The organism is Phaeovulum molybdatiresistens, assembly GCF_023544865.1.
Classification (GTDB): Bacteria; Pseudomonadota; Alphaproteobacteria; order Rhodobacterales; family Rhodobacteraceae; genus Pontitalea.
Window position 1 is genome coordinate 111,893 of sequence record NZ_JAMJFX010000005.1, and the last position, 47,365, is coordinate 159,257.

Below are 47,365 nucleotides of genomic sequence, written 5' to 3' on the forward strand. Positions count from 1 at the left end.
GGCAGGCTGGCTCTGGGCACGTAATCGGGCACGGCGCGGGCCAGTGCGGCCAGAACCGCGCCTTCGTCGCCGGTATCGATCGCCTCGCGCAGATCGCGCAAGGCCGCGGCCATTTCCAGTTCCGACAGGTGATCTTCGCGCACGCGGATGATCTTGGGGTGCGCCGTGGTCTGGGCCCCTTTACGCACCATCAGCTCTTCATGCAGCTTTTCGCCCGGGCGCAGGCCGGTGGTCACAATCTCGATATCACCATCGGGATTGGCCGCATCGCGCACACTGTAACCTGCCGCCTCGATCAATTGGCGCGCCAGATCGCGGATGAAGACCGGCTTGCCCATGTCCAGCACAAAGACCTCGCCGCCTTCGGCGAAGGAACCGGCCAGAAGCACCAGGCGCGCAGCCTCCATGATGGTCATGAAATAGCGCGTCACCCCTTCGTCGGTCAGGGTGACCGGGCCGCCGCGGGCGATCTGTTCCTGAAACAGCGGGATCACCGAACCCGAAGATCCCAGCACATTGCCGAACCGCACGATGGAAAAGATCGTGCCGCGCGACCGCTGCGCCAGATCCTGCACGATCAGTTCAGCCAGCCGTTTCGACGCGCCCATCACGTTGCCCGGTCGCACCGCCTTGTCGGAGGACACCAGAACGAACCGGCGCACCCCGGCATCGCGCGCCTTCTGCGCCAGGACCGCGGTGCCAAGCACGTTGTTGGCCAGCCCCGCCCTGGGGTTCGCCTCGACCAGGGGGACATGTTTGTAGGCGGCGGCATGCAGCACGACCTGCACCTTGTGGGCGCGCAGAACGCCGTCCACCAGCAGCGGATCGGCAATTGAACCCAGCACCGGCACGATCTCGACCCCGGCCTGTTCGGCCAGAACGCGCATCTCGGCCTCAGCATTGTAAAGCGCCAGTTCCGACAGTTCCAGCAGCACCAGACGCACCGGGCGACAGCGGATGATCTGGCGGCACAGCTCCAGCCCGATCGACCCCCCCGCCCCCGAAATCAGCACCGAGGCACCGCGGTATTCGCCACAGCCCATGTCGATCAGATCATGCAGCGGATCGCGCGCCAGCAGCGCCGACGGCCCCGCCGGCAACAGCTTGTCCACCAGCGCCTCACCGCCGACCAGCTGGGCAAAGGCGGGCAGGGTCTGCACCTCAAGGCCCAGGCTTTCCAGCTTTTTCGACAAATAGGTCTGCTTGTGTTTCGACAGCGACGGCATCGCAAGGATCACGCGGTTCAGCTTGTACAGATCCTTCACCCGTTCGGCATGCACCCCGGCGTGAACCGGCAGGCCACAGACGTTCAACCCGCGCAGGGTCGCGTTGTCATCTAGGAAGGCATAGGCAACGATGTCGGGCTTGGACTTCAGCGCCGATGCCAGCGCCATGCCGGTGCGCCCGGCGCCATAAATCGCCACCCGTGTCACCGCGCGCGACCGGCGATAGATCGACAACAGCACCTGCAAAAGCGCCAGGCGCGTGCCCGAGAACAGGGCAAAATAAACCAGCGCAAAGATGACATGAAGCGCCATCGGAAACGGCTTGCCCCCCAGCGCCCCAAGCGCCGCTGAACACAGCCCCAAGGCCGCCGCCAGCAAGCCCGAGCGCAGCACCATTCCGATGTGATAATCCTTCAGCCGCACCTTTCGCAGGCCAAGCACCTGCGTCAGCGCCAGCGCCGCCAGCATCAGCAGCGGCATGAACAGCCAGTTGGCCATCAGCCGCGACACGGGAAAGACCGTCGAATACTGCAGCGCAAGCGCCAGCAGCAGCGCCACAGGCACCAGGCTGAGGTCAAGGACCAACAGGATCGCATTCTTCTGAACGCGATTAAGGGATATCACTGTCTTTATCATGCCCGTCCGGCGCACCGCTGTGACCTGGCTGGAATATGGTCCGTCATTGTTCGCAAAAGGTTTACATAAAAGGTGGCGAGAACAAAAGAATGTTCTCAACCGGGCAGCGAAACTTAGCGCAGCACACGCGCCACGGTGCGGCCGATCAACACAAGGTCGAAGCAGATCGATCGGTGGTTCTGGTAGATCAGGTCCAGCCGTGCCTTCGCCGGAATGCAGCGCCGGCAATAGGCCGCATCGGTTTCCTGCGCGGTGGCGCAGGCCGCCAGGATGCGTTCCTCATGCCGGTGATAGACCAGCGAGGCCAGCCCGGTCACGCCGGGACGGCTTTGCAGCACCTGGGCATAAAGCGCGGGAAACCGCTCGACATATTGGCGCAGGGGCGGGCGCGGGCCAACAAAGCTCATGTCCCCTTTCAGGATGTTCCAGATCTGGGGCAGCTCATCCAGCCGATAGCGGCGCAGAAGCCGGCCCGTCCGCGTGACCCGCGCCGATTTGTCCCCGCCGGACACGCCCGCATCGGCGGCAACCGTGGTCATCGTGCGGAACTTCCACAACAGGAACGGTTCCCCCGGCGCCTTCATGCGTTCGGCCAGGTAAAAGACCGGGCGCCCATCGGCCAGCAGGATCCACAGGCCCACCGCCGCGACAACCGGCGCCAGAACCGGCAGCAGCAGCAGGGCAAACACAAGATCAAAGGCGCGTTTGGCGGGGGTCATCGGGGGGCCTGCATCGGGGGCAGCGTGGCAAGATCGGCCACGATCGCGGCGGCTTGCGCCGGGGTTTCGGGGATCAGGTCAAGCGCCAGGGCGCGCGCCACATCCAGCGTCACCTCGGGGATGGCCCCGGCGGGGGCGGGGCGCCGGGCCCAAGTCGCACCCGCCGCGCGCAGCAGCGCATCCATGCCGACCGCGCCGGGCAGCGCCAGGTTGATCCGCCCCGGCACCGCGATCCCCCCCGCCAGCAGCCGCACCAACCGCGCCAACGCCTCGGCCAGCGCCTGCGGGCCGATATAGCTGCGCCGGGGCGCGCGGCCATCGGGAAAGATGTCCAGAACGCGTCCTTCGGCGGGCGCGGGCCTGCCCAGCAGGGCATCGGCGCCCGCGACATTGCCGATGCGCAGCTGCACGATGGCCGGGCCCCGATCCGCGGGCGCCAGCGCCTCAAGCGCCTCTTCGGCGGCAAGCTTGGCCTGGCCATAGGGGGCAGCGGGCTGGGTGGGGCCATCCTCGGACAAGCGGCCCGCCTGCGCGCCATAGACCGCCGCCGACGACGCCTGCAGCAGGGGCACGCCCGCCACGGCCGCCGCCGCGGCCGCCGCCAGCGCAAGGCGACGGTTGTCGGCAAGCTGATCGGCCGTCCCGCTGACCACCCCGGCAAGGTTGAGCACGACATCCGCCGCCGCCGCCGCACGGGCAAAGGCCGCGGGCGCGGTCAGCGGGTCAAACAGGATATCGCCGCCCTGCCCCTCGGCCCGGGCCTGCCAGACGGGGTGCAGCGCGCGCAAGGCCCCCGCCCCCCCGGGCGCCATCCAGGCCCGGCGCAACAGCCTGCCCAGACGCCCCGTCCCCCCCACGACCAGAAGGCGCGGGACAGTCGGGGCCGGAATGGGCGCGGGGATCGGCATGGATACGGTCGGTTTGTTGCAATAGGCCAGCCTTATCATCGCCCGGCACCGCGCGCCACTGCACAAGGCCCTTTCGCCCGCACGCGCCCCGGCCTAGTCTGTCGCCACATTCGATGGAGGCCCCGATGCGCTGCGTTTTCGTTCAGTTCCGCTGCCAGCCCGGCAAGACCTATCAGGTCGCCAATGATATCTATGACCGCGAAGTGGTCAGCGAACTGTATTCCACCAGCGGGGAGTATGACCTGCTGGCCAAGGTCTATATCCCCGAAGAGGCCGACGTCGGCCATTACCTGACCGAAAAGCTGTTCGACATTCCGGGGATCAACCGAACCCTGACCACGATGACCTTCAAGGCATTCTGAAAGGGCGACACAATGGCGGTGATGGTGATCACGGGCGCAAGCTCGGGTATCGGGCGGGCGGTGGCCGAGGCGGCGCTGGCTGCGGGGTGGCAAGTGGCGCTTCTGGCGCGGCGCCAATCCCTGCTGGAGGAAATCGCGGCAGGCCGGGACGCGCTGGCGCATGGCTGCGACGTGACCGACCCGGCCAGCGTCGAGGCGGCCTTTGCGGCCACGGTCGCGCGCTTTGGCCGGATCGACGTGCTGTTCAACAATGCAGGCGTTTTCCCCAAGGGCGGGCTGATCGATGAAATCCCGCTGGAAGACTGGACCAATTCGGTCGCGGTCAACCTGACCGGCATGTTCCTGTGCGCCCGCGCGGCCTTTGCCCAGATGCGACGACAGGCGCCGCAGGGCGGGCGGATCATCAACAACGGCTCGATCGCGGCCACCGCGCCGCGGCCCGGATCGGTGTGCTACAGCACAACCAAACATGCGATCACCGGGCTGACCCGAACATTGGCGCTGGACGGGCGGCCCTTCAACATCGCCGCGGGCCAGATCGACGTGGGCAATGCGCGCACCGAACTGGCCGCGCGGATGGAAACCGGCGTCCTGCAGGCCGATGGCGCCATTCGCACCGAGCCGATGATGGAAACCGCCGATGTCGCGCGATCGGTGCTGCACATGGCCAGCCTGCCGGTCGGCGCGAATGTGTTGCAGATGACGGTGATGGCGACCAACATGCCCTATGTCGGGCGCGGCTAGTTCCGGATCAGCCGGAACACCGCCGCCGCCGCCCATCCGGCGAACACCGCCAGCACCAGCGCGATCAGCCCGTACAGCGCGGGCTGTTCGCGCGATGTGACATAAAGCCAGCGTTCCACCCCGACCTTGCGCACATAGATCGCGGCGCGGTGCTGATCGACGACACGGCCGCCGCGCAGCAAGAAGATGCGGGTCTTGTAATCACCCTCGATCAGGTTGGCGGGCAGGCGGAAATCGGCCCGGAACAACGTATCCTCGACCAGGGTCACATGGCCTTCGGCCAGGCTGTAAAGCCCCTCGGCCTCACGGATTCGGACCAGCGCCTCGGTGAAAGGGCGCGTATCGTCAACCGCCAGCGGGCCGGCGAAGGCGCGCACCGCCAGCGGCACGGAAATGCGCTGGGTCACATCCTCTTCCGGGGTCAGGATCTGGCCGATCGGGCCCGAGGTCGCCACCGCATAGAAGGTGGGGGCAGCGGCGATGCCCACGGATTCGGTATTGACCCAGATCCCCGCCTCGCGCGATTTGCGCCGGATGGTGACCCCGGCCGAGGGCCCTTCCAGCGTCACGATCACCTCAAGGGGCGGGCCTTCGGGCAGCGCCTCAAAGCGTTTGACGGCGCCATAGATCAGGATTTCGGACCCGTCAAAGCTTGCCGTGATACCGATGTTGTCGCGGCTGAGCCCGGCCACCACCTCTTCGGCGCGGGCGGGAAGCGCCAGGCACAGCAGCAGGGCCAGCGCGCGGATCATGCCCCGGTCCCCGCCGTCAGGGAATACAGTTCCGCCGGGCGCAGCAGCAGATCCAGCGCGATCTTGCCCGCCACCGCCAGCACCAGAAGCGCCAGCAGGATGCGCAGCTGTTCCGCCTTCAGCCGCGCGCCCATGCGCGACCCGATCTGCGCGCCCACCACCCCGCCGATGATCAGCACCAGCGCCAGCATGACATCGACCGACTGGTTGGTGATCGCATGCAACAGCGTGGTGAAGGCCGCGGTAAAGATGATCTGGAACAGCGATGTGCCGATCACCACCTTGGTCGGCATCCCCAGCAGATAGATCATCGCCGGCACCATGATAAAACCGCCGCCCACCCCCATGATCGCGGCCAGAACCCCCACCACCAGCCCGACCAGAATCGGCGGGATAACCGAGATATACAGCCCCGAGGCGCGAAATTTGATTTTGAACGGAAGCCGGTGCACCCAGATGTGCTGATGGCGTTTCACGGGCTTGGTCGCCTTGCGCGCCCGGTTCATCGCGCGCAGCGATTCCTGGAACATCAGCACCCCGATCGACCCCAGCAGCAGCACATAGGCCAGCTGCACCGCCAGGTCGATCTGGCCCAACCGCGCCAGAATGTTGAACACCCAGACCCCCAGCGCCGATCCCAGAAGCCCCCCCACCAGCAGCACAAGGCCCATGGGCACATCCACAGCCTTGCGCTTGAACTGCGCCAGCACCCCCGAAACGGATGAGGCCACCACCTGATTGGCCCCCGTCGCCACCGCCACCATGGGCGGGATCCCGATGAAGAACAGCAAGGGCGTGATCAGGAACCCGCCGCCGACGCCGAACAGGCCGGACAAAAGCCCGACAAGCCCGCCCAGCCCCAGCACAGTGAAGGCATTGACGGCGACCTCGGCGATGGGAAGATAGATCTGCATGGCAGGTCCGGCGCGGGGGGTGTTGGTTCAGTCATGCCCTCCGGGGGGGGCAGAGTCAAACCCCCGGGGCCGCGATGCGGTCACAGATCGCGCAGATAGCGCCGCAGCACGGTTTCCAGTTTCGCCGCGCCCAACGGGGCCACCGCCTTGGTCTGGTCATGGCTGATCTGTTCATCCGCCATGCCCGCGCCCATGTTGGTGATCACCGACACTGCCGCGACCCGCAGGCCCAGGAACCGAGCCAGGATCACCTCGGGCACGGTGGACATGCCGACCGCATCGGCGCCCAGAATGCGCGCGGCGCGGATTTCTGCCGGGGTTTCGAACGAGGGGCCGGAAAACCAGCAATACACCCCCTCGGGCAGGTCCACGCCTTCGGCCTGTGCCGCCGCCGACAGGCCCGCGCGCAGCCCCGCGTCATGCGCCGCCGTCATCGGCACAAAGCGCGCATCGGTCGGCTCGCCGATCAGGGGGTTGGTGCCGGCAAAGGCGATGTGATCGTTCAACATCATCAACCCGCCGGGCCGGATGTCATCGCGCAGCGACCCGGCGGCATTGGTCAGCAACAGGCTGTCGCAGCCCAGATCGCGCAGAATTTCCAGCGGCAGGCGCATCTCGGCGGGGTTGCCGTGTTCATAGTAATGCGCCCGCCCGCCAAAGACAGCCACGCGCACGCCTTCCAGATCACCGATCACCAGCCGCGGATTGTGGCCCGACACGCCCGTCTGCGGAAAACCCGGCAGATCAGAATAGGGGATGGCCACGCCCTGGACCTGATCCGCCAGATGGCCCAGCCCGGACCCAAGGATCAGCCCCAGCCGGGGCGGTTCGTCCCCGGCGCGGGATTGGATCAGACGGGCAAGCTCAGCGCTCTTTGACATAGGGCTCTCCGCCCGCGCGCGGCGGGATGGCCTTGCCGATGAAGCCGGCAAGGATGACGACGGTCAGGATATAGGGCAGCGCCTGCATGAACTGCACCGGCAGGGTGATGATGCCCAGATCAAGGTTCTGGTAACGGTTCGCGATCGCCTCAAGGAAGCCGAACAGCATCGTGGCGCCCAGCGCGGGCAAAGGCTTCCACTTGGCGAAAATCAACGCCGCCAGCGCGATAAAGCCGCGTCCGGCGGTCATTTCCTTCACAAATCCAGCAGAAAGCCCGGTGGCCAGATAGGCACCGGCAAGCCCGGTCAGAAAGCCGGTGATCGCCACGGCCGTATAGCGCAGCCGCACCACCGAAATGCCCGCGGTATCCACGGCGGCCGGGTTTTCCCCCACCGCCCGCAGCCGCAGGCCAAAGCGCGTGCGGTAAAGCGCCCACCAGGTCAGCGGGACCATCGCGAAGGCGACATAGACCAGGATCGTGTGCCCCGAGATCAGTTCATGATAGATCGGGCCCAGGATCGGCACATCACGCAGCGCCTCGGCACCCGGCAGGTGGATCGGTTCGAACCGGCCGCCGCCCATCAGCTGCGGCGTGCGACCACCCTGCTGAAACCAACTTTGCGCGATCAGCACCGTAAACCCCGAGGCGAGGAAATTCACCGCGACCCCGGAAATCAGCTGATTACCGCGGAAAGTGATCGAGGCCAGCCCATGCACCGCGGCCAACGCCATCGCCCCGCCGACACCCGCCATCAGCCCCAGCCAGACCGATCCGGTGACCGCCGCCACCGCCCCGGAAAAGAAAGCCGACATCAGCATCTTGCCTTCCAGCCCGATGTCGAAGATCCCGGCGCGTTCCGAATACAGCCCCGCCAGACAGGCCAGGAGCAGGGGCACCCCAAGGCGCACGGTGGAATCGAGGATCTGGATCAGCGTCGCAAAATCCATCACTTCGCCCCCTGTTTCACGAAAAGCCGCGCAACGGGGCGGCGGACCATGTTGTCCAAAGCCCCGGTGAACAGGATCACCAGCGCCTGGATCACGGTGATCAGCTCACGCGGGATTGAGGTTTCCAGCGCCAGTTCCGCCCCGCCTTGATAGAGGAACCCGAACAGGATCGCGGCAAGCAGCACCCCTACCGGATGGTTGCGCCCCATCAGCGCCACCGCGATGCCGATGAAGCCCGCCCCTTCGACCGCGTTCAGAACCAGTCGCTCGGCCTCGCCCATGACGTTGTTGATCGCCATCATCCCGGCCAGCGCGCCGGAAATCAGCATGGAAACCATGACAATCTTGTAGGGCGAAATGCCCGCGTAGCGCGCCGCCGGTTCCGATTTGCCAAAGGCCCGGATCTCATACCCCAGCCGCGTGCGCCAGATCAGCAGCCAGACAAAGACGCAGGCCGCCAGCGCGATGAAGAAGGTGACATTGGCCGGGGTGGACCGCAGGAACATGCCCCCGATCAGCGGCAGATCGTGGAACGAGGGCAGTTTCGCCCCTTCGGGAAAGCGGGCCGAGGCCGGGTCCATGCTGCCCACGGGGCGCAGCACATTGACCAGGATGTAATTCAGCAATGACGCGCCGATGAAGTTGAACATGATCGTGGTGATCACGATATGGCTGCCGCGCCGGGCCTGAAGCCAGGCCGGTATCGCCGCCCAGGCCGCGCCAAAGACCGCCGCGCCCAGGGATGCCGCCAGAAGCGCCACCGTCCAATGCGGCCAGGGCAGCGCAAGACAGACCAGCGCCACGCCCAGCCCCCCCAGCGTCGCCTGCCCCTCGCCGCCGATGTTGAACTGGCTGGCGTGGAAGGCAACCGCGACGGCCAGTCCGGTAAAGATGAAATTGGTGGCGTAATACAGCGTGTAACCCCAGCCATAGGCCGACCCCAGCGCGCCGGTGACCATCACGTCCAGTGCGCGCAACGGGTCTTCGCCGATCGCCAGGATCACCAGCCCCGAGATCACGAAGGCGATCACCAGATTGATCAGCGGGATCAGAGCCAGATCGGCCCATTTCGGCATCTTGTCCATCAGTTGACCACCCCGGCCATCATCAGGCCCAGTTCGCGTTCATCGGTCTGGTCGGGCAGGCGTTCGCCCATGATGCGGCCGTCGAACATCACCGCGATCCGGTCCGACAGGCCCAGGATCTCATCCAGCTCGACTGACACCAGCAGCACCGCCTTGCCCGCGTCGCGCAACTCGACAATGCGGCGGTGGATGAACTCGATCGCGCCGATGTCCACGCCGCGCGTGGGCTGGCCGACCAACAACAGGTCGGGGTTGCGCTCGATCTCTCGCGCAAGGACGATCTTTTGCTGATTGCCACCGGAAAAGGACTTGGCCGGCAGTGTCGGGATCGGCGGGCGCACGTCGAAGCGTTCCATCTTGCCCTGCGTTTCGGCCAGCAGCGCGGCGTTATCCATCAACAACGCGTTCTTCTGATATTCCGGCGCATTGTGATAACCGAAAGCCACGTTTTCCCAGGCCGTGAAATCCATGATCAGGCCCAGCGACTGGCGATCTTCGGGGACATGGGCGATGCCGCGCGCGCGCCGGGTCTGGCCGTTGGAATGCTTGCCGGTCAGGTCGATCTCTTGCCCGTTGACCCGCACGGTCCCGGTCGCCGTGCCATAGCCGCCCAACACCCGCAGCAGATCCGACTGGCCGTTGCCCGCCACGCCCGCGATGCCCAGCACCTCGCCCGCGCGGATGGTCAGGTTGATGCCGCGCAGCCGTTCGACCCCGTCTTCATCCACGACCCGCAGGTTTTCGACCTCAAGCACGGTCTTGCCGGGGTTGGCGGGGCCCTTGGGCACATGCAGCAGAACCTTGCGGCCCACCATCAGTTCGGCCAGCTGTTCGGGGCTGGACTCGGCGGTCTTGACCGTCGCCGTCATTTCACCCCGGCGCATCACGCTGACGGTATCGGTGATCTCCATGATCTCGCGCAGCTTGTGGGTGATCAGGATGATCGTCTTGCCCTGTTCGCGCAGGTTGGCAAGGATACGGAACAGGTGATCCGCCTCGGCCGGGGTCAGCACGCCGGTCGGTTCGTCCAGGATCAGGATATCCGCCTGCCGATACAGCGCCTTGAGGATTTCCACGCGCTGCTGATGGCCGACCGAAAGGTCCTCGACCACCGCGTCGGGATCGACATCCAGTTCATATTCCTCGGCCAGTTGCGCCAGAACCTTGCGCGCCTTGGCCAGCGAGGGGCGCAGCATCGCGCCCTCTTCCACGCCAAGGATGACGTTTTCCAGAACGGTGAAATTCTGCACCAGCTTGAAATGCTGGAACACCATGCCGATGCCGGCGCGGATCGCGGCCTGGCTGTCGGGGATCGACACGGGACGACCGTGGATCACGATTTCGCCCGCGTCGGCCTTGTAGAAGCCGTACAGGATCGACATCAGCGTGGATTTGCCCGCGCCGTTTTCGCCGATGATGCCGTGGATCGTACCGGGCATCACCCGGATCGAAATGTTCTTGTTGGCCTGAACCGGACCGAAAGACTTGGAAATCCCCCGCAATTCGATTGCGGGGGCACTGGGGGCGGCAGTCTCCTGCCGCCCCGGGGATTGCGTCACGACCATGCCGCGATCACTCGACCGGGCAGGTGTTGTCGGTCATGTAATCATGAACCTTGATCTCGCCGGAAACGATGCGGGCGGTGGCTTCGTCCAGCGCGGCCTTCATGTCATCGGTCACAAGCGCTGCATTGTTGTCATCCAGCGCATAGCCGACGCCTTCCTTGGCAAGGTCCATCACCTCAAGGCCCAGCGTCATCTCGGTGCCGGCCATGAACGCCTCATAGACGGAGTTGTCGACGCGCTTGACCATCGAGGTCAGCACTTTGCCCGGGTGCAGGTGGTTCTGGTTGCTGTCCACGCCGATCGACAGGATGCCCTCATCCGCGGCGGCCTGCAGCACACCGATGCCGGTGCCGCCTGCTGCGGCATAGACCACATCGGCCCCCTGGCTGATCTGCGCCTTGGTCAGTTCGGCGCCCTTCACCGGGTCATTCCAGGCCGCGGGCGTGGTGCCGGTCATGTTCTGGATGACCTTGGCATCGGGATTGGCGGCCTTGACGCCCTGCACATAGCCGCAGGCGAATTTACGGATCAGCGGAATGTCCATCCCGCCGATGAAGCCCACGGTGCCAGATTTCGACGCCATCGCCGCCATCATGCCCACCAGGTAGGATCCCTGTTCCTCGGTGAAGACGACCGATTTCACGTTGGGCTGGTCCACGACCATGTCGATGATCGCGAATTTGGTATCCGGGTAATCCGGCGCGACGGTGTTCAGAACATCGCCAAAGGCAAAGCCGGTCATCACGATCGGATTCGACCCCGATTCCGCCAACCGGCGCAGGGCCTGTTCACGCTGCGCCTCGGATTGCATTTCCAGTTCCTTGTAGGAACCGCCGGTTTCCTGCACCCAGCGCTGCGCGCCGTTATAAGCCGCCTCGTTGAAGGATTTATCAAATTTGCCGCCAAGATCATAGACAAGCGCCGGATCGGCCAAGGCCGCGCCGCTGCAAAGCGCCAGCGTGGCTGCCGCGCCAAGAAACTGTTTCATCAGGGTCATCGCTTACTCCCGGTCGATGTGCGGCACCCCTGCGGGCGCCCGTTGGCGGGCAAAAGACCCGCGGACCATTGGAATTAGGGCCGAGACGGGCGGGGCGGTCAAGCGCGATTTTTGCCGCGCCACCCGCTTGTTAGGCGAAATTTGTCCAGCCGGTCAGGCGCCCGCGCCGTCAAGCGCCAGCGTCAGCACCAGCGCATCTTCGGCCCGGCCGTCGGGATGGCGGTAATAGCCGCGCCGCCGCCCGGCCGCCTGCCAGCCACAGGCGGCGTAAAGCGCACGGGCCGGTTCATTGCCCTCGGCCACCTCCAGGAACGCACTTTGTGCGCCCCTTGCGCGCGCCTCGGCGGCGAATTGCGCCACAAGCGCGCGACCGCTGCCCTGACGACGCGCCAGCGGATCGACGGCGACGGTCAGCAATTCCGCCTCGCCCGCAATCACGCGGCCCAGAAGAACCCCCGACGATTCGGTCAGCAGAAAGGCACCGGGCGCGGCCAGCAGGCCGGCGAATTCCGCCGCCGTCCAGGGCCGCGGCGTGACAAAGCAGCGCGCATGCAGCGCGGCAAGATCGTCGGGGGTCATGCTAGCCAAGAATCACCGGGGGCGGGTCAGACGGCGGCGCCGCATCCGCCCCGCGCAGATAAAGCGGCGCCGGGCGGGCACCGGGCGCGCCGCGCCGCAAAAGGGCCTCGCGGGCGATCGCCTCGGCCAGGGGCATGACCGGGCCCAGAACATGCGCCCCGCGCAGATGCGCCGCCGCGATCGCCGCCGCGGTCCCCGTCACCACCTGCCCCTTCAGGACCGCCGGCAGATCGGCCAGCGCGGCCAGCGCGGGCGGGCTGGTGCCGTCATCGGTGAAATGCTGCCAATAGACCATGTCGCGCCGGGCATCCTCGATCACCGCGATGGGGCGCGGCTGGCCCAGCGCCCGCGCCTCCAGCGTGCTGACGCCCACCGCGGGAATGCCCAGCGCCAGCGCAAGACCCCGCGCCGCGGCCACTGCGATACGCACGCCGGTGAAATTGCCCGGGCCAATCCCCACGCCCAGCACCGCAAGATCGCGCCAGCCGATCCCGGCCTCGGCCAGCATCTCTTCCATCATCGGCATCAGCCGTTCGGCCTGTCCCTTGGACATTTCCTCCAGCTGGGCCGCGATCAGGCGGTCGCCGGCAAGCAAAGCGGCCGCGCAATGCGCGGCCGATGTGTCAAAGCCCAGGATCAGCGGTTCAGCCGGCAACAGGGCGAACCTCGGTCACCTCGGGGATGTAGTGGCGCAGCAGGTTCTCGATCCCCATTTTCAGCGTCAGGGTCGAGGACGGGCAGCCCGCGCAGGCGCCCTGCATGTGCAGATAGACGACACCGCGTTCAAATCCGTGGAAGGTGATATCGCCGCCATCCTGCGCCACAGCAGGGCGGACGCGGGTGTCCAGCAGTTCCTTGATCTGCGCGACAATCGCCGCATCCGGGCCGGAATGTTCGGCATGGCCGCCCGCGGCCTTTCCCTCACCTTCCATCACCGGGGCGCCGGATTGGTAATGTTCCATGATCGCGCCCAGAATGGCGGGCTTGGCATGGTCCCATTCGGTCGCGGCATCCTTGGTCACCGTCACGAAATCGGACCCGAAGAACACAGCCGTGACACCCGGAACCGCAAAGATGCGACGCGCCAAGGGCGATTTCGTCGCCGCCTCGGCCGAAGGGAAATCGGCGGTGCCAGCATCAAGCACGGTCTGGCCGGGCAGGAATTTCAACGTGGCGGGGTTCGGCGTGGACTCGGTCTGGATGAACATGGCGCGCTCCTTGGTCAGGGCACAGATATGCGCCTGCCTCCCCCCATAGTCAAGTTTGGAACCGTTCTAAACCCGTGACGATCAGGTGATCGCCTCCAGCCGCTCTTTCGACATTTCGCCCGGGACGATGGTCACCGGACAGGGCAGATTGCCCGAATTGCGGCTAAGCTGCGTGACCAGCGGCCCGGGCCCGGATTTGTCGGTGCCCGCCCCAAGGACCAGAACGCCGATCTCGGGATCGGCACGAATCACGTCCAGGATTTCGGTGACGGGCTCGCCTTCACGGATGATCAGATCCGGGTCGACGCCCTGCTTGTCGCGCATCCATTTGGCAAAGACCTCAAAATGCGCCTCGATCCGTTCGCGGGCTTCGGCACGCATGATTTCGGCCACGCCGATCCAGTGCTGGAATTCCTCGGGCGGGATCACCGACAGGATCGTGACCCCCCCGCCAGTATGTGCCGCGCGCATCGCCGCAAAGCGCATCGCATTCAGGCATTCGCGGGTGTCATCCAGCACCACCAGGAACTTGCGCATCCTATCCCCCCTTGACCGCGCGATCATGGCCGAAGGGGCCGGGGTTTGGCAACCGTTCCGCGTGGGCAAGCCGGCATGTGCAGGTCACAGCGGCTCGGACGCGGCCCAGTCCCAATAGAGATGCCGCACGCGCGCGGTCATCGGCCCCGGGCCGTAGCGCACATCATCAAAGGCCTGCACCGGCGTAACCTTGGCGAAATTGCCCGACAGGAAGACCTCATCCGCGGTGCGGAAATCCTGCAGCGTCAGGACCGTCTCATGCACCTCGACGCCAGCGGCGCGCAGGTTGGCGATGTGGCGCGCGCGGGTGATGCCGGACAGGAAGGTGCCATTGGCGATCGGGGTAAAGACGACACCGTCCTTGACCATGAAGACATTGGCCGTCGCGCTTTCGGCGACATTGCCCATCGCATCCTGCACCAGGGCATTGCCGAACCCCTTGCGCCGCGCCTCGACCAGCATCCGCGCGTTGTTGGGGTAAAGGCAACCGGCCTTGGCATTGCAGACATTGTCGGCCAGCACGGGACGGCGGAACTGCGTCGTGGTCAGCGTGGTGGCCACATCGGGCGCGGGCATGGCGACCTCTTCCAGGCACAGGGCAAAGCCCGTCACCCCTTCCAGCGGCGCCACGCCCAGATCCGACCCGTGGATCGCCCAATACATCGGGCGCACATAAACCGCCGCGCCGGTGGCATAGCGGCGCAGACCTTCGCGGGCGATCTCGACCATCGTCGCGGGGTCGACCGTCGGCGTGATCATCAACGCCTCGGCCGAGCGGTTCACCCGGGCGCAATGGGCGGCAAGATCGGGCACCAGGCCATCGAACATCCGCGCCCCGTCAAAGACCGAAGAGCCCTGCCAGATGCCGTGATCGGCCGCGCGCATCACGGGGATGTCGCCTTCATGCCAGGTGCCGTCAAACCAGGTGCGGATATTCTTGCCAAATGCCATGATGCCTGCCTTTCAAAGATGCGCCATCCTAAGCGCAGCCCCAAGCGGGGCGCAAGCGGTGGGCGGGTAAGCCTCCGGCGGGGATATTTGGGCAAAGCCGAAGGATCAGTCTTCCTCGGCCTCCAGCCGAAGCGGCGCGGGACCACCGATCAGATCATCCGTCGAAAGCGGCGCCGAGGGCCGGGCCAGCCGCGCGCGGGTGACCCAGAACAAGCGATGTTCGGCCCGCGTGATCGCCACATAGGCCAGGCGCTTCCACAGCGGGATGCCGGCCTCGCTGCGCCCGGCGCGGAAGGCGGCATAGATATCGGGGGCAAAGACCTGCACGTTTTCCCATTGCGAGCCCTGCGCCTTGTGAATGGTCACCGCGGCGCCATGCAAGAAAGCCGCCCCCATGCGCGCGGCATAGGGGATGAAGGGTTCTTCCTCATCAGGCAGTTCGATCTTGATGATCGAGGCCGCCGACAGCCGCGGCTCTTCCCCACCCATCACATGCAGGCGCGAAAAGCCGGGCTTCTTGCCGGGGCCCAGATAGATTACCTGCGCCCCCTTGATCAGGCCGCGGGCCTCAAGGTCGATGCGCTTCTTGCGATGCTTCACCGGCAGCTCGATCCCGTCACAGATCAGGGGCTCGCCGGGCAGCAGCTGATCGGCGGGGGCGTGATGGGCGGCGCGAAAGGCCTGGATCAGGCGGATGCGGGTTGCGTTGCGCCAGACCAGAACGGGGCTGCGCGCCATCAGATCGCTTTCGACCCGTTCGGCCCAGACAACGCGCGGATCGCGGCGCGCGGCCTGTTCTATCATCCGCTCAAAGGCCTCGAAGGTCAGGCTTTCATCGGCCAGGGCATGGGCCAGATCAAGGATCGGGTTGTCCTCGGCCTGGCGGTGGATGCGGTGCAGCACCAGCTTGCTCTTCTCGGGCAGGCGTTCGAACATCATCTGCCCGGACTGGTTCACCGGCGCCAGCTGCGCGGGATCGCCAAACAGGATCAGGGTCGAAAAGATCTCGCGCAGGTCATCGAACTGACGTTCGTCCAGCATCGAGGCTTCGTCGATGAAGCCAATGTCCAGCGGGTCTTCGCGCCGCTTCCAGCCGCGAATGAAATCCGACCCGCGCAACCCCGCCGAGGCCAGCGCAGCCGGGATCGACTTGACCTGTTCATAAAAGGCGCGGGCCCGGTCCAGCGCCTCTTCGGTCAGGCCCTGAATGCCCAGAAGATCGACCTTGGGCCGATCACCCTGCCCCGCCAGCCATTCGGCGATGCGTTCATATTCGGGGTCGTAAAGCGGGGTATAAAGAATGCGGTGGATCGTCGTGGCCGGAACGCCACGCCCACGCAGCACCGAGGCAGCCTTGTTCGTCGGCGCCAGAATCGCAAGCGTGCGGCGGTCCTTGCGCTTGCGGCCTTCGAAATCGCCCGAAACGATGTCCACGCCGGCAGCCTCAAGCGCCTTGAACAGGGCGGCCAGCAGCATGGTCTTGCCCGACCCGGCCTTGCCGATCACCGCCAGCACACGACTGTCGCCGCTATCCGGGCCCAGCGTCCCCTCCAGCAGGTCGACGCCGGCCTGCGAAAGCGCCTCGGCAACACGGTCCCAGGCTTCGGCCTGATCATCGGAGAAGGTTAGGGCGGTGGTCATGGCGCGACCTTACAGGCGGGCCGTGGCAGGCGAAAGGGCCCGCAGGCAGCGCCGCGCCGATGGGTCGTGCGGAAGCCTCCGGCGGGAGTATTTGGGGCCAAGAAGAACAGGGGGCTTCTTCTTGGCCCAAATACTCGGATCCGACGGTTCAGGCTGCAAGCGGCCCGGCGTCGACCAGCGCCACGATATCCATCATGATGCGGTTGAGTTCAAAGTCCTTGGGCGTGTAGACGCGGGCGACGCCAAAGCCCAAAAGCTTCGCAGCATCTTCATCGGGGATGATGCCGCCGACGACGACCGGCACATGACCCAGCCCGGCGCGGCGCATCCGGTCCATCACCTCTTCGATCAGCGGCAGATGGCTGCCCGACAGGATGGACAGGCCGACGACATGGGCCGCATCGTCCAGGGCTTGCGACACGATCTGTTCGGGGGTCAGGCGGATGCCTTCGTAGGTGATGTCCATGCCGCAATCGCGGGCACGGAAGGCGATCTGTTCGGCGCCGTTGGAATGGCCGTCAAGCCCGGGCTTGCCGACCACGAACTTGAGCCGCCGCCCCAGCCGGGCCGAAACCGCATCGACCGCGGCGCGGATGTCGTCCAGCCCTTCGGTCTTGTTCGACGGCGCGCGGCTGACGCCGGTGGGCCCGCGGTATTCACCGTGGACCTGGCGCATCACGCCCGCCCATTCGCCGGTGGTCACCCCAGCCTTGGCCGCCGCAATGGATGGCGGCATGATGTTGGCGCCCGACTGCGCGGCCTCGCGCAGCGCGGCCAGCGCGGCCTCGACGGCCCGTTGGTCGCGGGCGTCGCGCCAGGCGCGCAGGCGCTCGATCTGATCGGCCTCGACGGCGGGGTCCACGACCATGATGCCGCCATCCCCCGCGGTCAGGGGCGAGGCTTCGCCCTCGGTCCAGCGGTTCACGCCGACGACAATGGTTTCGTTCGCCTCGATCCGGTTGATGCGCGCGGCGTTCGATTCCACCAGGCGTGATTTCATGTAATCGATCGCCGCGATCGCACCGCCCATGGAATCGAGCGTTGCCAGTTCCTGGCGCGCGCCTTGCTTCAGATCCTCGACCTTGGCGGTTACGGCGGGGTTGCCGTCGAACAGATCGCCATATTCCAGCAGGTCGGTTTCATAGGCCATGATCTGCTGCATCCGCAGCGACCATTGCTGATCCCAGGGGCGCGGCAGGCCCAGCGCCTCGTTCCAGGCGGGCAGCTGCACGGCGCGGGCGCGGGCGTTCTTGGACAGGGTCACCGCCAGCATCTCGATCAGGATGCGGTAGACGTTGTTTTCCGGCTGCTGTTCCGTCAGGCCCAGCGAGTTCACCTGCACGCCATAGCGGAAGCGACGGAATTTTTCTTCCTCGATGCCGTAGCGGTCGCGGCAGATTTCGTCCCACAGCTCGGTGAAGGCGCGCATCTTGCACATCTCGGTCACGAAACGGATGCCCGCGTTCACGAAAAAGCTGATGCGGCCCACCATCGCCGGGAAATCGGCGGCGGGCACCTTTGTCTTGAGGTCGTCCAGCACCGCGATGCCGGTGGCCAGCGCGAAGGCCAGTTCCTGTTCCGGCGTCGCCCCCGCCTCTTGCAGGTGATAGGAACAGACGTTCATCGGGTTCCATTTGGGCAGGCTTTGCGCGGTATAGGCCGCCACGTCGGTGATCATCCGCAGGCTGGGCTTGGGCGGGCAGATATACGTCCCGCGCGAGAGATATTCCTTGATGATGTCGTTCTGCACGGTGCCTTGCAGTTTCGACACATCGGCGCCCTGTTCCTCGGCCACGGCGATATACAGCGACAAAAGCCAGGGCGCGGTGGCGTTGATCGTCATCGAGGTATTCATCTGTTCCAGCGGAATATCGCGAAACAGGGTGCGCATGTCGCCCAGATGGCAGACCGGCACGCCGACCTTGCCGACCTCGCCCCGGGCCAGGACATGGTCGCTGTCATAGCCGGTCTGGGTCGGCAGGTCGAAGGCCACGGACAGGCCCGTCTGCCCCTTGGACAGGTTGGTCCGATAAAGTTCGTTCGACTTGGCCGCGGTGGAATGGCCGGCATAGGTGCGGAACAGCCAGGGCTTTTCCTTGGCGGGCATGTTGGTGTCGGTCATCGCGGCCTCCGAATCCTGAAATCGCAACAATATTGCGGCTGCCTGGCATTTAGGTGAAAGAATGTGTCGCTGTCAATTCGCTGCGCTGCGGCGCAGGTAACCAGCCATCCGGTCCGCTCTTGCCTTGGCGCGCGACCCAAGGGAAAACAATTTGCCCGGCGCTGTGCCGGGTTTTTGTAGGACCACTGAAGATGCGTTTTGGTATGACAACGGCCCTGACCGCAGCGGTAATGGCTGTTACATTTGCACTGCCGGCTTCGGCCAAGGATCGCCGGGTCGAGGTGATCAACAACACCGGTTACACGATCGTGGAATTTTACGGATCGAACACCGGCACCACGAATTGGGAAGAGGACATTCTGGGCGTTGATGTCCTGCCCCCCGGCGATTCGGTCTTGATCGATTTCAACGACGGGTCGGACTATTGCATGTTCGACATGAAGATCGTGTTCGAGGATGGCGACGTGCTGGTCGAGGAGGGGCTTGATACCTGCACCACCGAGAGCTTCACGCTCGAATAATCGCCACCCGGCGAGGAAAACCGGGGCCCCGCCCCGGTTTTCTGCGGTCGCGAAGTCATAAAATTACAAAAACAACACCTCCTCCATTGCATTATTGCGCGACCGTTAGTATCTCGGTCTCAGGCCGGCGCCGATTCTGCGCTGCGGCGACTGCAAAGGAGACTGGACCATGGCACTGGACCAAAACACCGGTATCGCGCCCTACGATGCGCCGGAAAAAGACCTTTACGAAATCGGCGAGATGCCGCCCCTGGGTCATGTGCCCAAGAAGATGTACGCTTGGGCCATCCGCCGCGAGCGCCACGGCGAGCCGGACACGTCCTTTCAGGTCGAAGTCGTCGACACCTGGGAAATCGACAGCCATGAGGTGCTGGTTCTGGTGATGGCCGCGGGCGTCAACTACAATGGCGTCTGGGCGGGTCTTGGCGTGCCGATCAGCCCGTTCGACGGGCACAAGCAGCCCTATCACATCGCAGGGTCGGATGCCGCGGGCATCGTGTGGAAGGTGGGCGACAAGGTCAAGCGCTGGAAGGTCGGCGATGAGGTCGTGATCCACTGCAACCAGGACGATGGCGACGACGAGGAATGCAACGGCGGCGATCCCATGTTCTCGCCCAGCCAGCGGATCTGGGGCTATGAAACCCCTGACGGGTCATTCGCGCAATTCACCCGCGTGCAGGCCCAGCAGCTGATGCCGCGGCCCAAGCATCTGACCTGGGAGGAAAGCGCCTGCTATACGCTGACGCTGGCCACCGCCTACCGGATGCTGTTCGGCCATGAACCCCACGACCTCAAGCCCGGCCAGAACGTGCTGGTCTGGGGGGCCTCGGGCGGCCTTGGCTCGTTCGCGATTCAGCTGATCAATGCGGCGGGCGCAAATGCGATCGGCGTGATTTCCGATGAAACCAAGCGCGACTTTGTCATGAGCCTGGGCGCCAAGGGCGTCATCAACCGCAACGAATTCAAATGCTGGGGCCAGCTGCCCAAGGTCAACAGCCCCGAATACAACGAATGGCTGAAAGAGGCCCGCAAGTTCGGCAAGGCGATCTGGGACATCACCGGCAAGGGCGTGTCGGTCGACATGGTCTTTGAACACCCGGGCGAGGCGACCTTCCCGGTGTCGGCGCTGGTGTGCAAGAAGGGCGGCATGGTCGTGATCTGCGCCGGGACCAGCGGGTTCAACTGCACCTTTGACGTGCGCTACATGTGGATGCACCAAAAGCGCCTGCAGGGCTCGCATTTCGCGCATCTGAAACAGGCCGCGTCCGCCAACCGCATGATGATCGAGCGCCGCATCGACCCCTGCATGTCCGAGGTCTTCCCCTGGGCGGAAATTCCCCAGGCGCATATGCTGATGCTGCGCAACCAGCACAAGCCGGGCAACATGGCGGTTCTGGTTCAGGCCCCGCGCACCGGCCTGCGGACCTTTGAGGATGCGCTGGAGGCTGGCCCCAAGGCGTAACCCGCCTGGCCTTCAGCGACGGAACCCGCGCCGGAAGGCGCGGGTTTTTCGTTGCCGGGGTTCTTCGTTGCCGGGGATCAGTGCCCCAGGATCTGGCTCAGGAACAGTTTGGTGCGTTCGGATTTCGGGTTGTTGAAGAATTCCCGCGGCTCATTCTGTTCGACGATCTGGCCCTGATCCATGAATATCACCCGGTTCGCCACCGCCTGGGCAAAGCCCATTTCATGGGTGACGCACAGCATGGTCATGCCCTCCTCGGCCAGCTCGATCATGGTGTCGAGCACTTCTTTGATCATTTCCGGGTCAAGCGCGCTGGTCGGTTCGTCAAACAGCATGATCCGCGGCTTCATGCACAGGGATCGCGCAATTGCCACGCGCTGCTGCTGGCCGCCCGACAGCTGGCCGGGGTATTTATGCGCCTGTTCGGGGATCTTCACCTTTTCCAGGAAATGCATCGCCGTTTCCTCGGCCTCGCGCTTGGGCACCTTGCGCACCCAGATCGGCGCCAGCGTGCAGTTTTCCAGGATCGTCAGATGCGGGAACAGGTTGAAGTGCTGGAACACCATCCCCACCTCGGACCGGACCTTGTCGATGTTCTTCAGATCCGAGGTCAGTTCGGTGCCATCCACGATGATCTGACCGGCCTGATGTTCCTCAAGGCGGTTGATGCAACGGATCAGCGTCGATTTGCCCGACCCCGACGGCCCGGCGATGACGATCCGTTCGCCGCGGTTCACCGTCAGGTTGATGTCGCGCAGCACATGGAAGGTGCCATACCATTTGTTCATGTTGGTGATCTGGATCGCCACCTCATCGCTGACCGTCATGTGGCTGCGGTCGATGGCGCGGGCGAATTGCGGTTCCGTCATGGCGGACTCCTTATCGATGATCGCGCTTCAGCCTGTTTTCCAGATACATCGAGTATCGGGACATGCCGAAGTTCAAGAGGAAGAAGATGACGCCGACAAAGATGTAGGGTTCCCAGTAGATCCCCTTCCAGGCGAAATCGGCGCGGACGAAATCGGAAATGCCCTTCAGCGGGTCGAACAGGCCGACGAACACCACCAGTGTCGTATCCTTGAACATACCGATGAAGGTGGACACGATGCCGGGGATCGAGATCTTGAGCGCCTGCGGCAGGATGATCAGCCGCTGCGCCTTCCAGTAATCCAGGCCCAGGCTGTCGGCGGCCTCATACTGGCCGCGGGGCAAGGCGGCCAGACCGCCGCGCACCACCTCGGCGATATAGGCGGCGGCGAACAGCGTCACCAGGATCATCACCCGCAGGATGATGTCGAACTGCGTGCCCGGCGGCAGGAAGTAGTTCAGCAACAAGGAGGCCACGAACAGCAGCGTGATCAGCGGCACACCCCGGATGAACTCGATGAAGCAAACCGAAAGCGCCTTGACCAGGAACATGTCCGATTGCCGGCCCAGCGCCAGCATGATCCCCAGCGGCAGCGACATCACGATGCCCCCCACCCCCAGCGTGATCGCCAGAAGAAACCCGCCAAAGCGGTCCGAGGCCGCCGGCGTCAGCGACACAGGCACCAGCGCGCGCAGCGCATCGGCCAGCGGCCCCGCCCCCCAGGCCCAGAAGGCCAGCGCCACGCCAATGGCACCAAAGATGGCGAAACCCGGCAAGCGCGGTTCCAGCAGGCGCAGGGCCAGATAGCCCAGCACGACCCCCAGCACGATCATCACCTCGGGCCAGAGCGAGCCACCCCACAAAAGCCAGATCGCCAGCACCGGGTAGATTGCGGAAAACAGCAGCATCCTGCGCGGAAAGGCGGAAAACAGGACCGGCGCCAACGCCACGAACAGCAGCACGAAGACCAGCACCGGGCGCCAGTACAGCGCGGGCGGGTAAAAGCCGAACAGATACTGATGCCAGCGGTCACGGATCACCGCCCAGCAGGCGCCCGAAAGCCCCTCGCCCCAAGTGGCGGCGATGATCTGGCGGCATTCGGCCAGCGACCCGGCATTCCAGACGGATCGGGCGAACCAGCCGTAATAATGGCCGACCAGCCAGTAGATGGTCGCGACGCCCGCCAGCGTCAGAACCGTATTCAGCGGGCCTGAAAACAGGTTTTCCCGCAGCCACCGCACCACCCCGGCCTGGGATGCGGGCGGGGGCTGTTCGGGCAGCATCGTGTCGCGGACATAGGCGACGGTCTGGGCGTGGGTCTCGCTCATCTCACCGCTCCTTCAGCTTCACACGGGCGTTGTAGACGTTCATCACCCCCGAAATCGTCAGCGAAATCGCCAGATAGATCAGCATCATCAGCAAGATCGCCTCCAGCTCGCGCCCCGTCTGGTTCAGCGTGATGCCCCCCAGCGTGCCGCGCAGGTCCATGTAGCCCACCGCGATCGCCAGCGAGGAATTCTTGGTCAGGTTCAGGAATTGCGAAATCAGCGGCGGCACGATCACCCGCAGCGCCTGCGGCAGGATTACCAGGCTCATGGTGCGGCGCGGGCGCAGGCCCAGGGCAAAGGCCGCCTCGGTCTGGCCGCGCGAAATTGCCATGATGCCCGCGCGGACGATTTCCGCAATGAAGGCGCCGGTATAAAGCGACAGCGCCAGCCAAAGCACCACGAAAGAATTGGACACATTGGTGCCGCCGGCAAAGTTGAACCCGCGCAGTTCCGGCACGCTGAGATGGAAACCCAGCGCGACCAGCACCGCCGCGGTTGGCACCACCAGCACCAGCAGCGATTGCCACCATGTCACGGGCCGCACGCCGGTGGCTTCCTGAATGCGGCGGGCACGGGCCAGAAGCCTGCGGTTGACCAGCACCGATCCGATCAGAACCGCGACGATCAGCAGGAAGTTCAGTGACAGTGGCGCCAGCGGTGTGGCGATCGCGCCCAGCGAATTGGCAAACTCCACCGCCGGGATCGCGGTGTAGCGATTGGTCGGCGCGATCATGCCAAACAGCATCTCTTGCCCGGCCACGCCGGTATCGGGGGCGACCTTGTAGGCATTGGGTGCCGGCATGGTTTCGGTAAAGATCGCCAGGATCACCAGAATCCACAAAAGCAGCGGCACATTGCGGAAGATTTCCACATAGACCGTCATCAGCCGCGCGATCAGCCAGTTGCGCGACAGCCGCAGCACACCCACGAAAACCCCGATGACCGTGGCCGCCACGCAGCCCAGAAACGAAATCCACAGCGTGTTGGTCAGCCCCACCAACAGCGCGCGCCCGTGCGTGCTGTCATTGGTATACGGGATCAGCATCTGCCCGATGTCATAGCCGGCGCGGTTCGACAGGAAACCGAAGTTGAAATCCTTGCCCAGCACCTGAAGATTGCGCACCGTATTGTCCACCAGCCAGGCCGCGCCTGCCATGAACAACATGAAGACGATGACCTGAATGGTCAGTGATCGGTAGCGTGTGTCATAGATAAGCTGGCTGAGCCGAAAGCCTGCTTTCGGCGGCTCGGAAGCGATGGTCATTCTACATCCCCTGATCCCGGGCGCTTTCGGCTTAGGCCGTATCGTTCGGGCGCTTGCGCCCTGCGCTTGCGGGGGTGCCCCTTCGGAGCTTGGTGGTTTCGGGCGCGCAGGCAATGCCGCGCGCCCGGTTCATGCGCTTAGCGGAACGGCGGCGCGTAAAGCAGCCCGCCCTGGGTCCATTGCGCGTTCAGGCCGCGGGCCAGACCGATCGGGGTGGATTCGCCGATGGTCGCGGCGAAGATCTCGCCATAGTTGCCGCCGGCCAGGATCGCGCGCTTGCCCCAGTCGTTGTCCAGCCCGATCATCTTGCCCAGATCACCTTCCACGCCCAGAAGGCGGTTGATTTCGGGGTTCTGGGTGCCCTTGGACAGTTCCTCGATGTTGGCCGAGGTCACGCCGTATTCTTCCGCCGCGATCAGCGCGTTCAGCGTCCAGCGCACGATGTCGCCCCATTCGCTGTCGCCATGGCGCACCGCCGGCCCCAGCGGCTCTTTTGAGATGATCTCGGGCAGGATGATGTGGTTGTCCGGATCGGCAAAGGCGGCCCGTGTCGCAGCCAGCCCCGAGGCATCGGTGGTGTAGGCGTCACAGGCGCCCGCGATATACTGCTGTTCACCCTCGGCGTTGGAATCGATCGCGATGGGCTGATAGCTCATGTTATTGGCCTTGAAATAGTCGGCCAGGTTCAATTCCGTAGTGGTGCCGGTCTGGATGCAGATCGAGGCGCCGTCCAGTTCCTTGGCCGAGGACACGCCCAGATCCTTGCGGACCATGAAGCCCTGGCCGTCGTAATAATTGACCCCGATGAAATCGAGCTTCAGGTCGGTGTCGCGCGAGAAGGTCCAGGTGGAATTGCGCGCCAGCATGTCAACCTCGCCCGAGGCCAGCGCGGTAAAGCGCGTCTGCCCGGTGGTCGGCACATATTTCACCTTGGACCCATCGCCCAGAACGGCGGCGGCAACCGCCTTGCAGACGGCCACGTCAAAGCCCGACCAGTTGCCGTTCGCATCCGGCGCGGCAAAGCCGACAAGCCCGGTGTTCACGCCACAGTTCAGCTCGCCCCGCGCCTTCACGTCATCAAGCGTGGCCGCGGATGCGATGCCGGCCGCCAGACCGGCTGCGGTCAGCGTGCCGAGGAATACCGATGTTTTCATGTTTACCTCTTCCTGAGTTGCCACCCCTGGCGGGTGGTTCTGTCGGCCGATCCGGCCGACGGTGTTGTGAGGTTGACCCCCAATGGTGAAACTTTGAGGCATTTGGAAAGTCCACGTCAAGTGAACTTTCAGGCGCTAACAGTTTGCGCAACGTCAAGCCCGGGCCGGCGCCCGGGTTTTACGCAAAAGGCAAGTCATGCGAAATTTTATTGCGTCAGGTACGGGCCAGATGCCAGAACCGTTCCGCATCCAGCAGCGCCGCGCGCTTCAACGCGGCTTCTTCGGCGGCTTCCTCATCGGCGCCCCATTGTTCGATCTGCCAGGCTTCGTCGATTCGGGCGATATCCCAGGCCTCTGCCGCCGACATCCGGCCATGCGTCACCGCAAGCCCCAGCACCAGCGAGCCGGTGATCGACACCAGATCATGCAGCGCCGCCAGTTCGAATTCGCTTAGCGCCGTGACATGATCCGTCAACACGCCCAGCGCCGCCGCCGGTTGCGCCACCGGGATCACGCCCTGCGTCACCACCAGCCGCGCGCCCAACGCCTTTGCGGCCCAATCCAGCAGCGGATCCCAAGCCGCGGCCTGACGCGCGATCAGGGCGGGCGGCGCATCGGCGCGGTAGCACAAAAGATCGGTGCCGCCGTAATCCGCGATCAGGGCGGCAACCTCGGCATGTTGCGGTCGGACCTTGTCGATCGCGGCATTCGCGCTGCGGGTGACGGGCATGGTGCGCGGATCGACGTCATCGCCCTGCGCATCCCATTCGGCGGCAATCGCCACGGCCAGGGCGCGCGTCGGCACGACCAGCGCGGCCTTGGCCGGCGTGCGCAGCGGTCGGCCATCCAGTTGCACGGCAAAGCCGCCATCGGCGTCCTCGACCGAAGCCGCCTTCCAGAACCGCTTTGCGCGCCAGCCGCTCATGCCAACACCTCAAGCATCGCATCGAGCGCACCTTCCAGCGCCTCGAAACTGTCCACGATGCGGTCCGCGCCAGCAGCCATCAAGCGATCGACGGGGTGATAGCCCCAGCGCACGCCAATGGTGCCGGTGCCTGCGGCGCGGCCCATTTCGATGTCGAAACTGGTATCGCCGATCATCACCGCATCGCGCGCGCCCACCCCGGTTTCGGCAAGCGCCGCCATCAGCATTTCGGGATGGGGCTTTGACGGATGGTCGTCGGCCACCTGCAGCGTGTCAAAGACACCCTCCAGCGCATGGGCCTTGATCAGCGCGTTCAGCCCGCGGCGGGATTTCCCGGTCGCCACCCCCAGCACTACGCCCTCGCGCCCGGCCAGCCGCATAAGCAGGTCGCGCGCGCCGGGATACAGCGGGGCCGGCTGGGCGGCGCGGCTGGTGAAATAGCTTTGCTTGTAGCCCTCGACGATGCGGTCCTGATCCGCCACCGGCAGGCCCGGGACCAACTCGGCCACAGCCTGGGGCAGCGACAGGCCGACGATGGACAAGACCGCCTCACGGTTCGGGGCGGGCAGGCCAACGGCCTCGAACCCCAGCGTCATCGCATGCAGGATATGCGCTTGGCTGTCCGAAATGGTGCCATCAACGTCAAAAACGAACAGCTTCATCAAAGATCCTCGAAGGGGTCGGCGGGCACGTCGGCCGCGGACCAGCCCAGCGTTTTCCAGGTGCGCGCCATGTGATCGGGCAGCGGCGCGGTCAGGGTGATGCGCTTTTTCGTGATCGGGTGGTCAAAGCTGATCGAGCGGGCGTGCAGGTGCAGCTTGCGGCTGATTTCCCCGCCCAGTTGCGCGCCCCAGCCATCGCCCAGGTTTTCCTGCCCTGATCCGCCGTATTTCCCATCGCCCACGATCGGATGGCCCAGTTCGGCCATATGCGCGCGCAGCTGATGCGTGCGCCCGGTGATCGGCACCAGCGCAACCCAGGACGCCCGCGTGCCCAAGGCATCCAGCACGGCATAATCGGTGGTGGCGCGCTTGGCGCCCTCGGTCTGGTCGATCTTGGAGGGGTGGATGCAGATCATCTTTTCGCCCTCGCCACCGCGTCCATGCCCCGGCGCCTTGACCAGGCCAAAGCGCACGGTGCCCATTTTCGGGTTCGGCACACCGGCCACCGCAGCCCAATAGATCTTGCGCGTGGTTTTCAGCCGGAATGCCTCGGACAGGGCGCGCGCGACCCGGTCGGTCCGCGCCAGCAGCAGCACACCCGAGGTATCCTTGTCCAGCCGATGCACCAGCTTGGGGCGTTCCTTGTAGCCGAACATCAGCGCGGCGGTCAGCCCGTCCACATGCCGATCCCCTTGGCCCGAACCGCCCTGCGACGGAAGGCCCGGCGGCTTGTTCAGCGCGATGATATGTTCATCCTTCCACAGCACGCAGGCCTGGATCATCTTTTCATCCGCGGCGCTGATGCCGGGCGTGCGGGGCGCGGCTAACGCGTTGCCGGCGCCCGGCGCAGGATCGGCCTTGGGCAGCGGCGGCACACGCACCTCTTGCCCCGGCGCGACACGGGTCGAGGCCTTCACCCGCCCGCCATCCACACGCAGCTGGCCGGTGCGGCACATCTTTTCGACCGCCCCTTGGGTCACCTGCGGAAAGCGCCGCTTCAACCAGCGGTCAAGGCGCTGTTCGCCCTCGGCCTCGGTCACTTTCAGGATCTGAACGCCGCTCATGCAAACCACCCCCGCGCCAGCGTCATGCCGGCAAAAAGCGCGATCAGCGACAAGATCACCGACCCCGCGACATAGGCCGCAGCCAGACCGCCCGCGCCCCGTTCCCACAGGCTAACCGCATCCAGCGAAAAGGCCGAAAAGGTCGTAAAGCCCCCCAGAACGCCCGTCAGCAGGAAAGGCGAAAGCCGCGTGCCCGCCTTTTGCGCCAGCACCACCACCAGCACCCCCATCAGCCCCGAGCCCAGCACGTTCACAACCATCGTGGCATAGGGAAACCCCTGCCCCAGCACCCGCGGTGCGGAGATGTTTACAAGATGGCGCGCGCTGGCGCCCAAAGCGCCACCAAGGGCAACGGACAAGAGGGTCTGGATCATCGCGCCTCTCTTGCCCGCCATGCCGGCAAAGTCAACCGCCGCGCTTGTCACGCAAGCGTGCGAACCATTCGACACGCTTTTTCAGCTCTCGTTCAAATCCGCGCTCGACGGGCTGATACAGCACCGGGCGGCGCATCGTTTCGGGAAAATAGTTCTGCCCCGAAAAACCGTCCTCGGCGTCGTGATCATAGGCATAGCCCTCGCCATAGCCCTGTTCGGCCATCAGCTTTGTAGGCGCGTTCAGGATATGTTTGGGGGGCGGTTCCGACCCGGTGCGGCGCGCCTCGGCCCGGGCGGCCTTGTAGGCCATGTAGCCCGCGTTCGATTTGGGCGCGAGCGCAAGGTAGATCACCGCCTGCGCCAGCGCCAGTTCGCCCTCGGGGCTGCCAAGGCGTTCATAGGTTTCCCAGGCGTGCAGGCATTGGGTCTGCGCCTGCGGATCGGCCAGGCCGATATCTTCAACCGCCATCCGTGTCAGGCGGCGGGCCAGGAACCGCGGATCTTCGCCCCCTTCCAGCATCCGGGCGAACCAATACAGCGCGGCATCTGGGTCCGATCCGCGCACCGATTTGTGCAGGGCCGAAATCAGGTTGTAATGCTCATCCCCCGACTTGTCGTATTTTGCGGCGCGCCGCATCAGGCGCTGGCCCAGCGCCTCGGTCGTCAGCGGCGCGGCCAGTTTCCAGGCCATGACCTGTTCGATCAGGTTCAACAGCGCGCGGCCATCGCCATCGGCCATTTCCAGCAACGCCTCGCGCGCGGGGGCTTGCAGCGGCAGCGCCCGGCCAAGCGCCTGTTCGGCCCGCTGCGCCAGCCGTTCCAGATCGGCCAGGCTCAGCCGTTCCAGCACGATTACCTGCGCGCGCGACAAAAGCGCGGCGTTCAGCTCAAAGCTGGGGTTTTCGGTGGTGGCGCCGACCAGAAGGATGGTGCCATCCTCCATATGCGGCAGAAAGCTGTCCTGCTGGGCCTTGTTGAAACGGTGGATCTCATCGACGAACAGCAGCGTGCCGCGGCCTTGCGCGTGGCGCAGGCGGGCGGCGTCGAAGACCTTGCGCAGTTCCGGCACGCCGGTGAAGATCGCACTGATCTGCACGAAGGCACGGTCGCTTTCCTGCGCCAGAAGCCGGGCGATCGTGGTTTTCCCCACGCCCGGCGGCCCCCACAGGATCAGCGACGACAGCGAACCGGCGGCCAGCATCGCGCCCAGCGGGCCTTCCGGGCCAAGGACATGTGCCTGCCCGATCACCTCGGACAGGCGTTGCGGGCGGATGCGATCCGCCAGGGGGCGCGGTGCCTCGGGGTGCGGCGGGGCCGCGGGGGTGTCGAACAGATCCGGCATGCCCCTTCCTACCGCCCCCGCAGCTTTCGGGAAAGCCCCGCCATCGCGGCCTTAGTGCATCTTGGTGGCCATGTTGATGTTCACGCAGATGCTGCGCGATCCGTCGATGTCCAGCACCGGCCCGGCCGCCACGCAATCCAGCCCCACCCGCCGGGCCAGCCGCGGCGAATGTTCCGGTATCAGGCCCAGCACCATGCTGGCGCCAAAGCTGCGCGCCGAGATCACCATTTCATGGATCAGCTGCATCTGCACCCGCAGCCGCATGTTCGCGGGCACATGGTCGGACACAAAAACTCGCGAGCTTTCCCAGATATGGGGCGCAATCGGGGCCTCGTCGAACAACAGGTTCGACGGGATCGACGCCAGAAGGCCGCGTTGCGCATCGCGGATCATGTAGGAATAGATCCCACAGCGGTGGGTGGTGGGCGTCAGGCGCACGCCGGCCAGGACCTCGCCCCGGTCATGCACCGCAACCCAGCGGCTGGCGGGGGTGTCATACTGGTCGAACTCCATCCCGTCGGCTTCGGGCAGATCCCATTTCGCCTGCTGGATGAAGGTGCGGTGACGCGCGCGAAACATGTTCGCGAACAGCTCGCCATGGTTGTGCAGGTTGGTGTAGGAAAGGGTTGTGACTTCCATCGTAGTGCCTCCTTCTGGGGGTTGAAAAACCGTTCAGACGAGGCGCCACACCGCTAAAGCATCCGGTATTCCCGCGCCTTCCGCACCGCTTCGGACGTGGTGCGCGCTTCCAGGCGGATGCGGGCAGACTTCAATCTAGCCTTGAAAGCACTTTCAGAAATCCCAAGCTTGGCGGCGGCAGCGGTGTGACGGTCCCCGTTCGCAATACATTTCAAAGCCTCGATCTGCGCCTCGGTCAGTTCAGACGGCGGCTTGGCCGCGATGTGCAGCCGCGCAGTAATGTCTGAGAGCTTTTCCAGTTCCTCATCCGTGAATTCGCGGTCGGACCGGGCGATGCCGACGATCGAACGCGACGTGATCGGGCCATAGGAACAGGTGGCGCCGTATTTCAAACCGAACCCGGCCGCCTGCTTCATCACACTGAAGGGGTCTGGCATGGGGATCGCGCTCCAGCGTGTGGTGCCGGCGATGCCGATCCCCCAGAACACCACCGGATCGCGCAGATAATAGGCGTTGTCGCTATAGTGCTTCTGCCAAGCCTGTGGATAAGAACTTTGGAACAGAAGCGGTGTGGCAAAACGGATATGCAGCCCAGCGGAATAGCCGCAGGGCGCCATCGCATCCAACTCCTCCAGGAGCGCGCTGATCTCTTTGCTCACCATCATTATACTTTTAGACTGTTTGCTTCGGGACGCGTCAACCTTGAATTGAGCAATCGCCAGCGGCGCCACCGAAAAACCGGTGACGCCAAAGGCACTTGGTCTCAATGCAGGTTCTGCGAAAAGTCCATGGACACGACCTGATTGTCAATGCCGTCGATGTTCATGACCGGCCCCATTGCGGTCATGTGAACCCCCACGCGCCCGGCCCAACGCGGCCAGTTGGCATTCAGCAGCGTCAGGCATGAGGTCGCCCCCAGGCGGCGCGCGGCATTGCCCAGTTCCATCACCAGCTTGGCATGCACCCGGCGGCGCAGCGCGGCGGGCACATCATGGGCCACGAACAGGCGCGAGCTTTCCCAGACATGTTCGGCAACCGGCGCTTCGTCATACAGAAGGTTTGACGGAATTGTCTCCAGCAGGCCGCGTTGCGCATCGCGGATCATGTAGGTGTAGATCCCACATTTCGTGGTGGTGGGCGTCAGCCGGTTTCCGGCCAGAACGCGCCCGAATTCATCGTGCACCACGACCCAACGGCTGGCCGGGGTGTCGTATTGGTCATATTCCATGCCCAGGGCTTCGGGCAGGTTCCATTTGTTATGCACGATGAACAGCTCGCGCCGCGCGCGAAGCATGTTCGCGAAAAGCTCCCCATGGTTGTGGATGTTGTCGAAAGCAAGGGTAGTGGTCTGCATGTCAGCCTCCTGCAGGGTTGGTGGTCAAGTCAATCCTGGCGGAGGGAACCGGGTTTCAGAGCAGCCTGTAATCCTTGGCGCGCTGGATCGCTTCTGCCGTCGTGCGCGCCATCAGCCGTTCGCGGGCCGAAATCAGCCGCGCCTTCAGCGCACTTTCGGAGATGCCCAGCTTCGCCGCCGCCGCCGCGTGGCGGTCGCCCCCCGCGATACATTTCAACGCCTCGACCTGTGCGGGCGTAAGTTCATCCGGCGGTTCGGTCATGGTGTGCAATTCCCACACAATCGCGGACAGGCGTTCGATCTCGGCGTCTGTAAAGTTCCGCTCGCCATGGGCGAAGCTAGCGATCGTGCGCGACCGGATCGGTCCGCAGGAAATCGTGACGCCATAATTCAGACCGTACTTCCGCGCCTCGCGGAACAGGTGGAACGGATCCGGTAGGGCGGAATCATCCCAACGGCAGGCGCCCGTGCTGGAAAAGCCCCAGGCCACCATCGGATCACGCAGAACAAAACCATTCTCAGTGTAATGGTCAAGCCAGGCCCGGTCATAGGTCTGGAACATCATCAAGGGCGCTGTGAAACGGATATGAAGCCCAACGGAATACCCGCGCGGCGCGAGTTGGGCCAGTTCCTTCAGCTTCAAATCGATTCTGCTTTGAATGGACATGTCTTTTTAGACAGGTTCGCATGAAACCCGTCAATGTCAAAGATTTGGCTGACGTAACGGCAATTTCCTGCCGTAGCCACCAAAGAAAAAACCCGCCCAAGGGGCGGGTTTCCAAAGCAACTGTAGAAGCCTGACTTACTCGGCGGCAGCTTCGGCCTCAAGGCGGGCCTTGTCGGCGGCACCCTTGGCATCACGATCACGATCGACGAATTCGATGATCGCCATCGGAGCCATGTCGCCGTAGCGGAAACCGGCCTTCAGAATGCGGACGTAGCCGCCCTGACGTTCCTTGTAGCGCGGGCCGAGAATTTCGAACAGCTTGGCCACATACTGATCCTGCTTCAGCTGTGCCGCTGCCTGACGGCGGGCATGCAGGTCGCCGCGCTTGGCCAGCGTGATCAGCTTTTCGATGATCGGGCGCAGTTCCTTGGCCTTGGGCAGGGTGGTCTTGATCTGCTCATGCTCGATGAGCGAGCCAGACATGTTGGCGAACAGCGCCTTGCGGTGTTCGTGGGTACGGTTCAGGCGGCGATAACCGCGAGCGTGACGCATGGTATTCTCCTAGTCGCGTTTTGCTTTGTGTTGCGGGCCTGCGTTGGGCCTGCGTCGTTGGGGCACCATGCCCAGGGTTCCCCGGCATTCCGGGCATTTTGGGGGGCCGTCTAGCCGACCGCCCCCGCAATTGTCAATCAGAACTGGTCTTCGAAGCGCTTGGCCAGATCTTCGATGTTCTCTGGCGGCCAATCCTCGACTTCCATGCCAAGGTGCAGACCCATGCCCGAGAGCACTTCCTTGATCTCGTTGAGCGACTTGCGGCCGAAGTTCGGCGTGCGCAGCATCTCGGCCTCGGTCTTCTGGATGAGGTCGCCGATGTAGACGATGTTGTCGTTCTTGAGGCAGTTGGCCGAACGGACCGACAGTTCCAGTTCGTCGACCTTCTTGAGCAGCAGCGGATTGAACTCCAGTCCCTCTTCGGCCTCGCCCTTGCCGGCGGCTTCAGGCTCGTCGAAGTTGACGAAGATCGACAGCTGGTCCTGAAGGATACGCGCGGCATAGGCCACGGCGTCTTCCGGGGTCAGCGAACCGTCGGTTTCCACCTTCATCGTCAGCTTGTCATAGTCCAGCACCTGACCTTCGCGGGTGGGCTGCACTTCGTAGCTGACCTTTTTCACCGGCGAATAGATCGCGTCGATCGGGATCAGGCCGATGGGCGCATCTTCGGGGCGGTTCTTGTCGGCAGCGACATAGCCCTTGCCGGTGTTGACCGTCAGTTCGCAGAAGAAATCGGCGCCCTCGTCGAGGTGGCAGATCACGTGGTCCTTGTTCAGAACCTCGATACCGTTCGATTCGGAAATGTCGCCCGCAGTGACGACGCCCGGCCCCTTGGCCGAGATCGACAGGCGCTTGGGCCCTTCGACTTCCATCTTCAGCGCAACGCCCTTCAGGTTCAGGACGATGTCGGTGACATCCTCACGCACGCCGGCGACGCTGGAAAATTCGTGCAGCACGTTGTCGATCTGCACCGAGGTGATGGCCGCGCCCTGCAGCGAGCTCATCAGCACGCGGCGCAGCGCGTTGCCCAGCGTCAAGCCAAAGCCGCGTTCCAGCGGTTCAGCGACGACGGTGGCCTGACGGTGCGGGTCGGAACCCGGCTTCACGTCAAGCTGCGCCGGCTTGATCAGCTCGGACCAATTCTTGTGGATCATGCGTTCGCCTCCATTCTTGTCCCAAGCCCATGTCCGTAAGCTGGGGACTCCCGAGGGAAAAATGCCAATAGACCCCGGGCCGCGCGAAAGGCGCGGCCCGGGGCTGAAACGGTTTGTCAGACGCGGCGGCGCTTGGGCGGCCGGCAGCCGTTGTGCGCGATCGGCGTCACGTCACGGATCGAGGTGATGCTGAGGCCGACAGCCGCCAGCGCGCGCAGGGCGCTTTCACGCCCCGAACCGGGGCCCTGGACCTCGACCTCAACGGTCTTCATGCCGTGTTCCTGCGCCTTGCGGGCAGCGTCTTCGGCGGCCATCTGGGCGGCATAGGGGGTCGACTTGCGCGAACCCTTGAAGCCCATGGTGCCCGAGGACGACCAGGAAATGGCGTTGCCCTGAACGTCAGAGATCAGGATCTTGGTGTTGTTGAAGGAAGAGTTCACATGAACGACGCCGGTGGCGATGTTCTTGCGTTCCTTACGCTTCATGCGGGTCTTGTCACGAGCCATATCTCAACCCTCCCCTTACTTCTTCTTGCCGGCGATCGGCTTCGCCGGGCCCTTGCGGGTGCGGGCGTTGGTGTGGGTCCGCTGACCGCGGACGGGCAGGTTGCGGCGGTGACGCAGGCCACGGTAGCAGCCAAGGTCCATCAGGCGCTTGATGTTCATCTGCGTTTCGCGGCGCAGGTCGCCTTCGACGGTGTAGTTGGCGTCGATATGTTCGCGGATCGCAAGCACTTCGGCATCCGAAAGCTCATTCACGCGACGGGTGCGGTCGATGCCTACGGCTTCACAGATCTGTTCTGCGACGTGGGACCCGATCCCGGTGATGTAGGTCAGGGCGATGGGGACGCGTTTCCCCGTCGGGATGTTGACGCCAGCAATACGTGCCACGCGTATATTCCTTTTCGTTGCGGTTCCGTAACCCCAGAACCTTTTTTCACAACAGAAGGCCCGACAGCATGGCTTCGGGCCGCTCTTCGCGCGGGCGGGCGGGAAAACCCGTAATCCAACGCGATTCTCTTCCGAGACGCCGTGACCTAGAGGGATTTCACCCCAAGGTCAAGACCATCCCGGCTTACGCGTCCCCCTGATCCAGGATTCGCGAAATCTCGGCCGCGACATCGCCGATCTCGGCAAGTCCATCAACCGTGAAAAGGTCGCCGAGGGCATAGTAATAGCCGATCAGCGGCGAGGTCTTCTTGTAATATTCCATCAAGCGCTGCTTCAGACTGTCTTCATTGTCATCGGCCCGCCGCTTCAGTTCGGTGGACCCACAGCAATCACAGACGCCGGGCTTGGCGGTGGGCTTGGTCACATCGTGATACACCTCGCCGCAATTGCCGCAGGTGAAGCGGCCGGTGATCCGCGCGACAAGCGCCGCATCATCCACCCGCATCTCGATCACGGCATCAAGCTTTTGCCCCTTGCGCGCCAGCAATTTCCCAAGCGCATCGGCCTGCGGCAGTGTCCGGGGGAAGCCGTCGAAGATGAAGCCCGCGCCATCAGCACCGGCCATCTTTTCCTCGATCAGGCCGATGACGATTTCATCGGTAACCAACTCGCCCCGGCTCATGACATCGGCGACACGTTTGCCCATCTCGGTGCCCGCGGCCATCGCCTCGCGCAGCATGTCGCCGGTGGACAGCTGGATCATCCCCCGCTCTTCCACCAGTTTGCGCGCCTGCGTGCCCTTGCCGGCGCCGGGCGGCCCCAGAAGAATGATGTTGGTCATCGACGACCCTTTCCTTCGGAATCAGCGACGCGCCGGGGCTTTCTTTGCCCCAGACTTCTTCTTGCCGCGAAGTTGCGATTTCTCGATCAGCCCTTCGTACTGATGCGCCAGCAGGTGCGACTGCACCTGATTGATCGTGTCCATCGTCACCGACACCACGATCAGCACCGACGTGCCGCCGAAATAGAACGGGATCGCCAGTTGCGCGCGCAGGATTTCGGGCAGCAGACAGACGGCCGCAAGATAGGCCGACCCCAGCACCAGAATGCGGGCCACGACATAATCAAGGTAATCCTCGGTTTTTTTGCCGGGACGAATGCCCGGGATGAACCCGCCCTGATTCTTGAGGTTGTCCGCGACCTCATCAGATTTGAAAGACACGTTCGCCGTGTAGAAATAGGCGAAGAACACGATCATCGCCGTGAAGAACAGCAGGTAAAGCGGCTGACCCGGCCCGAAATAGGCCAGGATCGTGGACATCACCGGCCCCGTCTGCGCGCCCGAGAAGGTCGAGATCGTCGTGGGCAGCAGCAGCAGCGACGAAGCAAAGATCGCCGGAATCACGCCTGCGGGGTTCACCTTGATCGGCAGGTGGCTGGACCCGCCGTCATAGATCTTCATCCCGACCTGGCGCCGGGGATATTGAATGTGGATCTTGCGCAGCGCGCGTTCCATGAACACGACAAACCCGATCACGGCGACGACCATGACGATCACGCCCAGGATCACCGGGGTCGAGATCGCACCGGCGCGGCCTTGCGCAAAGAACTGCGCCAGCGCGGCGGGAATTTCGGCGACGATGCCCACAAAGATAATCAGCGAAATCCCGTTACCGATGCCGCGGGCGGTGATCTGTTCGCCCAGCCACATCAGGAACATCGTGCCGCCGACCAGCGTGATCACCACAGACATCTTGAAGAACATGCCAGGATCATGCGCGAGATCGCCCGCCTCAAGGCTGACCGCAAGGCCCCAGGCCTGGAACAGCGCCAGCGCCACGGTGCCATAGCGGGTGATCTGGTTGATCTTCTTGCGACCCTGCTCGCCTTCCTTTTTCAGTTGCTCCAGCGCGGGAACCATGGCCGTCAGCAACTGAACGATGATCGAGGCCGAGATATAGGGCATGATGCCAAGGGCGAAGATGCCCATCCGGCCAAGCGCACCACCGGTGAACATCGACAGGATGCCCCCCAGCCCCGCCGCAGCGCCATCCATGAATTCTCGCAATGCGGCGGCATCGATCCCCGGCACCGGGATATAGGTTCCCAGCCGGTAGATGATCAGCAAGCCGATCGTGAAGAAGATTCGCTGGCGAAGCTCGGTCGCCTTGCCAAGGGCGCCCCAGCTGAGGTTCGCCGCCATTTGCTCTGCAGCAGATGCCATTTGCCCTGTCTCTTTCATGTCAGCGCCGCCGAACCGTTTCCCGGTCGGCGGCGCTTGGAAAACTTCTGCCTATGTAAGCGGCGCGAGAGCCGCCCACAACCGCTTATTCAGCCGCGGCAGCAGCCACCGTCAGTTTGCCACCGGCCTTCTCAACGGCTTCGATCGCCGCCTTCGATGCACCGGTCACATTCAGGGTGACTTTCGAGGTGATTTCGCCCTTCGCCAGGACGCGCACGCCGTCCAGCTTGCGACGCACCAGACCCGAGGCAACCAGCGCGTCCTCATTGATCTCGGCCTTCGCGTCCAGCTTGCCTTCGGCGATGAATTTCTCAATCAGGCCCAGGTTGATCACCGCGAAGGACTTGGCATTCGGCTTGGTGAAGCCACGCTTCGGCAGGCGGCGATACAGCGGCATCTGACCGCCTTCATAGCCGCCAATGGCCACGCCCGAACGGGATTTCTGACCCTTGATACCGCGACCGGCGGTCTTGCCCTTGCCCGAACCCGGGCCGCGCGCAACGCGCTTTTTCTTGCGGGCGGCGCCTTCGTTGTCGCGAAGTTCATGCAGTTTCATGTCGCTTACTCCTTGGCCGGAACTGCCCCACCAGCGACGGAGGGGGCAAACACGGCATTTCTTCTTGGTTACGGAAGCCGCAGGGCATTCCACCCGCGTCTAATAAAAGGAAAGGGCGCGCGGATCAAGCCCGCGCGCCCCTTGATTGTTCAACGCGATCAGCCGCGCTCTTCGACGATGGCAACAAGATGCGGGATCTTGTTAACCATGCCGCGGACCGAGGGGGTATCCTCCAGCTCGCGGGTGCGGTTGATTTTGCCCAGACCCAGACCCTTCAGGGTCGCAGCCTGCACCGCGGGACGGCGCGCGGGCGAAGCGATCTGCTTCACGACGATGGTTTTCTTGGCCATGCCCTCAGCTCCTTACGCTTCTGCCGTTTCGGCGGTCTTGCCCAGGATGTCAGCGACCTTCTTGCCACGACGCTGCGCGACGTTGCGGGGGCTGGCTTCCTTTTTCAAACCGTCGATGGTGGCGCGGATCATGTTGTAGGGGTTCTGCGAGCCGAGCGATTTCGCCACGACGTCCTGAACACCCAGCATCTCGAACACGGCGCGCATCGGACCACCGGCGATGATCCCGGTCCCGGGAACCGCGGTCCGCATCACGACCTTGCCAGCGCCATGACGGCCCTCGATGTCGTGATGCAGGGTGCGGCCATCGCGCAGCGGCACACGGACCAAGCTGCGCTTGGCCTGTTCGGTCGCCTTGCGGATCGCCTCGGGCACTTCCTTCGCCTTGCCCTTGCCGAAGCCCACACGCCCGCGCTGGTCGCCGACAACCACAAGCGCTGCAAAGCCAAAGCGTTTGCCGCCCTTCACGGTTTTCGACACGCGGTTGATCGCCACGAGACGATCGGCGAATTCCGGGGTTTCCTCACGTTCGCGACGGTCCTCGCGACGATCCCGGCGTTGTTCACGTTCTGCCATTTTCGTCTCCTTAGAACTTCAGGCCGCCTTCACGGGCAGCATCGGCCAAAGCCTTGATCTTCCCATGAAAGAGGAAACCGCCACGGTCAAAGTAGCACTCTTCGATACCAGCCTTCTTGGCGCGTTGGGCAATTGCCGCACCCACCTTGGCAGCTGCTTCGACGTTGTTCTTGCCAACGACGCCCAGATCCTTTTCGAGGGTCGAGGCCGCGGCAAGGGTCACGCCCTTGACGTCGTCGATCAGCTGAACGCTGATGTTCTTCGAAGACCGATGGACAGACAGGCGAAGACGGCCATTGGCCATCGCCCGCAACTTGTTCCGTACGCGCAGGCGGCGCTTGAGGAACAGCTCTCGTTTGTTGTTCGCCATTTTTGCGCCCCTTACTTCTTCTTGCCTTCCTTGCGGAAGACGAACTCGCCCTTGTAGCGGATCCCTTTGCCCTTATAGGGCTCGGGGCGCTTCCAATCGCGGATGTTCGCGGCGACCTGACCAACAAGCTGCTGGTCGATCCCTTCCACAACGATTTCGGTCTGCTTCGGTGCCGTAACGGTCACACCAGCCGGAACCTCGAAGTTCACTTCGTGGCTATAGCCCAGCGACAGTTTCAGCACGTTGCCCTGCATCGCGGCACGGTAACCAACGCCCTGGATCTCAAGCTCTTTCTTGAAACCCTGCGAAACGCCGGTTGCCAGGTTCTCCACCATCGAGCGGGCCATGCCCCACTGCTGGCGGGCCCGCTTCGAAGTGCCACGCGGCGTGACGGTGACCACATTGCCATCCAGCGCGATGGTCACGTCGTCGGTCGCGGTGAACGAACGGGTCCCTTTCGGGCCCTTCACTTCAACCGTCTGACCGGACACCGTGGCGGTCACGCCGTTCGGCAGTTCAACGGGCTTCTTCCCAATCCGAGACATCCTGCCCTCCTTAGAACACGGTGCAGAGCACTTCACCGCCGACATTGGCAGTGCGTGCAGCCGCGTCCGACATGACGCCTTTCGGCGTGGAGACGATGGAAACGCCAAGGCCGTTGCGGACCGAGGGAATTTCCTTGACCGAAGCATAAACGCGGCGGCCGGGGGTCGACACGCGCTTGAGTTCGCGGATCACCGGGGTGCCCTCGAAATACTTCAGGCTGATTTCCAGCGCCGGATGGCCGTCAGCCCCGGTCACCTTTTCATACCCGCGAATATAGCCTTCCGAAGCCAGCACATCCAGGACCCAGGCGCGCAGCTTGGACGCCGGCGTACGGACAGTGGACTTGCCGCGCATCTGCGCGTTGCGGATGCGGGTCAGCATATCGCCGAGAGGATCGTTCATCGACATATCCCGATCTCCTTACCAGCTCGACTTCACCATGCCGGGGATCTGGCCGAACGAGGCCAGTTCGCGCAGCATGATCCGCGAGAGTTTGAGCTTACGGTAGTAAGCGTGGGGACGGCCGGTCAGCTGGCAACGGTTGTGCAGCCGGGTCGCCGACGAGTTACGGGGAAGTTCCGCGAGCTTCAGAGACGCCTTGAAACGCTCTTCCATCGGGCGGGACTGGTCGGCAACCACTTCCTTCAGCGCGGCGCGCTTGGCAGCGTATTGCTTGACCAGTTTGGCGCGCTTCTTCTCGCGCTCGACCATAGAGACTTTTGCCATATCTTCTCTCCCGCGATCAGCTGTTGAACGGCATGTTGAAATGCTTCAACAGCGCCTTCGCTTCCGCGTCTTTCGAAGCGGTGGTGCAGATGATGATGTCCATGCCCAGAACCTCATCGACCTTGTCGAAGTCGATTTCCGGGAACACGATTTGCTCTTTCAGGCCCATCGCGTAGTTGCCACGACCATCGAACGAGGTGCCCTTGACGCCGCGGAAGTCGCGGACGCGCGGCAGCGCGATGTTGATCAGGCGATCGAGGAATTCATACATCCGGTCACCGCGCAGCGTGACCTTGCAGCCCAGCGGCATTTCTTCACGGACGCGGAAGCCGGCGATCGACTTCTTGGCCTTGGTGATTACGGCCTTCTGACCGGCGATCTGCGAAAGCTCCTCGGCGGCCTGCTTGACCTTCTTGGTGTCTTTCACGGCTTCGCCGACACCCATGTTCAGGACGATCTTGTCCAGACGCGGGATCTGCATGTCGTTCTTGTAGCCGAATTCTTCCTTCATCGCGGCCCGGATCTGATCCTTGTAGACCGCCTTCAGGCGCGGCGTATAGGTGGCTTGGTCCAGCATCAGATGGCCTCCCCGGTGGTCTTGGCGAAACGCACCTTCTTGCCGTCTTCCATGCGGAAGCCGACGCGGGTGGCCTTGCCTTCCTTGTCCATCAGCGCAAGGTTCGACAGGTCGATCGGCATGGCTTTCGCCACGCGGCCGCCCTGTACGGTCTGCGTCTGACGCTGGTGACGGATGGCCATGTTCACGCCATCGACGATCGCCTTGTTCTCTTGCGGGAGAACAGTGGTGATCTCACCCTGCTTGCCCTTGTCCTTGCCGGCGAGCACGACGACCTTGTCGCCCTTGCGAAGCTTCGCAGCCATCACAGCACCTCCGGAGCGAGCGAGATGATCTTCATGAAGTTCTTGGCGCGCAACTCGCGCACGACCGGCCCGAAGATACGGGTGCCGACCGGTTCGCCCTGGTTGTTCAGGATGACGGCGGCGTTACGGTCGAAACGGATCGACGTGCCGTCTTCACGACGGACTTCTTTGGCGGTGCGCACGACGACGGCCTTGCGGACGTCACCTTTCTTCACGCGGCCGCGCGGGATGGCTTCCTTAACGGAAACGACAATGATGTCGCCCACCGACGCATAGCGACGGTGCGAACCACCCAGGACCTTGATGCACTGCACCCGGCGAGCGCCGGAGTTGTCAGCAACATCCAGATTGGTCTGCATCTGGATCATTTGGTTTCTCCCGACCTTTGGGGACGCCTGATGCAGTCAGGGCCCCAGGGTTTCGACAAACTGTCGGATGACGCGGGGCCTCAGGCCTCGACGACAACCGTCCAGCGTTTCGTCTTCGAAATAGGCGCGCATTCCTCGATACGAACGGCATCGCCGACCTTGAATTGGTTGTTGGCGTCGTGAGCCCGGTATTTCTTGGACTTACGAACGGTTTTCTGCAGCAGCGGGTGCTTGAAGCGGCGTTCGACAAGAACCGTGATCGTTTGATCGTTCTTGTCCGAGGTCACGGTGCCTTGCAGGATACGTTTGGGCATTCTGGGAAACTCCTCAGTTCGCGGCTTCAGCGGCTTTTTGGTTCAGCACCGTCTTGATGCGGGCGACGTCACGACGAACGGCACGCATGCGGGCGGTGTTCTCAAGCTGACCCGTGGCCTGCTGGAAGCGAAGATTGAAGGCTTCCTTCTTCAGGGCGACCAGTTCGTCACGAAGCTGGTCAGGCGTCTTCGCCTTGAGTTCTTGGGCGTTCATCCCAGGTCCTTTCTTGCATCAGAGGGCCCCTCGCGGGTGACCCTGAATCTGATGGGTTATGTCGATCCCGTCTCCAGGATCGGCGCGGTATATCACCGGCTTTCCATGCTGGCAATGGCAAGCCGGAAGAAAAAGCATTCCCCCGGGGGTGTCCCCAGGGGAATGCGTACATTTGCGTCTGCTTACCAGTCTTCGCGCGCGACGATACGCGTCATGACCGGCAGCTTGTTCGCACCAAGGCGCAGCGCTTCGCGTGCGATGGATTCGGCGACACCGTCGATCTCGAACATGATTCGGCCCGGCTTGACCTTAGCCGCCCAGAAATCGACCGAGCCCTTACCTTTACCCATCCGGACTTCGGTGGGTTTCGAGGACACCGGCACATCCGGGAACACCCGGATCCAGACCCGGCCCTGACGCTTCATGTGGCGGGTGATCGCGCGGCGGGCCGCTTCGATCTGCCGCGCGGTGACGCGCTCAGGCTCGGTCGCCTTGAGGGCAAAGGACCCGAAGTTCAGGTTGAAGCCGCCTTTGGCTTCGCCGTGAATGCGGCCCTTGTGCTGTTTGCGGAACTTGGTCCGTTTCGGTTGCAGCATCTTTTGTTACTCCTCAGCGGGCGTCACGGCGCGGGCCACGCGGAGCCGGGCCTTCTTGGGCCTCGGCAGCCTTGCGGTCGCGCGCTTGCGGATCATGTTCCATGATCTCGCCTTTGAAGATCCAGACTTTCACCCCGATGATCCCATAGGGGGTCGAGGCTTCGTCCAGCGCGTAATCGATGTCGGCGCGCAGCGTGTGCAGCGGCACGCGACCTTCACGATACCACTCGGTACGCGCGATTTCCGCGCCACCCAGACGGCCCGCAACGTTCACACGAATGCCAAGCGCACCCATGCGCATCGCGTTCTGAACCGCACGCTTCATGGCGCGACGGAAGGACACGCGGCGCTCAAGCTGCTGCGCGATCGATTCGGCCACCAGCTGGGCGTCCAGTTCGGGCTTGCGGACCTCAACGATGTTCAGGTGCAGTTCCGATTTGGTGAAGTTCGCCAACTTCTTGCGCAGGGTTTCGATATCGGCGCCCTTCTTGCCGATGATCACACCCGGACGCGCGGCATGAATGGTCACGCGGCACTTCTTGTGCGGACGCTCGATGATCACGCGGCTGATGCCGGCCTGCTTGGCCTCTTCGTGAATGAAATCACGCATCTTGAGGTCTTCAAGGAGCAGGTTGCCGTAGTCTTTCGATTCGGCGAACCAGCGGCTGTCCCAGGTGCGGTTGACCTGGAGACGCATCCCAATGGGGTTAACCTTCTGTCCCATTACGCACGCTCCTCGACTTGACGCACCTTGATGGTGATTTCCGAAAACGGCTTCATGATCTTGCCGAACCGGCCACGCGCCCGCGGACGGCCGCGCTTCATCACCAGGTTCTTGCCGACCCAGGCTTCCGCAACCACCAGGTTGTCGACATCCAGACCGTGGTTGTTTTCCGCATTGGCGATTGCCGACTGCAGGCACTTCTTGACATCGCCTGCGATCCGCTTCTTCGAAAAGGTCAGATCGGCCAAAGCCTTGTCGACCTTCTTGCCACGGATCAGCGCGGCAACGAGGTTGAGTTTCTGCGGCGAGGTGCGAAGCATGCGCGTCTTCGCCATCGCCTCGTTATCCGCCACGCGGCGCGGATTCTGTTCCTTACCCATGGCGCTTACTTCCTCTTGGCTTTCTTGTCGGCAGCGTGACCGTAATAGGTCCGGGTCGGCGAATATTCACCGAACTTCTGACCGATCATCTCTTCGGTCACGTTGACCGGGATGTGTTTCTGACCGTTGTAGACCCCAAAGGTGAGGCCGACGAACTGCGGCAGGATGGTGGAACGACGCGACCAGATCTTGATCACTTCGCTTTTGCCCGACGCGCGCGCTTTTTCCGCTTTCTTCAGCAGATAGGCGTCAACGAAAGGGCCTTTCCAAACAGAACGTGCCATATCTTAACGACCCTTCTTAGCGTGACGCGACCGGACGATGTACTTGTCCGTCGACTTGTTCTTGCGGGTCCGATTGCCCTTGGTGCCCTTGCCCCAGGGCGTCACCGGGTGACGACCACCCGAGGTCCGGCCCTCACCACCGCCGTGCGGGTGGTCGATCGGGTTCATGGCAACACCGCGAACGGTCGGACGCACGCCCATGTGACGCTTGCGGCCAGCCTTGCCGAGGTTTTGGTTCGAGTGATCGGCATTCGACACCGCACCCACCGTCGCCATGCATTCCTGACGCACCATGCGCAGCTCGCCCGAGGACAGGCGGATCTGGGCGTAGCCACCATCGCGGCCGACAAACTGGGCATAGGTGCCAGCGGCGCGCGCCAGCTGCCCGCCCTTGCCGGGCTTCAGCTCGACGTTGTGGACGATCGTCCCGATCGGCATGCCCGAGAACGGCATCGCGTTGCCCGGCTTGATGTCGCACTTGGCGCCAGCGACGACCTTGTCACCAACCGCAAGACGCTGGGGAGCCAGGATATAGGCCTGCTCGCCATCTTCATATTTGACCAGCGCGATGAACGCGGTGCGGTTGGGATCGTATTCGATCCGCTCGACCGTAGCGGCCACATCGAACTTGCGGCGTTTGAAATCAACGATGCGGTACAGGCGCTTCGCCCCACCGCCCTTGTGCCACATGGTGACGCGCCCGGTATTGTTCCGGCCACCCGTCTTGGTCAGACCCTCAGTGAGGGCTTTGACGGGGCGGCCTTTCCAAAGCTCCGAACGGTCGATCAGAACCAGCCCACGCTGGCCAGGCGTCGTCGGCTTATACGACTTGAGTGCCATGCTCTCTGTCTTCCGTTGCTTTGGACCATAGGTCCGTTTCGTATGGGGTTGCTTGCGCCGCCCCGCTCATGTCGTCCGGTTGCCCGGAAACATAAAACTCAACGGCCCCGGAACCCGGGGCCGCGAGATTCGTTTGGCTTCTATCAGAGGCCGGTGGAGACGTCGATAGTGTTTCCGTCTTCCAGCGTGACATAGGCCTTTTTCACGTCGCTGCGCGTGCCCAGCTGGCCGCGGAAGCGCTTGACCTTGCCCTTGGTGATGGTGGTGTTGACCGCCTTCACCTTGACGCCGAACAGGGCCTCAACCGCTTCCTTGATCTGCGGCTTGTTGGCATCCTTCGCCACCTGGAACACCACCGCGCCGTTTTCGGACGCCATCGTGGCCTTTTCGGTGATGATCGGCTTGACGATCACGTCGTAATGTTCAGCTTTCGCGCTCATTTCAGACGAGCCTCCAGAGCTTCGACACCCGCCTTCGTGATCACCAGCGTGTCACGCTTCAGGATGTCATAGACGTTGGCGCCCATCGACGGCAGGATATCGATGCCTTCGATGTTGCGCGCGGCACGGGCGAAGTTCTCGTTCACGTCGGCCCCGTCGATGATCAGGACGCGCTTCCAGCCCAGTTCCTTCGCGGCTTTGGCAAGGATCGCGGTCTTGGCTTCGGGCATCGCGACGTCTTCCAGAACGACCAGGTTGCCGGTCGCGGCCTTCGACGACAGCGCATGCTTCAGACCCAGCGCCCGGAACTTCTTGGGCAGGTCGTGGGCGTGGCTGCGCGGGGTCGGGCCCTTGTAGACACCACCGTGACGGAAGATCGGCGCCTTCTTGGACCCGTGACGTGCGCCACCGGTGCCCTTCTGGCGGTAGATCTTCTTGGTCGAGTAGGACACTTCCGACTTGGTCAGAACCGAGTGGGTGCCCTGCTGCGCCTTCGCACGCTGCCAGCGCACGACGCGGTGCAGGATGTCCGCGCGCGGCTCCAGCCCGAAGATGTCATCCGACAGTTCGATCGAACCGGCCTTGCCGGCGTCGAGCTTGATCACATCGAGTTTCATGCTTCACCCCCTTCGGCGGCAACTTCTTCCGCCGGAGCAGCCGAGGCCGAACCCTTCAGGGCCGCAGGCATCGGAACGTCCTTCGGCAGCGGCTTCTTGACCGCATCCTTGATCGTGACCCAGCCGCCCTTGGCGCCCGGAACCGAGCCCTTGACCAGGATCAGGCCACGGTCGGCATCGGTCTTGACGACCTGGATGTTCTGGGTGGTGACACGCACGGCGCCCAGATGGCCAGCCATCTTCTTGCCCTTGAACACCTTGCCCGGGTCCTGGCACTGGCCGGTCGAACCGTGCGAACGGTGCGAAATCGACACACCGTGCGAGGCCCGCAGACCGCCGAAGTTGTGCCGCTTCATGACGCCCGCGAAGCCCTTACCGATCGAGGTGCCGGCGATATCGACGAACTGACCGGCATTGTAGTGTTCGGCCGAGATCTCGGCGCCAACTTCGATCAGGTTTTCCGGCGACACGCGGAATTCCGCAACCTTGCGCTTGGGGGCCACGTTCGCCTTGGCGAAATGGCCGCGCAGGGCGGCGGTGGTGCGCTTGGCCTTGGCATTGCCCGCGCCCAGCTGGACGGCGGTGTAGCCATCCTTGTCGGCGGTGCGCTGCGCGACGACCTGCAGATTGTCGAGCTGAAGAACGGTCACAGGAACCTGCTTGCCGTCTTCAAGGAACAGCCGGGTCATGCCCAGCTTCTTGGCGATAACACCAGAACGCATGAGCCCCTCCTCAGACCTTGATCTCGACGTCGACACCGGCGGCCAGGTCGAGCTTCATCAGCGCGTCCACGGTTTGCGGGGTCGGATCGACGATGTCGAGAAGACGCTTGTGCGTACGGATCTCCCACTGGTCGCGCGACTTCTTGTCGATGTGCGGGCCACGCAGAACGGTGAATTTCTCGATCTTGTTCGGCAGCGGAATCGGGCCGCGAACCTGTGCACCGGTGCGCTTGGCGGTGTTCACGATTTCCTGGGTGCTGGCGTCCAGCACGCGGTAATCGAACGCCTTGAGCCGGATGCGAATGTTTTGACCAGTCATGGTATTCCCTTTTCGCAGGGCTTTTCAGGTTGAGAGGCAGACACCGCCGCATGCGACGCCTGCATCGAACCGCAATCTCTTGGAGATCAGGCGCGCGTCCTACGGCGCATTGCCCGGCCTGTCAAGAGCAATTGGCGCGCCTTTCGGCGCACCAATCCATTTCCTAGCAAGGACAGGCCACATGGCCCGTCCGCGCCATCACTTGATGATTTTCGACACGACGCCGGCGCCGACGGTGCGGCCGCCTTCGCGGATGGCGAAGCGCAGTTTTTCTTCCATCGCGATCGGGGCGATCAGCTCGAC

62 protein-coding genes (1 of these 62 only partly in view) are annotated in these 47,365 nt (G+C 63.7%); 4 read left to right on the plus strand and 58 right to left on the minus strand.

Annotated features, from left to right (window positions below):
• The 3 genes from MXB90_RS05700 to MXB90_RS05710 all read right to left on the minus strand — a co-directional run.
• On the minus strand, window positions 1–1,862 hold the 5' portion of the coding sequence (locus MXB90_RS05700; RefSeq protein WP_250042222.1) for a polysaccharide biosynthesis protein. It extends 34 nt beyond the left edge of the window; only the first 1,862 of its 1,896 coding nucleotides appear in the window; it begins with the start codon at window positions 1,860–1,862; its stop codon lies beyond the left edge, outside the window.
• 113 nt (window positions 1,863–1,975) lie between these two features.
• Window positions 1,976–2,581 carry a sugar transferase gene (locus MXB90_RS05705; RefSeq protein ID WP_250042224.1) on the minus strand — a complete coding sequence of 202 codons (606 nt, stop codon included), beginning with the start codon at window positions 2,579–2,581 and terminating at the stop codon, window positions 1,976–1,978.
• Window positions 2,578–3,489, minus strand: coding sequence for an NAD-dependent epimerase/dehydratase family protein (locus tag MXB90_RS05710; protein ID WP_250042228.1), 912 nt, complete (start codon window positions 3,487–3,489; stop codon window positions 2,578–2,580). The genes MXB90_RS05705 and MXB90_RS05710 overlap by 4 nt, the downstream gene beginning before the upstream one ends.
• A 125-nt stretch (window positions 3,490–3,614) precedes the next feature.
• Between MXB90_RS05710 and MXB90_RS05715 the strand changes: the two genes are divergently transcribed.
• On the plus strand, window positions 3,615–3,851 hold the full coding sequence (locus MXB90_RS05715) for an Lrp/AsnC family transcriptional regulator (protein ID WP_250042231.1): 237 nt from the start codon (window positions 3,615–3,617) through the stop codon (window positions 3,849–3,851).
• Between the two features lie 12 nt (window positions 3,852–3,863).
• Window positions 3,864–4,595 (plus strand): SDR family oxidoreductase, encoded by a 732-nt coding sequence (locus tag MXB90_RS05720; RefSeq protein ID WP_250042234.1) that lies wholly within the window; start codon window positions 3,864–3,866, stop codon window positions 4,593–4,595.
• On the opposite strand, the gene MXB90_RS05725 is transcribed toward MXB90_RS05720, so the two are convergent.
• The 14 genes from MXB90_RS05725 to MXB90_RS05790 form a co-directional block, all read right to left on the minus strand.
• Entirely contained in the window at window positions 4,592–5,347 is a 756-nt protein-coding gene (locus MXB90_RS05725) for a TIGR02186 family protein (RefSeq protein ID WP_250042237.1), read from the minus strand. The genes MXB90_RS05720 and MXB90_RS05725 overlap by 4 nt on opposite strands.
• Window positions 5,344–6,261 (minus strand): sulfite exporter TauE/SafE family protein, encoded by a 918-nt coding sequence (locus MXB90_RS05730; protein ID WP_250042239.1) that lies wholly within the window; start codon window positions 6,259–6,261, stop codon window positions 5,344–5,346. The genes MXB90_RS05725 and MXB90_RS05730 overlap by 4 nt, the downstream gene beginning before the upstream one ends.
• An 80-nt stretch (window positions 6,262–6,341) precedes the next feature.
• On the minus strand, window positions 6,342–7,142 hold the full coding sequence (locus tag MXB90_RS05735) for a purine-nucleoside phosphorylase (protein WP_250042241.1): 801 nt from the start codon (window positions 7,140–7,142) through the stop codon (window positions 6,342–6,344).
• Window positions 7,126–8,091: an ABC transporter permease gene (locus tag MXB90_RS05740; protein ID WP_250042243.1), complete on the minus strand. Its 966-nt coding sequence runs from the start codon at window positions 8,089–8,091 to the stop codon at window positions 7,126–7,128. Before MXB90_RS05740 ends, MXB90_RS05735 begins: the two co-directional genes overlap by 17 nt.
• Complete coding sequence (locus MXB90_RS05745; RefSeq protein ID WP_250042245.1) at window positions 8,091–9,176, minus strand: ABC transporter permease; 1,086 nt, start codon at window positions 9,174–9,176, stop codon at window positions 8,091–8,093. The genes MXB90_RS05740 and MXB90_RS05745 overlap by 1 nt, the downstream gene beginning before the upstream one ends.
• The gene (locus MXB90_RS05750) at window positions 9,176–10,741 is read right to left on the minus strand and encodes an ABC transporter ATP-binding protein (protein WP_250042247.1); all 1,566 of its coding nucleotides are present in this window, start codon (window positions 10,739–10,741) and stop codon (window positions 9,176–9,178) included. The genes MXB90_RS05745 and MXB90_RS05750 overlap by 1 nt, the downstream gene beginning before the upstream one ends.
• A 7-nt stretch (window positions 10,742–10,748) precedes the next feature.
• Window positions 10,749–11,738, minus strand: a complete 990-nt coding sequence (locus MXB90_RS05755) for a BMP family lipoprotein (protein WP_250042250.1) — start codon at window positions 11,736–11,738, stop codon at window positions 10,749–10,751.
• 153 nt (window positions 11,739–11,891) lie between these two features.
• Complete coding sequence (locus MXB90_RS05760) at window positions 11,892–12,317, minus strand: GNAT family N-acetyltransferase (protein ID WP_250042252.1); 426 nt, start codon at window positions 12,315–12,317, stop codon at window positions 11,892–11,894.
• A 1-nt stretch (window position 12,318) separates the two neighbouring features.
• Window positions 12,319–12,972: a tRNA (adenosine(37)-N6)-threonylcarbamoyltransferase complex dimerization subunit type 1 TsaB gene (gene tsaB, locus MXB90_RS05765; protein WP_250042262.1), complete on the minus strand. Its 654-nt coding sequence runs from the start codon at window positions 12,970–12,972 to the stop codon at window positions 12,319–12,321.
• Window positions 12,962–13,525, minus strand: coding sequence for a NifU family protein (locus MXB90_RS05770; protein WP_250042264.1), 564 nt, complete (start codon window positions 13,523–13,525; stop codon window positions 12,962–12,964). Before MXB90_RS05770 ends, tsaB begins: the two co-directional genes overlap by 11 nt.
• An 81-nt stretch (window positions 13,526–13,606) precedes the next feature.
• The gene (locus MXB90_RS05775) at window positions 13,607–14,062 is read right to left on the minus strand and encodes a universal stress protein (protein WP_250042266.1); all 456 of its coding nucleotides are present in this window, start codon (window positions 14,060–14,062) and stop codon (window positions 13,607–13,609) included.
• Between the two features lie 84 nt (window positions 14,063–14,146).
• Window positions 14,147–15,013 (minus strand): branched-chain amino acid aminotransferase, encoded by an 867-nt coding sequence (locus MXB90_RS05780; protein WP_250042268.1) that lies wholly within the window; start codon window positions 15,011–15,013, stop codon window positions 14,147–14,149.
• Between the two features lie 105 nt (window positions 15,014–15,118).
• Window positions 15,119–16,654, minus strand: coding sequence for an ATP-dependent DNA helicase (locus MXB90_RS05785; protein ID WP_250042271.1), 1,536 nt, complete (start codon window positions 16,652–16,654; stop codon window positions 15,119–15,121).
• A 148-nt stretch (window positions 16,655–16,802) separates the two neighbouring features.
• Window positions 16,803–18,761 (minus strand): protein meaA, encoded by a 1,959-nt coding sequence (locus MXB90_RS05790; protein ID WP_250042351.1) that lies wholly within the window; start codon window positions 18,759–18,761, stop codon window positions 16,803–16,805.
• A 245-nt stretch (window positions 18,762–19,006) separates the two neighbouring features.
• Here MXB90_RS05790 and MXB90_RS05795 point away from each other — a divergent pair, with 245 nt between their 5' ends.
• Window positions 19,007–19,297, plus strand: coding sequence for a hypothetical protein (locus MXB90_RS05795; RefSeq protein ID WP_250042274.1), 291 nt, complete (start codon window positions 19,007–19,009; stop codon window positions 19,295–19,297).
• A 169-nt stretch (window positions 19,298–19,466) separates the two neighbouring features.
• Complete coding sequence (gene ccrA / locus MXB90_RS05800) at window positions 19,467–20,759, plus strand: crotonyl-CoA carboxylase/reductase (RefSeq protein WP_250042276.1); 1,293 nt, start codon at window positions 19,467–19,469, stop codon at window positions 20,757–20,759.
• Between the two features lie 77 nt (window positions 20,760–20,836).
• On the opposite strand, the gene MXB90_RS05805 is transcribed toward ccrA, so the two are convergent.
• The 41 genes from MXB90_RS05805 to MXB90_RS06005 form a co-directional block, all read right to left on the minus strand.
• Window positions 20,837–21,628 (minus strand): amino acid ABC transporter ATP-binding protein, encoded by a 792-nt coding sequence (locus MXB90_RS05805; RefSeq protein ID WP_284040744.1) that lies wholly within the window; start codon window positions 21,626–21,628, stop codon window positions 20,837–20,839.
• Window positions 21,629–21,638: 10 nt separating this feature from the next.
• Complete coding sequence (locus MXB90_RS05810) at window positions 21,639–22,955, minus strand: amino acid ABC transporter permease (RefSeq protein WP_250042279.1); 1,317 nt, start codon at window positions 22,953–22,955, stop codon at window positions 21,639–21,641.
• Between the two features lies 1 nt (window position 22,956).
• Complete coding sequence (locus tag MXB90_RS05815; RefSeq protein WP_250042280.1) at window positions 22,957–24,219, minus strand: amino acid ABC transporter permease; 1,263 nt, start codon at window positions 24,217–24,219, stop codon at window positions 22,957–22,959.
• A gap of 137 nt (window positions 24,220–24,356) precedes the next feature.
• Window positions 24,357–25,373: an amino acid ABC transporter substrate-binding protein gene (locus tag MXB90_RS05820; RefSeq protein ID WP_250042282.1), complete on the minus strand. Its 1,017-nt coding sequence runs from the start codon at window positions 25,371–25,373 to the stop codon at window positions 24,357–24,359.
• A gap of 214 nt (window positions 25,374–25,587) precedes the next feature.
• Window positions 25,588–26,298 carry an ATP12 family chaperone protein gene (locus MXB90_RS05825; RefSeq protein ID WP_250042284.1) on the minus strand — a complete coding sequence of 237 codons (711 nt, stop codon included), beginning with the start codon at window positions 26,296–26,298 and terminating at the stop codon, window positions 25,588–25,590.
• Window positions 26,295–26,960 carry an HAD-IA family hydrolase gene (locus tag MXB90_RS05830; protein WP_250042286.1) on the minus strand — a complete coding sequence of 222 codons (666 nt, stop codon included), beginning with the start codon at window positions 26,958–26,960 and terminating at the stop codon, window positions 26,295–26,297. The genes MXB90_RS05825 and MXB90_RS05830 overlap by 4 nt, the downstream gene beginning before the upstream one ends.
• Entirely contained in the window at window positions 26,960–28,024 is a 1,065-nt protein-coding gene (locus MXB90_RS05835) for an RluA family pseudouridine synthase (protein WP_250042288.1), read from the minus strand. Before MXB90_RS05835 ends, MXB90_RS05830 begins: the two co-directional genes overlap by 1 nt.
• Window positions 28,021–28,398 carry a fluoride efflux transporter CrcB gene (gene crcB, locus MXB90_RS05840; protein WP_250042356.1) on the minus strand — a complete coding sequence of 126 codons (378 nt, stop codon included), beginning with the start codon at window positions 28,396–28,398 and terminating at the stop codon, window positions 28,021–28,023. The genes MXB90_RS05835 and crcB overlap by 4 nt, the downstream gene beginning before the upstream one ends.
• A 31-nt stretch (window positions 28,399–28,429) precedes the next feature.
• The gene (locus MXB90_RS05845) at window positions 28,430–29,740 is read right to left on the minus strand and encodes a replication-associated recombination protein A (protein ID WP_250042290.1); all 1,311 of its coding nucleotides are present in this window, start codon (window positions 29,738–29,740) and stop codon (window positions 28,430–28,432) included.
• Between the two features lie 51 nt (window positions 29,741–29,791).
• Window positions 29,792–30,379 (minus strand): acyl-homoserine-lactone synthase, encoded by a 588-nt coding sequence (locus tag MXB90_RS05850; RefSeq protein ID WP_250042292.1) that lies wholly within the window; start codon window positions 30,377–30,379, stop codon window positions 29,792–29,794.
• Window positions 30,380–30,432: 53 nt separating this feature from the next.
• Complete coding sequence (locus tag MXB90_RS05855; protein ID WP_349665898.1) at window positions 30,433–31,110, minus strand: helix-turn-helix transcriptional regulator; 678 nt, start codon at window positions 31,108–31,110, stop codon at window positions 30,433–30,435.
• Between the two features lie 32 nt (window positions 31,111–31,142).
• Complete coding sequence (locus tag MXB90_RS05860; RefSeq protein ID WP_250042294.1) at window positions 31,143–31,733, minus strand: acyl-homoserine-lactone synthase; 591 nt, start codon at window positions 31,731–31,733, stop codon at window positions 31,143–31,145.
• A 55-nt stretch (window positions 31,734–31,788) separates the two neighbouring features.
• On the minus strand, window positions 31,789–32,400 hold the full coding sequence (locus MXB90_RS05865) for an autoinducer binding domain-containing protein (protein ID WP_250042296.1): 612 nt from the start codon (window positions 32,398–32,400) through the stop codon (window positions 31,789–31,791).
• Between the two features lie 135 nt (window positions 32,401–32,535).
• Entirely contained in the window at window positions 32,536–32,952 is a 417-nt protein-coding gene (gene rplQ, locus MXB90_RS05870; protein WP_250042298.1) for a 50S ribosomal protein L17, read from the minus strand.
• Window positions 32,953–33,089: 137 nt separating this feature from the next.
• Window positions 33,090–34,106 (minus strand): DNA-directed RNA polymerase subunit alpha, encoded by a 1,017-nt coding sequence (locus MXB90_RS05875; RefSeq protein WP_250042300.1) that lies wholly within the window; start codon window positions 34,104–34,106, stop codon window positions 33,090–33,092.
• A 116-nt stretch (window positions 34,107–34,222) separates the two neighbouring features.
• Window positions 34,223–34,612 (minus strand): 30S ribosomal protein S11, encoded by a 390-nt coding sequence (rpsK, locus tag MXB90_RS05880; protein ID WP_250042302.1) that lies wholly within the window; start codon window positions 34,610–34,612, stop codon window positions 34,223–34,225.
• A gap of 15 nt (window positions 34,613–34,627) precedes the next feature.
• Window positions 34,628–34,996: a 30S ribosomal protein S13 gene (gene rpsM / locus MXB90_RS05885; protein ID WP_250042303.1), complete on the minus strand. Its 369-nt coding sequence runs from the start codon at window positions 34,994–34,996 to the stop codon at window positions 34,628–34,630.
• A 184-nt stretch (window positions 34,997–35,180) separates the two neighbouring features.
• Window positions 35,181–35,837 carry an adenylate kinase gene (locus MXB90_RS05890; RefSeq protein WP_250042304.1) on the minus strand — a complete coding sequence of 219 codons (657 nt, stop codon included), beginning with the start codon at window positions 35,835–35,837 and terminating at the stop codon, window positions 35,181–35,183.
• Between the two features lie 21 nt (window positions 35,838–35,858).
• Complete coding sequence (gene secY, locus MXB90_RS05895; protein ID WP_250042305.1) at window positions 35,859–37,220, minus strand: preprotein translocase subunit SecY; 1,362 nt, start codon at window positions 37,218–37,220, stop codon at window positions 35,859–35,861.
• 103 nt (window positions 37,221–37,323) lie between these two features.
• Window positions 37,324–37,794, minus strand: coding sequence for a 50S ribosomal protein L15 (gene rplO, locus MXB90_RS05900; RefSeq protein ID WP_250042306.1), 471 nt, complete (start codon window positions 37,792–37,794; stop codon window positions 37,324–37,326).
• 158 nt (window positions 37,795–37,952) lie between these two features.
• On the minus strand, window positions 37,953–38,144 hold the full coding sequence (gene rpmD / locus MXB90_RS05905; protein WP_250042308.1) for a 50S ribosomal protein L30: 192 nt from the start codon (window positions 38,142–38,144) through the stop codon (window positions 37,953–37,955).
• Window positions 38,145–38,156: 12 nt separating this feature from the next.
• Window positions 38,157–38,720, minus strand: a complete 564-nt coding sequence (gene rpsE, locus MXB90_RS05910; protein WP_250042310.1) for a 30S ribosomal protein S5 — start codon at window positions 38,718–38,720, stop codon at window positions 38,157–38,159.
• Between the two features lie 10 nt (window positions 38,721–38,730).
• Window positions 38,731–39,090 (minus strand): 50S ribosomal protein L18, encoded by a 360-nt coding sequence (rplR, locus tag MXB90_RS05915; RefSeq protein WP_250042312.1) that lies wholly within the window; start codon window positions 39,088–39,090, stop codon window positions 38,731–38,733.
• Between the two features lie 11 nt (window positions 39,091–39,101).
• Complete coding sequence (gene rplF / locus MXB90_RS05920; RefSeq protein WP_250042315.1) at window positions 39,102–39,635, minus strand: 50S ribosomal protein L6; 534 nt, start codon at window positions 39,633–39,635, stop codon at window positions 39,102–39,104.
• 10 nt (window positions 39,636–39,645) lie between these two features.
• Window positions 39,646–40,044: a 30S ribosomal protein S8 gene (gene rpsH, locus MXB90_RS05925; protein WP_250042317.1), complete on the minus strand. Its 399-nt coding sequence runs from the start codon at window positions 40,042–40,044 to the stop codon at window positions 39,646–39,648.
• A gap of 12 nt (window positions 40,045–40,056) precedes the next feature.
• Entirely contained in the window at window positions 40,057–40,362 is a 306-nt protein-coding gene (rpsN, locus tag MXB90_RS05930; protein ID WP_250042320.1) for a 30S ribosomal protein S14, read from the minus strand.
• A 16-nt stretch (window positions 40,363–40,378) separates the two neighbouring features.
• Window positions 40,379–40,939 (minus strand): 50S ribosomal protein L5, encoded by a 561-nt coding sequence (rplE, locus tag MXB90_RS05935; RefSeq protein ID WP_250042322.1) that lies wholly within the window; start codon window positions 40,937–40,939, stop codon window positions 40,379–40,381.
• Window positions 40,939–41,244 carry a 50S ribosomal protein L24 gene (gene rplX, locus MXB90_RS05940; protein ID WP_250042324.1) on the minus strand — a complete coding sequence of 102 codons (306 nt, stop codon included), beginning with the start codon at window positions 41,242–41,244 and terminating at the stop codon, window positions 40,939–40,941. Before rplX ends, rplE begins: the two co-directional genes overlap by 1 nt.
• Window positions 41,244–41,612 (minus strand): 50S ribosomal protein L14, encoded by a 369-nt coding sequence (gene rplN, locus MXB90_RS05945; protein WP_035714274.1) that lies wholly within the window; start codon window positions 41,610–41,612, stop codon window positions 41,244–41,246. The genes rplX and rplN overlap by 1 nt, the downstream gene beginning before the upstream one ends.
• 80 nt (window positions 41,613–41,692) lie before the next feature.
• Window positions 41,693–41,926 (minus strand): 30S ribosomal protein S17, encoded by a 234-nt coding sequence (gene rpsQ, locus MXB90_RS05950; RefSeq protein ID WP_250042326.1) that lies wholly within the window; start codon window positions 41,924–41,926, stop codon window positions 41,693–41,695.
• 13 nt (window positions 41,927–41,939) lie between these two features.
• Window positions 41,940–42,140 (minus strand): 50S ribosomal protein L29, encoded by a 201-nt coding sequence (rpmC, locus tag MXB90_RS05955; protein WP_250042327.1) that lies wholly within the window; start codon window positions 42,138–42,140, stop codon window positions 41,940–41,942.
• 182 nt (window positions 42,141–42,322) lie between these two features.
• Window positions 42,323–42,736 (minus strand): 50S ribosomal protein L16, encoded by a 414-nt coding sequence (rplP, locus tag MXB90_RS05960; RefSeq protein WP_250042330.1) that lies wholly within the window; start codon window positions 42,734–42,736, stop codon window positions 42,323–42,325.
• Window positions 42,737–42,749: 13 nt separating this feature from the next.
• On the minus strand, window positions 42,750–43,460 hold the full coding sequence (rpsC, locus tag MXB90_RS05965) for a 30S ribosomal protein S3 (RefSeq protein WP_250042332.1): 711 nt from the start codon (window positions 43,458–43,460) through the stop codon (window positions 42,750–42,752).
• Entirely contained in the window at window positions 43,460–43,840 is a 381-nt protein-coding gene (rplV, locus tag MXB90_RS05970; RefSeq protein ID WP_250042334.1) for a 50S ribosomal protein L22, read from the minus strand. The genes rpsC and rplV overlap by 1 nt, the downstream gene beginning before the upstream one ends.
• Window positions 43,841–43,845: 5 nt before the next feature.
• On the minus strand, window positions 43,846–44,124 hold the full coding sequence (rpsS, locus tag MXB90_RS05975; RefSeq protein ID WP_250042336.1) for a 30S ribosomal protein S19: 279 nt from the start codon (window positions 44,122–44,124) through the stop codon (window positions 43,846–43,848).
• Window positions 44,125–44,127: 3 nt separating this feature from the next.
• On the minus strand, window positions 44,128–44,964 hold the full coding sequence (gene rplB, locus MXB90_RS05980) for a 50S ribosomal protein L2 (protein ID WP_250042338.1): 837 nt from the start codon (window positions 44,962–44,964) through the stop codon (window positions 44,128–44,130).
• A gap of 143 nt (window positions 44,965–45,107) precedes the next feature.
• Complete coding sequence (locus MXB90_RS05985) at window positions 45,108–45,404, minus strand: 50S ribosomal protein L23 (RefSeq protein ID WP_250042340.1); 297 nt, start codon at window positions 45,402–45,404, stop codon at window positions 45,108–45,110.
• The gene (gene rplD / locus MXB90_RS05990; protein WP_250042342.1) at window positions 45,401–46,021 is read right to left on the minus strand and encodes a 50S ribosomal protein L4; all 621 of its coding nucleotides are present in this window, start codon (window positions 46,019–46,021) and stop codon (window positions 45,401–45,403) included. Before rplD ends, MXB90_RS05985 begins: the two co-directional genes overlap by 4 nt.
• A complete protein-coding gene (rplC, locus tag MXB90_RS05995) occupies window positions 46,018–46,743 on the minus strand; it encodes a 50S ribosomal protein L3 (RefSeq protein WP_250042344.1) in 726 nt (241 codons plus the stop codon). Before rplC ends, rplD begins: the two co-directional genes overlap by 4 nt.
• A gap of 10 nt (window positions 46,744–46,753) precedes the next feature.
• Window positions 46,754–47,062: a 30S ribosomal protein S10 gene (gene rpsJ, locus MXB90_RS06000; RefSeq protein ID WP_036639457.1), complete on the minus strand. Its 309-nt coding sequence runs from the start codon at window positions 47,060–47,062 to the stop codon at window positions 46,754–46,756.
• A gap of 198 nt (window positions 47,063–47,260) precedes the next feature.
• On the minus strand, window positions 47,261–47,365 hold a 105-nt coding region (locus tag MXB90_RS06005; RefSeq protein ID WP_250042360.1), incomplete at its 5' end, for an EF-Tu C-terminal domain-related protein.

What these genes read in the sequence shown, in the direction of transcription:
- MXB90_RS05705 (WP_250042224.1), bottom strand. Translation starts at nt 2,581, where the DNA reads ATGACCCCCGCCAAACGCGCCTTTGATCTTGTGTTTGCCCTGCTGCTG.
- MXB90_RS05710 (WP_250042228.1), bottom strand. Translation starts at nt 3,489, where the DNA reads ATGCCGATCCCCGCGCCCATTCCGGCCCCGACTGTCCCGCGCCTTCTG.
- MXB90_RS05715 (WP_250042231.1), top strand. Translation starts at nt 3,615, where the DNA reads ATGCGCTGCGTTTTCGTTCAGTTCCGCTGCCAGCCCGGCAAGACCTAT.
- MXB90_RS05720 (WP_250042234.1), top strand. Translation starts at nt 3,864, where the DNA reads ATGGCGGTGATGGTGATCACGGGCGCAAGCTCGGGTATCGGGCGGGCG.
- MXB90_RS05725 (WP_250042237.1), bottom strand. Translation starts at nt 5,347, where the DNA reads ATGATCCGCGCGCTGGCCCTGCTGCTGTGCCTGGCGCTTCCCGCCCGC.
- MXB90_RS05730 (WP_250042239.1), bottom strand. Translation starts at nt 6,261, where the DNA reads ATGCAGATCTATCTTCCCATCGCCGAGGTCGCCGTCAATGCCTTCACT.
- MXB90_RS05735 (WP_250042241.1), bottom strand. Translation starts at nt 7,142, where the DNA reads ATGTCAAAGAGCGCTGAGCTTGCCCGTCTGATCCAATCCCGCGCCGGG.
- MXB90_RS05740 (WP_250042243.1), bottom strand. Translation starts at nt 8,091, where the DNA reads ATGGATTTTGCGACGCTGATCCAGATCCTCGATTCCACCGTGCGCCTT.
- MXB90_RS05745 (WP_250042245.1), bottom strand. Translation starts at nt 9,176, where the DNA reads ATGGACAAGATGCCGAAATGGGCCGATCTGGCTCTGATCCCGCTGATC.
- MXB90_RS05750 (WP_250042247.1), bottom strand. Translation starts at nt 10,741, where the DNA reads ATGGTCGTGACGCAATCCCCGGGGCGGCAGGAGACTGCCGCCCCCAGT.
- MXB90_RS05755 (WP_250042250.1), bottom strand. Translation starts at nt 11,738, where the DNA reads ATGACCCTGATGAAACAGTTTCTTGGCGCGGCAGCCACGCTGGCGCTT.
- MXB90_RS05760 (WP_250042252.1), bottom strand. Translation starts at nt 12,317, where the DNA reads ATGACCCCCGACGATCTTGCCGCGCTGCATGCGCGCTGCTTTGTCACG.
- MXB90_RS05770 (WP_250042264.1), bottom strand. Translation starts at nt 13,525, where the DNA reads ATGTTCATCCAGACCGAGTCCACGCCGAACCCCGCCACGTTGAAATTC.
- MXB90_RS05775 (WP_250042266.1), bottom strand. Translation starts at nt 14,062, where the DNA reads ATGCGCAAGTTCCTGGTGGTGCTGGATGACACCCGCGAATGCCTGAAT.
- MXB90_RS05780 (WP_250042268.1), bottom strand. Translation starts at nt 15,013, where the DNA reads ATGGCATTTGGCAAGAATATCCGCACCTGGTTTGACGGCACCTGGCAT.
- MXB90_RS05785 (WP_250042271.1), bottom strand. Translation starts at nt 16,654, where the DNA reads ATGACCACCGCCCTAACCTTCTCCGATGATCAGGCCGAAGCCTGGGAC.
- MXB90_RS05790 (WP_250042351.1), bottom strand. Translation starts at nt 18,761, where the DNA reads ATGCCCGCCAAGGAAAAGCCCTGGCTGTTCCGCACCTATGCCGGCCAT.
- MXB90_RS05795 (WP_250042274.1), top strand. Translation starts at nt 19,007, where the DNA reads ATGGCTGTTACATTTGCACTGCCGGCTTCGGCCAAGGATCGCCGGGTC.
- ccrA (WP_250042276.1), top strand. Translation starts at nt 19,467, where the DNA reads ATGGCACTGGACCAAAACACCGGTATCGCGCCCTACGATGCGCCGGAA.
- MXB90_RS05805 (WP_284040744.1), bottom strand. Translation starts at nt 21,628, where the DNA reads ATGACGGAACCGCAATTCGCCCGCGCCATCGACCGCAGCCACATGACG.
- MXB90_RS05810 (WP_250042279.1), bottom strand. Translation starts at nt 22,955, where the DNA reads ATGAGCGAGACCCACGCCCAGACCGTCGCCTATGTCCGCGACACGATG.
- MXB90_RS05815 (WP_250042280.1), bottom strand. Translation starts at nt 24,219, where the DNA reads ATGACCATCGCTTCCGAGCCGCCGAAAGCAGGCTTTCGGCTCAGCCAG.
- MXB90_RS05820 (WP_250042282.1), bottom strand. Translation starts at nt 25,373, where the DNA reads ATGAAAACATCGGTATTCCTCGGCACGCTGACCGCAGCCGGTCTGGCG.
- MXB90_RS05825 (WP_250042284.1), bottom strand. Translation starts at nt 26,298, where the DNA reads ATGAGCGGCTGGCGCGCAAAGCGGTTCTGGAAGGCGGCTTCGGTCGAG.
- MXB90_RS05830 (WP_250042286.1), bottom strand. Translation starts at nt 26,960, where the DNA reads ATGAAGCTGTTCGTTTTTGACGTTGATGGCACCATTTCGGACAGCCAA.
- MXB90_RS05835 (WP_250042288.1), bottom strand. Translation starts at nt 28,024, where the DNA reads ATGAGCGGCGTTCAGATCCTGAAAGTGACCGAGGCCGAGGGCGAACAG.
- crcB (WP_250042356.1), bottom strand. Translation starts at nt 28,398, where the DNA reads ATGATCCAGACCCTCTTGTCCGTTGCCCTTGGTGGCGCTTTGGGCGCC.
- MXB90_RS05845 (WP_250042290.1), bottom strand. Translation starts at nt 29,740, where the DNA reads ATGCCGGATCTGTTCGACACCCCCGCGGCCCCGCCGCACCCCGAGGCA.
- MXB90_RS05850 (WP_250042292.1), bottom strand. Translation starts at nt 30,379, where the DNA reads ATGGAAGTCACAACCCTTTCCTACACCAACCTGCACAACCATGGCGAG.
- MXB90_RS05860 (WP_250042294.1), bottom strand. Translation starts at nt 31,733, where the DNA reads ATGCAGACCACTACCCTTGCTTTCGACAACATCCACAACCATGGGGAG.
- MXB90_RS05865 (WP_250042296.1), bottom strand. Translation starts at nt 32,400, where the DNA reads ATGTCCATTCAAAGCAGAATCGATTTGAAGCTGAAGGAACTGGCCCAA.
- rplQ (WP_250042298.1), bottom strand. Translation starts at nt 32,952, where the DNA reads ATGCGTCACGCTCGCGGTTATCGCCGCCTGAACCGTACCCACGAACAC.
- MXB90_RS05875 (WP_250042300.1), bottom strand. Translation starts at nt 34,106, where the DNA reads ATGATCCACAAGAATTGGTCCGAGCTGATCAAGCCGGCGCAGCTTGAC.
- rpsK (WP_250042302.1), bottom strand. Translation starts at nt 34,612, where the DNA reads ATGGCTCGTGACAAGACCCGCATGAAGCGTAAGGAACGCAAGAACATC.
- MXB90_RS05890 (WP_250042304.1), bottom strand. Translation starts at nt 35,837, where the DNA reads ATGACCAACATCATTCTTCTGGGGCCGCCCGGCGCCGGCAAGGGCACG.
- secY (WP_250042305.1), bottom strand. Translation starts at nt 37,220, where the DNA reads ATGGCATCTGCTGCAGAGCAAATGGCGGCGAACCTCAGCTGGGGCGCC.
- rplO (WP_250042306.1), bottom strand. Translation starts at nt 37,794, where the DNA reads ATGAAACTGCATGAACTTCGCGACAACGAAGGCGCCGCCCGCAAGAAA.
- rpmD (WP_250042308.1), bottom strand. Translation starts at nt 38,144, where the DNA reads ATGGCCAAGAAAACCATCGTCGTGAAGCAGATCGCTTCGCCCGCGCGC.
- rpsE (WP_250042310.1), bottom strand. Translation starts at nt 38,720, where the DNA reads ATGGCAGAACGTGAACAACGCCGGGATCGTCGCGAGGACCGTCGCGAA.
- rplR (WP_250042312.1), bottom strand. Translation starts at nt 39,090, where the DNA reads ATGGCGAACAACAAACGAGAGCTGTTCCTCAAGCGCCGCCTGCGCGTA.
- rplF (WP_250042315.1), bottom strand. Translation starts at nt 39,635, where the DNA reads ATGTCTCGGATTGGGAAGAAGCCCGTTGAACTGCCGAACGGCGTGACC.
- rpsH (WP_250042317.1), bottom strand. Translation starts at nt 40,044, where the DNA reads ATGTCGATGAACGATCCTCTCGGCGATATGCTGACCCGCATCCGCAAC.
- rpsN (WP_250042320.1), bottom strand. Translation starts at nt 40,362, where the DNA reads ATGGCAAAAGTCTCTATGGTCGAGCGCGAGAAGAAGCGCGCCAAACTG.
- rplE (WP_250042322.1), bottom strand. Translation starts at nt 40,939, where the DNA reads ATGCTGGACCAAGCCACCTATACGCCGCGCCTGAAGGCGGTCTACAAG.
- rplX (WP_250042324.1), bottom strand. Translation starts at nt 41,244, where the DNA reads ATGGCTGCGAAGCTTCGCAAGGGCGACAAGGTCGTCGTGCTCGCCGGC.
- rplN (WP_035714274.1), bottom strand. Translation starts at nt 41,612, where the DNA reads ATGATCCAGATGCAGACCAATCTGGATGTTGCTGACAACTCCGGCGCT.
- rpsQ (WP_250042326.1), bottom strand. Translation starts at nt 41,926, where the DNA reads ATGCCCAAACGTATCCTGCAAGGCACCGTGACCTCGGACAAGAACGAT.
- rpmC (WP_250042327.1), bottom strand. Translation starts at nt 42,140, where the DNA reads ATGAACGCCCAAGAACTCAAGGCGAAGACGCCTGACCAGCTTCGTGAC.
- rplP (WP_250042330.1), bottom strand. Translation starts at nt 42,736, where the DNA reads ATGCTGCAACCGAAACGGACCAAGTTCCGCAAACAGCACAAGGGCCGC.
- rpsC (WP_250042332.1), bottom strand. Translation starts at nt 43,460, where the DNA reads ATGGGACAGAAGGTTAACCCCATTGGGATGCGTCTCCAGGTCAACCGC.
- rplV (WP_250042334.1), bottom strand. Translation starts at nt 43,840, where the DNA reads ATGGGTAAGGAACAGAATCCGCGCCGCGTGGCGGATAACGAGGCGATG.
- rpsS (WP_250042336.1), bottom strand. Translation starts at nt 44,124, where the DNA reads ATGGCACGTTCTGTTTGGAAAGGCCCTTTCGTTGACGCCTATCTGCTG.
- rplB (WP_250042338.1), bottom strand. Translation starts at nt 44,964, where the DNA reads ATGGCACTCAAGTCGTATAAGCCGACGACGCCTGGCCAGCGTGGGCTG.
- MXB90_RS05985 (WP_250042340.1), bottom strand. Translation starts at nt 45,404, where the DNA reads ATGAGCGCGAAAGCTGAACATTACGACGTGATCGTCAAGCCGATCATC.
- rplD (WP_250042342.1), bottom strand. Translation starts at nt 46,021, where the DNA reads ATGAAACTCGATGTGATCAAGCTCGACGCCGGCAAGGCCGGTTCGATC.
- rplC (WP_250042344.1), bottom strand. Translation starts at nt 46,743, where the DNA reads ATGCGTTCTGGTGTTATCGCCAAGAAGCTGGGCATGACCCGGCTGTTC.
- rpsJ (WP_036639457.1), bottom strand. Translation starts at nt 47,062, where the DNA reads ATGACTGGTCAAAACATTCGCATCCGGCTCAAGGCGTTCGATTACCGC.